The following is a 57,127-nucleotide window of genomic DNA, read 5'->3' on the forward strand; positions in this document are numbered from 1 at the left end:
CGCAGTAAAACCGATACTGTGACCACCATGAACTTAGTGTACGACTTCTGGTAATCACCAATTGGGTGACAACGCAATGAGTTACTACGAACGGCATTTGTTTTTTTGCACCAACTGTCGCGAGGACGGCAATTGCTGCGAAGCTTTTGGTGCCAGCGAGATGCGCACCTATGCCAAGAAGCGCGCCAAAGAGCTGGGCATTCATGGCAAGGGTCAGATCAGGGTGAACAATGCCGGCTGCTTAGATCGTTGTAACGAGGGCCCGGTTGCCGTCGTCTACCCCGAGGGCACTTGGTACACCTATGTGGATGCAGCCGATGTCGATGAAATCATCCAAGAACACCTACTCAATGGGCGGGTGGTGGAGCGCTTACAAATCTGACTTGCGCGAACGCAAGGGCCGTGAGATTTTTCTGACATGACCCTTGACATGTGCAGTGCAGCATATAGAATTGGAATCATATCAAGCGCAGGATCTCCTCCGGTGCTTGGTATACTCCTCCATCCTCCTTTGGTGGTTTTTGGCGCGGCTTCTTAGCCGCGCTTTTTTTTGGCCAAAACCCTATAATCTGAAGCTTTTTCGCCCGAAAGCGCAGACAAACTCATGAGCAAAATCGCCCTCGCCCCTATTCGCCGCGCGCTGATCAGCGTCTCCGACAAAACTGGTTTAGAGGATTTCGCCAAAGCCTTAGCTGCTCAGGGAGTCGCCATACTCTCCACCGGCGGCACCGCTAAACTTTTGGCGGATCTGGGATTACCCGTCACTGAAGTCTCCAGCCACACCGGCTTTCCCGAAATGATGGCGGGCCGTGTCAAAACCCTCCATCCTAAAATCCACGGCGGTATTCTGGGGCGACGCGGCATGGATGATGCGGTGATGCAGGAACACGACATCCCGCCCATCGATCTGGTTGTGGTGAATCTCTATCCCTTTGATGCCACCGTGGCGCGCCCAGACTGCACGCTGGATCTGGCTATCGAGAACATTGATATTGGCGGCCCCGCCATGGTGCGCGCCGCAGCCAAGAATCATGCCTCGGTCGGTATCGTGGTCGATCCGACAGACTACCCACGCGTGCTCCAGGCGATGCAAGAAAATAATGGCGCCTTGGCCGACGCCCTGCGTTTTGAGCTGGCTGCCAAAGCCTTTGCCCACACCGGCCGCTATGATGGAGCCATCGCCAACTATCTCACGCGCATCAGTACTGATGGCCAAACTGAGGCGTTCCCAAACACGCTCAGCCTGCAATACCAAAAACAGCAAGAAATGCGTTACGGCGAAAACCCACATCAGTCCGCAGCTTTCTATGTCGAGGCTCAGGGAACGGAACCCGGTATCAGCACCGCCCAACAACACCAAGGCAAGGAATTATCTTTCAACAACATCGCCGATACCGACGCCGCCCTAGAGTGTGTCAAACAGTTCTCCCAGCCCGCCTGCGTCATCGTCAAGCACGCCAACCCCTGCGGGGTAGCGGTGGCTGAAAGTCTGCTGAAAGCCTATGACAAGGCCTTTCAGACAGATCCCACCTCAGCATTTGGCGGCATCATCGCCTTCAACGGGCCATTAGATCAGGCCGCAGCGCAAGCCATCATCGAGCGCCAGTTCGTTGAAGTCATCATCGCCCCAGAAATCACCGCCGCTGCCCTACAAGTACTCGCTAGCAAACCCAATGTGCGCGCCCTCTCCTGTGGCACATGGCCGACCCAGCCCAAGGCCGCCTGGGATTTCAAGCGCGTTAATGGCGGGCTACTGGTGCAAGATCGAGATCTGGGACAAATCAACGACAGCGATTTACGCGTGGTCAGCCAACGTCAGCCCAGCGCCAAGGAGCGCGAAGATTTGCTATTTGCCTGGCGCGTCGCCAAATTCGTCAAATCCAACGCTATTGTTTATGCCCGCGACGGCCAAACCATTGGCGTGGGCGCCGGGCAGATGAGCCGGGTGTATTCGGCACGCATCGCCAGCATCAAAGCCGCGGATGAAAACCTCACTGTCGCCAGTTCAGTGATGGCCTCTGATGCTTTCTTCCCGTTTCGTGATGGCATCGATGCCGCCCACGCAGCAGGTATTGAGGCGGTAATCCAGCCGGGCGGCTCGATGCGCGATGAAGAGGTTATTGCCGCAGCCGATGAACATGGCATGGCCATGGTATTCACCGGCATGCGCCATTTCAGACATTAAGGAGCAGTCCATGAAAGTCCTGATCATTGGCTCCGGAGGCCGCGAACATGCTCTGGCTTGGAAAGTCGCGCAATCCGAGCGCGTGACTGAAGTCTTAGTCGCCCCGGGCAACGCCGGCACAGCCCGTGAACCCAAATGCCGCAATCTGGCGATTGATGTCATGGACATCCAAGGCCTGCTGCAGGCAGCGCAAGATGAATCTGTGGCCCTCACGATTGTGGGCCCGGAAGCCCCGCTGGTCGCCGGTGTGGTCGATGTTTTTCGCGAGGCCGGTCAGGCCATTTTTGGCCCCAGCGCTAAAGCCGCGCAATTAGAGGGCTCGAAAGCCTTCTCCAAAGATTTTCTGGCGCGTCATAACATCCCCACAGCAGCTTATGGCAGCTTCACCGATTTGCCTGAGGCCCTCGATTTTATCCGTGCTCAGGGCGCACCGATCGTCGTCAAAGCCGATGGCTTAGCAGCCGGCAAGGGCGTAATTTTGGCCCAGACTCAAGAAGAAGCCGAGGCCGCGGCGCGCGATATGCTGGCGGGCAATGCCTTTGGCGACGCGGGTCATCGTGTGGTCATCGAGGCCTTTTTAAGCGGCGAAGAAGCAAGCTTCATTTGTATGGTGGATGGCGAGAATGTCCTGCCCATGGCCAGTTCCCAGGATCACAAAGCGCGCGATGATGGCGACCAAGGCCCCAATACCGGTGGCATGGGTGCCTACTCACCCGCTCCGGTGGTCGATGCGGATATGCACGAACGCATTATGCAGGAAGTCATTCTCCCCACGGTGCACGGCATGGCGGCGGAGGGTAACCCTTACACCGGATTCCTCTATGCCGGGGTGATGATTGATCAGAATGGGACACCCAATGTACTGGAATTCAACTGCCGTTTTGGTGATCCAGAAACTCAGCCCATTATGATGCGCTTGCGTTCTGACTTGGTAGATCTGGTACAAGCCGCTCTGGCAGGAGACCTCGATAAAACCTCTGCAGACTGGGATCCACGGCCGGCCTTGGGCGTGGTTTTGGCCGCGGGCGGTTATCCCGAAGCCTATCGTCAGGGCGACATCATTCAGGGTCTGGATAAGCCTGAGATACCCGACACCAAGGTGTTTCATGCCGGCACAGCATTGCAAGGCGATCAGGTAAGCACGCAGGGTGGACGCGTACTCTGCGTCGTGGGCCTTGGCGATACTGTTAGCGCGGCACATCGCACAGCCTACGAACGCTTGGCGCACATTCACTGGGATGACGTGTATTATCGTAAGGACATCGGCTATCGGGCGATCGCACGCGAACCATCCAGCGGGCGCCCTTAACCTTGGGGGAAACCATCGATGCTGGAAACCGTCGACACCGCGATTGCTTCTGAAGAAGACATGCTCTCCTGTGATCGGGAGACTCTTCGGGCCGCTATTGAAGACGCCCTGATACACACCATCGGTAAAGATCCACAGATCGCCACACGTCGAGATTGGATGCATGCAGTAGCCCACGTGGTCCGAGCGCGCATGGTCGAGCGGCGTATGTACACCCGCCGCGCCTTCATGAAAAAACAAGCCAAGCGCGTCTACTACCTCTCCATGGAATATCTCATTGGGCGCATGCTGCTCAATAGTCTGCTTAACCTTGAGTTTTATGAGAACTGCCGCGATGCCCTAGCGGACCTAGGCCAGGACCTTCATGAGCTGATTGATGTCGAGATGGACGCCGCTCTTGGCAACGGCGGATTGGGCCGCCTGGCCGCGTGTATTCTCGATGCCATGGCGACCCTGGCGCTGCCCGGCGGCGGCTATGGTATCCGCTATGAATTCGGCATGTTCAATCAGCAAATCGAACACGGCGAACAAGTCGAACACCCAGACAACTGGCTGCGTTACGGTAACCCATGGGAATTACCCCGACCGGAAAAGGTCTACATGGTGCACTTTTACGGCCATGTCGTGGAGCACCAAGAGCGGGGCCAAACCCACTACCACTGGGAAGATGGCGAAGAAGTCGTGGCCATGGCCTATGACCTATTAACCCCCGGCTTTGGCAAAAAGAACGTCAACAGCCTACGCCTGTGGGCTGCCAAAGCCTCGCGGGACTTCAACCTCAAATATTTTAATGAAGGCGATTACATTGGCGCGGTGCAAGACAAGATTGGCTCTGAGACCATCTCCATGGTGCTCTACCCCAATGACGCCACAGCCATAGGCCGCGAACTGCGCCTCAAACAAGAATACTTCTTTGTCTCCGCCTCGGTGCAAGACATCATCGCCCGGCATCTGGATCTGGGTTACGCGGTAGATCAATTGGGTGACAAAGTCGCAATTCAGCTCAATGACACCCATCCGGCGCTGACGGTGGCGGAATTAATGCGTCTTCTGATGGATGAACATCATATGGATTGGCACAAGGCTTGGACGATCACCCAGGCCGTTTGCGCTTACACCAACCACACTCTCATGCCAGAGGCTTTAGAAACCTGGCCCATAGCGCTCATGGATCGGGTTCTGCCCCGCCACATGCAAATTATTTTCGATATCAATTTCCATTTCTTGAATGAAGTGCGTCGCCATTTCCCCGGCGATAATGCCATCGCCCGACGCTTATCAATTATCGATGAAGAGGGCGAACGCCGCGTACGCATGGCCCATTTGGCGGTTGTTGGCTCTCATCGCGTCAACGGCGTGGCTGCTTTGCATACCGAGCTGCTTAAGCGCTACCTATTCCATGACTTCCATCGACTCTGGCCCGAGCGGTTCGTGAATATCACCAACGGCATTACGCCACGGCTTTGGCTGCATCAAGCCAATCCCGGTCTGTGTCAGCTGATTTCAGAACATTGCGGCCGCGACTGGATCGCGGACCTAGGACAGTTAAAACAACTCGAACCCCTAGCCGAGGACCCGGCATTTCGTGCCCGCTTCCGCGAAATCAAAAATGCCAATAAGCAGCGCTTAGCTAAGCTGATCCATCAACAACTGGGGCTCACCGTAAACCCTGAGGCCCTATTCGATGTGCAAATCAAGCGTATCCATGAATACAAACGACAGATGCTGAATATTTTGCACATCGTTGCCTACTATAACCGCATCCGCGATGGCCGCAGCGACGAACAAGCACAGCGCGTCAGTATTTTTGCAGGCAAAGCAGCACCCTCCTATATGCGCGCCAAGCAGATTATTCGTTTGATCAATGATGTGGCTGAAGTCGTCAATCATGATCCAGTCGTGCGTAAGAAACAGCAGGTCGCTTTCCTGCCCAATTACGAGGTCAGCAGCGCTTCCGTTATTATCCCGGCCGCCGATTTATCCGAGCAGATCTCGACCGCCGGCACCGAAGCCTCGGGCACTGGCAATATGAAGCTGGCTCTGAATGGCGCTATGACGTTAGGCACCCTCGATGGCGCCAATATCGAGATTCGTGAAGCCGTGGGCGAGGATAACTTCTTTATCTTTGGCATGAACACTCAAGAAGTGGAAGACCTGCGCGCCAAGGGCTATCGACCGCGCGATTTCTATGAAGCCAATCATGAGTTACGCGAAGCGCTGGATATGATCCGCGACGGCTTTTTCTGCCCTGCCGACCCGGGGCGTTATCGAGATCTGGTGGAGGATCTTCTCGAGCATGACACCTTCATGGTGCTAGCGGATTTTGAATCCTACTTGGCTGTGCAGCAAGAAGTGGATGCGCTCTATCAACAGCCCGAAGAGTGGACCCGCAAGACCCTTTTGAATACCGCGCGCATGGGCTATTTCTCCATCGACCGAACGGTCGAGGAGTATGCCGAAAAGGTTTGGGGAATCGACCCCGAAGACTGGGGCTAATCAGCCCCGCTTCATCAGATCGAAAAACTCGTTGTTGGTCTTGGTTGACTGCAGGCGACCGAGCAAGAAGTCCATGGCTTCCAGTTCGTCCATGGGGTGTAGGAACTTGCGCAGGATCCATAGCTTTTGCAACTCTTCCGGATCGGTGAGCAGCTCCTCGCGCCGGGTACCCGAGCGATTGACATTGATGGCCGGGTAAATCCGCTTCTCAGCGATACGCCGATCAAGATGGATTTCCATGTTACCCGTGCCTTTGAATTCCTCGTAAATCACCTCGTCCATCTTCGAGCCAGTATCCACCAAGGCGGTGGCCAAAATGGTCAGACTGCCACCCTCTTCTATGTTGCGCGCCGCGCCAAAGAAACGTTTGGGTCGATGCAAAGCGTTGGCGTCCACGCCACCGGTGAGCACTTTGCCCGATGACGGCACCACCGTGTTGTAGGCGCGCGCTAAACGGGTAATGGAGTCCAGCAAAATAACCACATCTTTTTTGTGCTCCACCAACCGCTTGGCCTTTTCTATGACCATTTCCGCAACCTGCACATGGCGAGTCGCTGGCTCATCAAAGGTGGATGAGACCACCTCACCCTGCACCATACGCGACATCTCTGTGACTTCCTCAGGACGCTCATCGATCAGCAGCACGATCAAATAAATTTCCGGGAAATTGGCGGTGATACTCTGCGCAATATTTTGCAACATCAGAGTTTTACCAGCCTTTGGCGGGGAGACGATCAGACCACGCTGACCCTTACCAAATGGCGCGACGATATCAATAATACGCGCCGTGATGTCCTCGGTCGATCCGTTGCCGCGCTCCACGCGCATCCGCTGATTCGGATGCAGCGGCGTGAGATTTTCAAAAAGAACTTTATGTTTGGCCGACTCTGGAGCTTCGAAATTGATGCTGTCGACCTTGAGTAGCGCGAAGTAACGCTCACCCTCTTTGGGCGGGCGAATCTTGCCAGAAACGGTATCGCCAGTGCGCAGACTAAAGCGCCGTATCTGGCTGGGTGAGACATAGATATCGTCAGGCCCTGCCTGATAAGAGCTATCGGCACCGCGCAGAAAACCAAAGCCGTCCTGCATGATCTCCAAAACGCCATCGCCGAAAATATCTTCACCACCCTCGGCTCGCGCTTTGAGAATCGCAAAGATAATATCTTGCTTGCGCGCCCGGGCCATGCCCTCGAGATTCAGGTTCTGTGAGAGATCCACCAGCTCGGAGGCGGATTTACGTTTCAGTTCAGTCAGATTCATGGGTTTTCTGGGTAATGGATCGGGGGAAGATCGCGAGTGGTTGCCGGACTACCGGTGTCAGGGATGATCTGAGGGGGTATCAGGCGAAATTCAGTAGATGACAGCCAGTAGCGTTAAGACCCACAGCCACTGTGCTATAGTAATTCGCGGAAAATACCAGTTTCGATCCGAACTGTCTAGTCTTTGTGTCAAGCCCCACGGCAAACCCGAGGGGCTTTTAAAGCATCAATCAGATGTTTTGATCGATAAAAGCAGCGAGCTGTGACTTTGACAGAGCGCCTACCTTGGTGGCTTCCACGTTACCGCCCTTGAACAACATCAGGGTGGGAATCCCGCGGATCCCATATTTGGGTGGTGTGGCTGGATTTTCATCGATATTGAGCTTGGCGACCTTTAATTTACCGGCATATTCTGCGGCAATCTCATCCAAAATCGGAGCAATCATTTTGCAAGGTCCACACCATTCGGCCCAGTAATCAACCAATACAGGCTGATCGGATTGAAGAACATCACTGTCGAAATTGGCATCCGTGACATGGTTAATTTGACTCACTGCGCAAGACCTCCGGTTAGAATACAGCCAAGTAAACCGCATTCTCAGCCCATTCCACTCAGTATTTCAAGTGCGCGTGGGCAACCGTCAACCAAAGAATCCTAATCCATGTCTGAACAGCATCTCAGCAATACCGAATTCAACGCCCTAGAACTTCCCGATAGTTTACGACAAGGCCTAGCGGACGCCGGCTTCACCCAATGCACGCCGATTCAAGCTCTAGCCCTACCCCATGCTTTGCAGGGGCAGGATGTCGCCGGTCAGGCACAAACCGGGACGGGAAAGACCGCGGCGTTCCTGATCACTGTGTTCACGCATTTGCTCACCAAACCAGAACCTGAGCAACGCAACATCAACGATGTGAGAGCGTTGATCTTAGCCCCGACCCGTGAGTTAGCCATTCAAATACACAAGGATGCTGTGTCGCTGGGCGCCCATACCGGACTCAAGCTCGGTCTGGCTTATGGCGGCACCGATTACGACAAACAGCGCCAACAACTCGCCGAAGGCGTGGATATTTTGATTGGTACGCCGGGGCGCATCATTGATTACTTCAAACAGAAAGTCTTTTCGCTGAAAAAGACCCAAGTCTTGGTGCTGGATGAGGCTGACCGCATGTTCGATCTCGGCTTCATCAAAGACATTCGATTTCTGCTGCGGCGCATGAGCCCACCGGCAGAACGCCAATCCATGCTGTTCTCCGCGACGCTGTCTTTTCGCGTGATGGAGCTGGCCTATGAACATATGAATAACCCCATCAAACTGCAGACGCAGGATGAACAAATCACCGCTAAGCGCGTCCGTCAGTCGGTGTATTACCCCGCCAACGATCAGAAGATCCCTTTGCTGATCGGCTTGATGCGGCAGTGGCAACCCGAGCGTTCAATAGTGTTCGTTAACACCAAGCATGTTGCCGAAAGGCTGACCGACTGGCTGCAGGCCAATGGCATCACGACAGCCCTGCTCTCAGGTGATGTGCCACAGCGCAAGCGCGAAAAATTGCTTGCTCAGTTCGAGCAGGGCGACTACCGCGTGCTGGTGGCCACTGATGTGGCTGCGCGAGGTCTGCATATCCCAGATGTCTCGCATGTATTCAATTTTGATCTACCGCAGTCCGGCGAGGACTACACCCACCGCATCGGTCGCACCGGTCGCGCCGGTCGCGAGGGCGACGCCATCAGCTTCGCCTGCGAAGACTACGCCTTCTATTTGCCTGAGATCGAAGAGTACATCGGCGTGAAAATTCCCGCCGCAATGACAGAAGATAGCCTACTGGCCAGTGAACTGAGCAAACCGCCGCGCCGCGAACGTGCTCCGCGCGCCGGCACTCCGAGACCCCAAAGGGGTACGACCCCACGCCGCCACCGTTAAAAAATGGGGACGGATTTATTTTTCGAAGAAAAATAAATCCGTCCCCATTTTTTACGTGTGTTGGCGGCCGTGGTAGAGCATGACGGCGTGGCGCGCTTCCGCAAAGAACAGCCAGCGCTCCAAGCCCACACCCGCTAGCGCCGATGGCACCGCCAGCACCAACCAAAACACGGAAGCCCCCAGCAAGATCCAAGATAGCAGAAGAATGGGCAGCACAAAGCCCAGGCCATACACGCCTAAGCGCACTTGGCCAATGACCTGAGCACCGGGGTCATAACCAAACTCACGGGTCAGAAAAGTGCCCGCAGTATGGCCAGGATCCATCATGCGCACCGTGCCCCGGGTAAAGCCCGTCGCGGTATTAATCGTCGGACCGCTGGGTTCGCGAATCCACACGTAGTAGATCCATTTGAGCAGGGCCGCCAGCACCAACAGACTGAGCGCCATAGCCACCAGTGGCTCACTACGTCCCTGAAATACAGCATGTACGGCTACCAACAAAACAGCCCCCAGAGCCAGCCCCAACATCAAATAATTCGCCGGAGTTAAGGCAGTATTCCACTGACGAATGGTTTTCAAACTGGCATAAATCATCCCCGTACAAAATACCGTCAGGCCGGCCAAAGCCACACTAATCAGACCCATAGCCATGGTAAAACCGCCAGGCTCCAACGCTCCACCGCGCAAAATCGATAAGCCATACAAAAGCGCAAATGGATAAAATCCAATCGCCAACACCGCCTCACGTGATAACCACGAGGTACGCACACGCATCACCGCACGCCAAGCGTTTTTGGGATTGGCCAAGTGCTGGGTAGAAGACACGAGGCCGGTAGTGATCAACGCCAGCGCCAAGCCCAGCTGAACCACCAATTCAGAGGTGCCCGGGTCGGGATAACCACCAAAAACATGCAGTAAGGCCACCAGCATAAACAACCCGTAGCCAGCACCGGACATCACGGTAAATAAAATGACAGATAAAGCAGGATGCATGAGCGGTTTTCCTTGTGCCGATATCGCTTAACGGGCAATGGCCTGATTCACCCAGTCTTTGACGTTGTCGATCAAACTCTTACTGCGCACGTCATCGGTGGGTATGGGGCGCGAAACGCGCGGTGGCAAATATGCATTGGTCGGCTTATAACCCAACTCAGGCATCAGCTTTTGACCCGCACGCTCACGCGTCAGACGACTAACCTCAGAATCCGGATCATCAAAATCACCAAAAAAGCGCGCATGCGCAGGGCAAGTAATCACACAAGCGGGCTGACGATCTTCCGGCGCCAAGTTTTCATCATAAATGCGGTCGACGCACAGCGTGCATTTTTTCATTACGCCATCGGTCGGATCCAACTCGCGCGCTCCATAGGGACACGCCCAAGCGCACAGATTACACCCCATGCACTTATCTTGATCGACCAGCACAATGCCGTCTTCTTTGCGCTTATACGATGCGCCAGTCGGACACACCGTGACACAGTCGGCATCCTCACAATGCATACAAGACATCGGCATATTGACGGTCTTATTGTGTGGATAGTCCCCGACTTCAAAATTTCGGATGCGGTTAAACCAGACGCCGCTGGGTTCTGCGCCATAGGGAGCTAGGTCCGTTAGCGGACCGGTGGTTCCCGAGGTGTTCCACTGTTTACAAGCCACCGCACAGGCATGACAGCCCACGCAGGTATCCAAATCAATCACAAGTCCAAGTCGCATGCGGGCGCTCCTTTGCGATTAGCGCTGATGCTTGCCGCGAGCCAGAATATCGTCCAAAGGACGCTCTAGGTTCACAGCTTGATGGGTTTGATAACGCAATACGTCGGGCGATTCCGGCATACCCGGCAACGCTTTCAAAGTGTCAAATTGTGGCCAAGATCCCTCTTCATGGGCCGGGGCCGGAGTGATCTTCACCCGCAGGTCATACCAAGCCGCCTGACCAGTCACAGGATCCGAGTTGGTAATCGCATCCACAGCATCGCCTTTTTTCGGGAGTAGCTCAGAGATCAGATGATTGAGTAAAAAGCCCTTGCGCGCCTCATCGGCATCGGCCTTCAAGCCCCAGGCACCGGACTGTTTACCAATCGCGTTCCAAGTCCAAACGGTATCGGTCTGCGTGCCCTCAATCAGCTTGACTTGCACCCGAATCTTACCGTTATGCGACTCAACATAGACCCAGCTGTCATCCTTAATCCCCATGGATTCGGCCTTGGCACGGTTCATATAAAGCCGGTTGCCCGCACAAATCTGCCGCAACCACGCATTCTGCGAGTCCCAGGAGTGGTACATAAACATCGGTCGCTGCGTCACCGCAAAGAACGGATATTCGGCCTCACTTACCCGCGTCTGTTCAATCGGCTCATACCAAATCGGCAAGGGGTCAAAAAACTCGGCTAAGCGGGCCTTATGCTCCTCCCGCATAGGCATAGGACCGTCATAAAGACCCTGACCCGCCAGCTTAAAGCGCTGCTGTGACTCGGCATAAAGCTCAATGACAATCGGGTCAGTCGAACCGTTCCAACCGGCATGCTTAGCGAGCTCAAGATAGCTTTGGTTACAAAAACGATAATACTTTTGATCATCTTCGAGATGATGCACAAAAAAGCACTGGTTCTCGGCATAAGCTTCCCACTGCTTCGGGTTGGGCTCACCGCGCAGACTCTTCTCGCCGTCCTTGCCACGCCATCCCGAGAGAAAGCCAATACCCGGCTCTTTCTCAAAATAGGTGATGAAATCTTTGTAAGAGTCATATTTGGGCTGACCATCTTCACCCGTGAATGCCGGAAATTTCAGGCGTCCGGCCAAATCCACCAACACCTCTTGCCAGGCGCGCACATCACGATCCAAATCCAAAATGGGCTGGCGAATCGAATCCGCCGCAGCATGAGGCTCGGAGATAGGCCGATCCAGCATGGAGATTGTGTCGTATCGCTCCAAATACGTGGTATCGGGTAATACCAAATCCGCAAACTGCACCGTCTCGGAGTGGAACGCATCGGAGACCACCAAAAACGGGATCTTATACTCGCCGCTGGCATCTTTTTCGCGCAGCATATCCATCACCTGACTGGTGTTCATGGTCGAGTTCCAAGCCATATTAGCCATGAACAAAATCAAGGTATCAATGGGATAGGGATCACCCTTGACGGCATTGGTAATCACCATATGCATCAGGCCATGGTTGGCCACCGGCGCATCCCAAGAATAGGCCTTATCGATACGCAGCGGATTGCCCTCAGCATCGATCACCAGATCCTCGGGCGCGGTTGGAAAGCCCAGCGGCGGACTTTTCAGCGGCGTATTCGGCGCCATCTCCTTGGCCGGCTTGATACCTGGCGGGACATGTTTGGGATAAGGCGGCTTGGCCAAGTGACCGCCGGGCACATCAATACTGCCCAAAAGAATCTGCAAGAAATGAATCGCACGACAGGTCTGAAAGCCATTGGAATGCGCAGAAATCCCGCGCATTGCGTGCATCGACACGGGGCGACCAATGAACTTATCGTGTTTACGGCCATAGGCATCAGTCCATTCACAGGCTATCTCGATGCTCTCTTTAAATGCCACATGCGCCATCTCCAAAGCCATGCGTTCGATCTGCTCGGCTGAGACGCCGCAGCGCTCGGCTACATTCTCCGGCGCATACTCAGCATCCAGATAACGCTCGGCCAGAAGCGTCATCACGGTTTTCACGGGTCGGCCATCAGGCGCCGTAAAATCACCGAACATGGCGGGCTTAATGCCGGTCTGTGAGGCATCTACCGCGGCATTTTTATCCTGATCCCAGCAAAGCGGCTTGCCATCGGCATCGCGCAGTACCAAGCCATGCCCTTTCTGCCCCGGCGTATGCACAATCAGCCAAGGCGCATTGGTATAGCGAATCAGGTATTCCCAGTCGAACTGCGAATGTCTGAGCAGCACATGCACCATCGACAAAGCCAACAGGCCATCAGTACCCGGACGAATCGGCACCCACTCATCAGCAATCGCCTGATAACCGGTACGCACAGGGTTAATCGAGACGAATTTGCCGCCCCGACGCTTGAGTTGTTCCAGACCGATCTTGATCGGATTAGAGGCATGATCTTCGGCCACGCCCCACAGCATGAAATACTTGGTGCGCTCCCAATCTGGATCACCAAACTCCCAGAAGGCATGACCCATGGTGTACAGCCCACCGGCGGCCATATTCACCGAACAAAAACCGCCATGCGCCGCCCAGTTGATGGTGCCAAACTGCGTTGCCCACAATCCGGTCAGAGCCTGCATCTGATCGCGACCCGTGAAAAACGCCAGCTTTTTGGGATCGGTGGCACGAATATGCGCCAGACGCTCGGTCAGCATCTCCAAGGCCTGGTCCCAGGAAATTGGCTCGAACTCACCAGCCCCACGCTCAGTACCGGGTTTGCGCAGCAGCGGCTGACGCAGCCGCGCTGGCGACTGCTGCTTCATAATGCCCGCATTGCCCTTGGCGCACAGCACGCCTTTATTCACCGGATGGTTGCGGTTCCCTTGGATATATCGGACCTTGTTGTCCTCCACGGTAACTTTGATACCGCAGCGACAAGCGCACATATAGCAGGTCGTGTACTTCGTCTGCTGCGCCCCGTGGTCCTCGAATACCGGCAATGCCTTCATGCCTCACCATCCATTTTTTTATGGAAACAAGTGTTTCTTTTAGCAGAAACCAGCACAAAGTGTGCCGTCAGACGCGACTGAACTCAAAGTGAAGCTTTTTATTTCGGTATAAATACCCTAAGAACGCTTACGGATATTCAGTTCCTTTAACTGTGCCTCGCTGACCTGCGCCGGTGCCTGGGTCAAAGGGCACGCCGCGGTCTGCGTCTTGGGGAAGGCCATCACATCACGAATTGACTGGGCACCGGTCATCAACATCACCAACCGATCCAAACCAAAGGCAATGCCGCCATGCGGCGGGCAACCCAACTTCAAAGCATCCAAGAGAAAACCAAATTTCTCACGGGCTTCTTCCTGACCAATCCCCAAAAGCTCAAAGACGCGCTCCTGCAAGGCAGTTTGATGAATACGAATTGAGCCGCCACCCACTTCCGTACCATTGAGCACCAGGTCATAGGCCCGCGAGACCAAAGCGCCGGGATCTCCATCCAGCGTCTGCCCGTCCTGCAAACGCGGCGCGGTAAAGGGATGATGCAAAGCCACCCAGCGCTGATCCTTGTCATCAAACTCAAACATCGGGAAGTCGATCACCCATAAAGGCCGCCAACCGCGATCCACCAGACCCCGATCATGGCCCAACTTGACGCGTAACGCGCCCAGCGACTCATTGACGATCTTGGCCTTGTCGGCGCCAAAGAAAATTAAATCCCCATCTTCAGCCCCCGTGCGGTCCAAAATATCGACCACCACGGTATCGGGTAAAAATTTGAGAATGGGCGACTGCAAGCCCTCGCGCCCAGCATTCAAATCATTGACCTTGATATACGCCAAACCCCGGGCACCATAGCGACTCACGTAAGCCGTATAGTCATCGATATCTTTGCGCGACAACTCACCTCCCTTAGGCAGGCGTAAAGCAGCCACGCGACCCTGAGGATCCTGGGCCGGACCAGAGAACACTTTAAATTCCACCGGGGCCATCACATCGGTGAGATCCACCAATTCCAGAGGAATACGCAAATCCGGCTTATCCGAGCCAAAGCGATGCATGGCCTCGGCATAAGTCATACGCTCAAAAGGCGAATGCAGCGGCTCTTCTAAAACCTGAGCAAACAGCTCACGCACCATGGCCTCCATCAACCCCATGATGCCCTCCTCATCCATGAATGAGGTCTCGATATCCAGCTGGGTAAATTCCGGCTGACGATCAGCGCGCAGGTCTTCATCGCGGAAACAACGCACGATTTGATAATAGCGATCCAGCCCGGACATCATCAGCAGCTGTTTGAATAGCTGCGGCGACTGTGGCAACGCAAAAAAACTGCCGGGATGGGTGCGACTGGGCACCAAATAGTCACGCGCGCCTTCCGGGGTCGCCTTGGTCAGCATCGGCGTTTCGATATCCAAAAAACCTTGGTCTTCCAGGAAGCGGCGCATCACCCCTGTGATCTGCGCGCGCATTTTAAGGCGTGTTTGCATCATGGGCCGGCGTAAATCGACATAGCGATAACGCAGGCGAGTTTCCTCACCCACATCATCCTCATCTAGCTGAAACGGTGGGGTCTCGGAGGCATTTAACACCGTCAGCTCCAGACCCAATACTTCAATAGCACCAGTGCGTAAATCAGGATTCACGGTGCCTTCGGGTCGGGCTCGAACGCGACCGCGCACCTGTAATACGTATTCGCTGCGAATACGCTCAGCGATGGCGAAGATCTCCGGCGCATCCGGATCAAACACCACTTGCACCAATCCCTCGCGGTCACGCAGATCCACGAAAATCACGCCCCCGTGATCGCGTCGGCGATTAACCCAGCCACACAAAGTGACTTCCTGACCGAGCAGCTGGCTATCGACCGTGCCGCAATAATGTGTACGCATGGGGGACCTTAATATTCAAAAAACAGAGTGAAAGCCGCGTATGGTAAGGGCTTAACGGGTTGAGTCTCAAGTCTACACAGTCGGCGGCTTAAGCGGCGCGGCTGGGTCCGTATAGCGGGGCACGACTACACCTAAGGACATAACAAACTTCAGCCCCTCCTCCACCGTCATGTCCATTTCAATCACATCCTCCCGAGGCACCAGAATAATAAAGCCACTGGTGGGGTTGGGCGTTGTGGGAACAAAAACACTCACTACTTCATGATGCGTCTTGGACTGCACCTCGCCCAAGCGTGAACCGGTTTGAAAGCCAATAGTCCAGATCCCCTTGCGCGGATACTCGACCAGCAGCACTTTGCGAAACGCATCACCCGTGTCCCCAAAAATGGTTTCGACCACCTGTTTAATGGCCGAATAAATGGTATTGACCAGAGGAATCCGCGACAAAATCGCCTCCCACAAATCCACCAGCTTGCGGCCCAACAAATTGGCCACCACCAGACCCGTGATAAACACGATGATCACCGCAAGCACCACCCCAGTGCCGGGGATACTAAAACCCAGCAGGCTTTCAGGGCGCCAGCCGGCAGGCAGCAATAACACCGTTTTATCCAGTAAATCCACAATGAACTTGATGATCGCCACGGTGGCGACCAAAGGCACCCACACCAACAGGCCGGCGATGAGATAGCGCCGCAGGCTTTGCAAGCGGGTTGGCGACATCAGTGTCACACCCTATGAGCTGCTGGCCGCACTGGACGAACTAGCGGTGCTGCTGGCTGCCGGCTTAGAGGCTGATTCGCTGGAGGCTTTCTTAGCCGGGTCTGCGGTTTTTCCACCCTCAGCTTTCTTGGCGCCTTCGGCCGACCCTTTGTCCGCCTCTTTGAGGTTACGCTTATTATCCTTTTTAAAATCAGTTTCATACCAACCACCACCGCTCAAACGAAACGCCGCGGCCGAGACTAGCTTACGCAGCGCTGATGCGCCGCAGGCCGGGCATTCGGTCAGCGCCGCATCCGACATTTTTTGTATCGCCTCGTGGCGGTGACCGCACTCAGTACACTCATATTCGTAAATCGGCACGGCAAAGCCCTCTTGGGATCGTTAATTAGACGAACTATGGGGACTTGCTGGGATTTTTTCCAGTGCTTGAGACTCAAGCCGAAGCGGACTAGTCTTCAGGAACGCCGTATTTATTTTTAACCAAAGGAAATCGCCATGGCTGAAAAAGTCGTTTTTATGTTGGTGAATACCCAACTCGACCCCCCCACTTCCTTGGGCACACCATTTTTTCAAGCCACGGTCGCAGCCGCCATGGATCTAGAAGTGGAAATGTATTTCGCCGCCGAGACGGTCAAATTGCTGAAAAAGGGTGTGGCTGAAAAGCTTTACCCCGGCGCGGCTCAGGAAAAATCCATTTATGCATTCATGCAAGATGCGCACGAGCTCGGCGTTAAATTTTACGCCTGCTTTGGCGCTACTGATGAGCATAACGTCACGCCGGAGACCGCCATTCCGGAACTCGATGGAATGCGCGGTGGTGGTGCATTTATTGGCGATATCGTCGAAGAGGGCGTGATCGCTCTGACCTACTAGATGCGTGGTTACGCGAGTGCGTCGTCCCAACAAAACTCTATCGCTTTAAGCCATTGACCATCGAGATCAAAGACCTCCCAGAGGCAACGCATGGTCGTCCCTAACTGCGGATGCACCAAATCCGGCGCGAGATCTGCCAGCGGTCGCAAAACAAAGGCATTGTGCACAATCTCATCTCGAGGCAAAGCATAACCGGGCCCCTCAACCACCTGATCACCCAGCAACAGCAAATCCAAATCCAAAGTCCGATCCGAAAACCGCGCCACACCGCGAACGCGGCCATGCTCGTCCTCGATGCGCTTAAGCGCTTCAACGATGATCTCTGCTGGCTCAGCGGTATCAAAAGCCGCTACCGCATTAAAAAAAGGATCCCCATCAAAACCCACAGCGCCAGTCTCATACACTGGTGAGAACATCACCGCACCAAAGGCCTCCTGCAGCGCTCGGGCAGCGCCGCGGAAGTGGTGTTCGCGATCAACATTCGAGCCCATACTGATAAAGGCTCTAAGCACGCTCACCCCGCTCAATGCAAATCCCCACTTCACTCGAGCCACGCACCGCCCCCGGCTTACCTAGGGTCAACCGCAGCCAGGGCACGGGGAATTCCTCCAGCACCATCTGCGCAATATCCTCGGCCATCGCCTCCACCAACTCGCGCTGATTGTTTTCCACCAGTTTGATGACGCGCTTGGCTACTGACTTATAGTCAAGGACATCTTCGATGCGATCACTCTTTGCTCCTGGGCGAATATCTGTCCCCATCTCCAGATCGATGCGCACTTCTTGGCGAATCGCCTGTTCCCAATCAAAAATGCCAACGGTGGTCATGACCCGCAGGTCTCGTATGTAGACGATATCCATGCGCGCACTATAACCATGCGACGGTCTGAGTGGGAAGTGACTTGCTCGCCACCACACCTTCCGCTATGATGGCGCGCTTTCCTTGAATCAGCCTGGTTTTTAGCCGGAGAACACCTCATGGCCCGAGTCTGCCAAATCACGGGTAAACGCCCGATGACCGGGAACAACGTATCCCACGCGCACAACAAGACGCGTCGTCGTTTCCTGCCCAACCTGCACGAACACCGCTTCTGGGTCGAAAGCGAGAACCGCTTTGTGCGCCTGCGCGTTAGTCAAAAAGGCATGCGCATTATCGACAAGAAAGGCATTGACACCGTGCTCGGTGAAATCCGTGCCCGCGGCGAAAAGGTTTAAGGAGCTTCATCATGGCAAAAGGTCCTCGTGAAAAAATCCGCCTCGTTTCCAGCGCTGGAACCGGGCACTTCTATACCACCAGCAAGAACAAGCGCAACATGCCGGAGAAAATGGAGATCAAAAAGTTTGATCCCGTGATCCGTCAGCATGTGATGTACAAAGAAGCCAAAATCAAATAACAAAGGATGGGGTCTGACCCCCACAGAGGGGCGAGCCCCTCTGTGGGGGTCAGACCCCTTTTTTTATGGCCTCTTCTGCCCAAACCTGCATCAACTTGCCCCAACGATGCGCAGTGGCTGGGTCCAAATCCAAATGACTAAAATGCTCATCCTCGCGAATCAAAACACGCAGTAGAGGGATCCCCGAGTCGTGGATGATTTGCCGCATTTCGATGGTCTCGCCCAGCGGTGCCTTGATCTGTTCCATGAATTGATACTCTTTCACGCAAAAGTCTGTAAAAAGCTGCGCCCACATGATACGCCTAAAGCATCGCTTCCAGTAACATAGGCGCATGCTTAACCCATCCGTGGACAGTCCCATTCAGATCCATCTGCAGCCTGCCGATCAAGCGCCCGCTGTGGATGAATTCACCCTGGCACAGTTCACCTTCGGTGAGGAAATGTACACCCAGCCCGAAGCCCCTTCGCTGCTGCGCTTAGGCCTAAAACCCTTGGCACCCGTTCACACCCAAATCGAAACTTGGCGCTGTGCTCAGCCCGTACAACGTGGCTTTGAACAAGACGTCGGTTATGCCCACAGCTCAGAAATTCTGTTTGGCTGGACCCACCTCGACGAGGCATGCTTTGACGATGACATGGAAAAGGCCGCCGAGTACGCTTATGAACGCATCATGCAGCTGCATCGTGACAAAGGTTTCGCTCACCTGCTAAGAATCTGGAACTACTTCCCGCGCCTGCATGAGGAACGCGATGGACTGGATCGCTACCAACTCTTTTGTCTTGGACGTCATCGGGCTTTAGAGCGGGTCGCGCTCACCGAGGGCGCATTACCCGCTGCCACTGCCATCGGCACGCATACCCCTGGATTGATGATTTATTTTCTCGCCGGACGCGAACCCGGCAGACAAATCGAAAACCCCAGACAAGTCAGCGCTTTTCATTATCCGCGCCGCTATGGCCCCAAAAGCCCCTCTTTTTCACGCGCCACGCTGAAGCACTGGGGTGAAAAAGCTCAGCTCTACATTTCCGGCACCGCCAGCATTGTTGGTCATAAGAGCCTACATATGGACGTTCGCGCGCAACTCGATGAAATTCTGGCCAACCTCAGCAGCTTGATCAAGGCGAGTGAACCAGACCTAGCCCATTTACAGCAAGACCCCGCGCGCCTGTCTTTGCTTAAGGTCTATGTGCGTCATGCAAAAGACCTCGAGCTCGTGCAACAACATCTGCAAAGCAGGCTGTCGCAATCACTGCCGGTGTTGTACTTAGAAGGCGATGTCTGCCGTGAGGATTTGCTGGTAGAGATCGAAGGCCTCTATGCCGGAACTACCTGAGGTCGAGACCACCCGCCGCGGCATTGAGCCGCATCTGTTGGGGCGGCGCATGACCCATATTCGCGTCTACGACTCGAGGCTGCGCTGGCCCGTGCCAGCGGATTTACCCGATCAATTCCGTGACGCCTGCATCCACGCGGTCAAACGCCGTGGCAAATACCTGTTGATCGATTGCGCCAAGCACGGCCATTTGCTGATGCATCTGGGTATGTCCGGCAGCCTGCGTATTCAGCCCACCACCGCGCCCAAACGCAAGCATGACCACGCCGAACTGCAGCTAGATTCAGGGCAATGTCTGCGGCTGCATGACCCACGCCGTTTCGGTGCCCTGCTTTGGTTTAACCCTGAACAAGGTGATCATCCGCTGCTGCTCAACCTCGGCCCCGAGCCTTTAGAGGAGCATTTCAATGCCGACTACTTGTTCAAAACCGCGCGCCGCCGCCAGGTCAGTATCAAAGCCCTGATCATGAACAGTCAGGTTGTGGTCGGTGTGGGCAATATCTACGCCTCTGAGGCCTTATTTATGGCCGGCATCCGCCCTCGGCGTGCTGCTGGGCGCATCACCCGCGCTGAAGCCCAAAAGCTCGTGGATTCGATTCGCAGCGTCCTACAAGAGGCCATCACCCAAGGGGGTACGACCCTAAGGGATTTCCTTAGGGAAGATGGCTCACATGGCTACTTCTCGCAAAGGCTCAAAGCCTATGGGCGCGCCAATTTGCCTTGCACTAAGTGTGGCGCCGAGATTCGTCAGATCACTCAGGGCAGACGCTCAAGCTACTACTGCCCGCAATGCCAGCGCTAAACCTCAAACAGCGGTCAGGCGCTCATATTTAGCCATCAAAACATCTTGCGACTCTTTATTGTCGGGGTCAGAGATAATGCAATCCACCGGACAGACTTCCACACACTGGGCCGTCTCAAAGTGACCCACACATTCGGTGCAAAGCCCCGAATCAATCACATAAATCTCTTCGCCAGGCGAGATCGCACCATTAGGGCATTCTGGTTCGCAGACATCGCAGTTGATGCACTCATCGGTAATCATCAAGGCCATGTGACACTTTCCTCTTTCAGAATAGGGTTTTAAAAAAGCCGCGATTCTAACGAAAACGCTGTTTCAATGCAGCCTGTACCCCGTCAGGTACAAAGCATGAGACATCACCACCCAACATAGCAATTTCCCGCACCAGACTTGAGGACACATAGGCATACTCCTCAGCCGGGGTGAGAAACATCGTCTCCAACTGCGGCGACAACTTGCGATTCATACTCGCCAGCTGAAATTCATGTTCAAAGTCAGAAACCGCGCGTAAGCCACGCAGCAGAACCTGCGCGTTTTGCTCTTTGGCAAACTCCGCCAGCAAGCCACTAAATCCCGTGACCTCCACTCCATTCATCCCTTTTAAGGCATCACGAGCCATCTCGCAGCGCTGTTCAAGGCTGAAGACCGGCTGCTTACCAGGATTGGCAGCGACGGCCACAATCACCCGATCAAACAAACGCAAGGCCCGCCGCACAATATCAATATGCCCCTTAGTAATGGGATCAAACGTGCCGGGATAAACCACACTGACCTGCATAAAGAGCGTCTTCCTGATTCAGTCCGTAAGCACTAAGTATAGCCAGCAAAAGCCCGGCGTCATCGGTCTGCTGCCTCCGCAATGCCACGACCACGATCCTCGTCAAGAAAAAGCACGCTGATAAAGGCCAGAGCGAACAACACCGCGCAGAACAAGATCGCGGCATGCAAACCCATCGCCCATTGCAGTAAACCCAAACCCAAAATCCCGAAAATCGCCGCCAACTTGCCCGCCAAACCCCAAAAGCCAAACAACTCACCCACACGCTTAGTCGGCGCCAAAACGCCCACTAAAGCGCGCCCTGCCGATTGCGCTGATCCCAAACACAAGCCCGCCACACAACCCACCACCAGAAACACATGTTGGGCTTCATAAGGCAGCCAGCGGCCCAGCCATGGCGTGGCAAAAATCAGGGTCACAGCGACCACCCAGAGCGCCAAGGTCGCTAGATAGACGCGCCGCGCGCCCAGCCTGTCCTGCAAAAAACCAAAACCCAAAGCACCCAAGGCCGCGGTAATTTGCACCAAAACAAACATGGTCACGCGCACCGACTCATCCCAGCCAATCACCTGTGCCCCATAAATAAAAGTGAAGGAGATGACGATGTAGATGCCAGCCATGGCAAAGAAGACCGAGATCATGAGAATACTTAAATCGCGAAAAGCCGCTAGGTCTCTCAGAGTCTGGCGCACCCGCCGATATCCCATCACCCAGTAGCGCCGCGGATCTCCAGCCAAACGTCGCTGGCGACCACGATCCCTCAGCCATATAAACGTGGGCAACGCCGAAACCAAGAAGAAGAGGCCCGCGAATGGCCCCACCCAACGAATCCGCTCGAAGTTCTCCAAGCTCACTTCGCCCAGCAATAACAAGGCAAACACCGTAGCCACCAAGCCCCCAACATAGCCCAAAGCCCAACCAAAGCCCGAGATCCAGCCTAAGGCGTCTCTAGGCCCCAAATCCGTCAGGAAACTGGCAATAAATGACTCACCAATGGCGTAGGCAAAATTAGAGACCACAATCAGGGCCATGCCCAGCCAGATATAGCCGGGGGCGACAAAATACAGCAGTGTGGTGGACACCACAGTCAACACATAACTGGCGAGCAAAAACCGTTTACGCGCTTGCGTAAAATCCATCACCGCCCCAGCCACCGGCGCGGTAATCACCACCGCCAGATAACTCAGCGCCAGAGCGACACTCCACAGGAGATTGCCCAAGCGATAATTATCAGAGGCATCACCGACTATCACGCGAGTGAATAAGTCGCCAAAAATCACGGTGATAATCAACAGCGTATAAGCCTGATTGGCGAAATCAAACATCGCCCAACCGAAGATTTCTCTAAAACGCGCTCGCTGCATGCCGCTAGCCTAAGCCCACTCCGTGCGCAGCACAATTGACCGATGCGAAACAACACAACACAATAGAGACACCCCATACTTGAGGATGTCACTGCTATGCCACGTTTTCTTTTGACCACCCGTTCTTTCCTAGTCGCTTTAGTATTTTTTGCTGTGGCCGCGGCGCCGGCCAGTGCCAGTATGCTGGGCACTGAACAGCTGCTCATGGCAGAACAAGTCGCTCAGGACCGCGCTGCGCTGATTGCCGAATTTAGTCGCGACGAAGTCGCTGAGCGTCTGACCGCACAGGGTATTGATCCCTCTTGGGCTGCCGAGCGTGTGGCGCGCATGACCGATGCTGAAATCCAGGAATTGCAGGCGCGCATGGATGAGCTTCCTGCTGGCGCCAGCGCTCTGGGTGCTGTTGCCGCGGTGTTCCTGATCATGGTGCTGCTCGATGCTTTTGGTGTTACCGACATCTTCTCCTTCGTCCAGCCGGTCCGCTAAGCATCTAGTGCGTGTTTTGACTCATGCCAGCCCACGCTGTGGGCTGGCTTTTTTATCTCTGCTGGGCCTACTACTGCTCAGCGGCTGCGCTGGCACGCCACAAACCCGGGCGCTCACTCAGTCACCGCCGCCACAGCTAGCCGATCGAATCGAGCTGACACAAACGCCTTTCTTTCCCCAAGAACAATATCAATGTGGACCCGCAGCGCTGGCCACCGTGCTCAATCACCAAGGATATAGAGTCAGCGATACGGCTCTAGTCGATGAAATTTATGTGCCAGCGCGCCAAGGTTCGCTACAAACAGAAATCCTCGCTGCGGTACGCAGTCGCGACTTAATGGCTTATGTGCTGGAGCCTCAACTGGAATCCCTATTAAAAGAAGTCGCCAGCGGCCGACCGGTGCTGGTGATGCAAAACCTCGGCGTGAGCCTTTTCCCCGTTTGGCACTACGCTGTGGTGATCGGTTACGACCTGCCCGAGCAACGCATCATCCTGCGCTCGGGTCTCAATGAACGCCACATCAATAGTTTTAAGACCTTCGAGCGCACATGGCGACGCGCCAACCGTTGGGCCATCATCATCACTGACCCCAATGAAATTAATGCCAGTGCCCAAGTTTTGCCTTGGCTGCGCACCGCCTCGGGTCTAGAGCAAACGGGGCGCCTTAAAGCCGCGACATCAGCTTACCAAAGCGCCATGCATCGCTGGCCCGAACAACCGATTGCTTGGATTGGTCTAGCCAACACACAAGTAGCGGCGGGAGACACTCAGGCTGCTGAAGCGGCGTTGCGCGATCTGGTGGCACAACATCCCCACAATGCGCCTGGGTGGAACAATCTGGCCAATGTGTTGTTACTGCATGGCTGCGCGATGCCAGCCCTCAACGCCGCTCAATGTGCCATCAGGCTGCAGCCCGAACACCCGAGCTTTCAGGAAACACTGCGTGCGGTCAGTCGACAACCGGAAATGTCCGAACCTGAGCACTGCTCAGCCACGCCACCCTGCCCCCTGAGATAAGCCTAGACCTGCAGCTGCAAAATAGCCGTTGCCACGCCGAAATAAACGAGAATACCGCCGACATCGGCGATGGAGGTAACTAACGGCGCACTGGCCGTAGCGGGGTCCATTTTCAGACGGGTCAAAATCAGCGGCAGCAACAAACCCACCATACTGCCAACAATCACCACCAGCACCATAGCAATAGCCACAGCCAAGCCCACATCGGGGCCGCCCAACCAAGCCGCCGCCCCCCAAATCGCCAGTCCTAATGTGAACCCCAAAGCCACGGATACCAGCAGCTCCTTGGCCCACAACGACCACCAATCGCGCAATTGCACATCGCCGGTGGCTAGCGAACGCACCATCAGAGTCGATGCCTGAGTACCAGCATTACCGCCACTAGCAATCACCAACGGCAGGAAAAATACCAAGGCCACAACCATCTCAATCGCCGTCTCAAAAAGAGCGATGGCGGCGCCACTCACGAGGTTCACCAAAATCAAAATCAGCAGCCAGCCCACTCGCTTGCGATACAGCAACTGCATGCCCGCATCTTTGAGGTTGAGCATCAGCGGACCCACACCCACACTGCCCATGCGCAGAAAGTCCTCAGTGGTCTCTTCCTCGGTGACGTCCATGACATCATCCACCGTGATGATGCCAACGAGAATCTCGCGCTCATCCACCACCGGCAAGACTTCAAGGTCATAACGACGGATCAATTGCACCGCTTCTTCTTGATCAGCCCGGGTTTGCACGTGAATCACATCCGTGCGCATCAAACTGCCCACCTGCCGTTTGGCCGCTCCCAACAACAAATCCTTGAGTTTCACCACACCCAGCAGCCGACCGTCCTCATCCGTCACAAAAGCCACGTTAACGGTCTCACTTTCCTCGTATTTTTCGCGCACATGATCCAAAGCCTGAGCCAATGTCCATTCGCTGCGCAAAGCGATAAACTCCGGCGTCATGCGCCGACCCGCGCTGTCCACGGGATAGGCCAGTAGGCTCTTGATGACCCAGCGATCCTTATCGGGCAACAAGCTCATCAAATCGCGCGCCAGCTCCTCTGGCAAGCGATGAATCACCGCCGCCGCATCGTCAAATGAGAGCTCAGCCAATAGCGCTGCCCGCTCGTCATCATTGAGATCCAGCATGATGCCTTGCTGCTGATCCTCACTGAAATAAGAGAACACATCGGCTGCCCGCTCCTGCGGCAAAGTGCGAAATAGAACCACCCAATGACGACGATCCAGCTCAGCAACCAGTTCCGCTAGATCCTGATCCTGCAATACATCCAGATGCGCATGCAGGATCTGCCAATCACCGGCTTCGAGGTGCTTACTCAGTTGTTCTACACTCAGGGACTCGCTCATCTCACACGATCCCCAAAATCATGGCAGCTAGGCTGAAATAAATACTGATACCGGCGACGTCGGCAATCGAGGTCACTAAAGGCGCACTGGCTGTAGCCGGATCCATCTTGAAACGCGATAAAACAAAGGGCAGCAGCATACCGAGCATACTGCCCACAACCACCACCAGCAGCATGGCCAGAGCAATCAGCACCGCAACGTCCATGCCCCCGCGCCAAAATCCCAATGCAGAAACAGCCACCGCCATGGTCACCCCCAAGGCCGTGGCCACCAACAGCTCTTTACCCCACAGCTTCAACCAGTCGCTGGGCTCGACATCACCGGTGGCCAAAGAACGCACCATCAAGGTGGATGACTGCGTCCCGGCATTACCTCCGCCCGCAATAATCAAGGGCAGGAAAAACACCAACACCACCAGCGCCTCAATGGCGTCGCCATGACCCGCAATCACGACACCACCGATCATATTGATGGCAATTAAAATGAGCAGCCAGCCCACCCGCTTACGGTATAAAAGCGCCGGCGAGGCATCGCGTAAACTGAGGTTCAAAACGCCCAAACTGCCCATGCGCTGGAAATCCTCGGTGGTTTCTTCCTCCTCCACGTCCAACACATCGTCAACGGTCACAATCCCCAGAAGTTCTTGGTCCTCATCCACGACCGGCAATGCCGTCAGGTCATAGTGGCGGATCATATGCAGCGCCTCTTCCTGAGGCTCATGCGCATCGATAGCGATCACTGAGGTCGTCATCAAATCGGAGACCAGCTGCTCCGACTCACGGCGCAGAAAATATTTCAGTGGCAAGACACCCTGCAACACGCCGTCCTCATTGGTGACATACACCAGATTCACGGTCTCGCCGCGCTCGGCTTGAAGACGCAAGTGATCCAAGGCTTGGGCCATGGTCCACTCGGGGCGCACACTCACCACAGCCGTGGTCATCAGGCGGCCACAACTATCCTCCGGATAGCCTAATAAAGTCAGTGCGCGACGAATCGAGCGGAACGGCAGCATGCGCAACAAACGGCGCACTTCCGGCTGCGGCAATTCCTCAAGTAGAGCGGTCAGGTCGTCGGGCAACATCTCCGAGAGCAGATAACGCCCCTCACCAACCGAGATTTGCTCCAGCAACTGCATCTGCTGACCATGCTCGAGGTAGGAAAACACATCCACACGTCGGCCCAACGGCAGCAGCCGAAATACATCGCGACGTTCGGCGACATCCAATTCCGCTAAAACCGCGGCAATATCCTGAATGCGCATCTCATCCAAGCGCGCCCGCACACCGCTGAGGTCAGCGGCGGCCAAACACTCAAGTACGTGTTCTAGATCGTGGAGATGCGAGGAGTCCATGGGCCGATATTTTTACATATCCAGATGACGAATAGCGGACAGCCGGGGGGCTTTGTCTCACTCTTTTGCATCTAAGCAGGGCAGCAGTTGCGCGAAATCATCCGGCAGTGGCGCCTCACATACTAAGGCTTCGCCCGTCTCAGGGTGCACCAGACCTAAGCGAGCGGCATGCAAGGCCTGTCGTCGCAACTGCTGCAACTGCGTAATCGCCGCCTCCGACAAGCCGGCAGGCAAGCGTAGCCGCCCACCATAGGTCGGATCACCCACAATGGGATAACGAATATGCGCCATATGCACGCGGATTTGGTGGGTACGCCCTGTCTCCAGTTTGACCCGCAACAAAGTGAAACCCGAATAGCGCTGCTCGACACGATAATGGGTAATGGCTTCCCGACCATTGGCGACAACTGCCATCCGCTTGCGATCTACAGGGTGACGACCAATCGGCTCATCCACCGTACCACCGGAGATCATCTCGCCCTGCACCAGGGCCAGATATTCACGGCTGACGCTACGCGCCTGCAGCTGGCGCACCAAATCGGTGTGGGCGCGCAGAGTTCGCGCCACCACCAAAAGACCCGAAGTCTCCTTATCCAAGCGATGCACTATCCCGGCCCGCGGCAAACTCGCTAACTCCGGCGCGTAGTGCAACAAGGCGTTCACTAACGTGCCTTGCGGATGTCCTACGGCAGGATGCACCACCAACCCCGCTGGCTTGTGAATCACCAAGAGATGTTCATCTTCGTAGATCAAGTCAAGCGGCAAAGGCTGAGCCACATCCTCGCTGACGGCCACATCCTGAGCGGCATCAATCAACACCTGCTCACCCCCCAGCACCTTATCGCGAACCCTTGGGGTACGCCCATCCAGCAACACTTCACCCGCTTGTATCCACTGTTGCAGGCGACTGCGCGAATAGTCTGAAAATAGCTGGGCTAACACGCTATCCAGTCGCTGTCCCGAGAAGTCTTCGGGGATCAAGGTCTGCAGCTGGATACGTGTCTTGCTCATGGGGCTCGGTTATACTGAGGGGATGTCATTATCCACTGCCTGGAATACCATGTCAGCTATGCGACTCGTCATTATCGCCTTACTTAGCCTCACGCTCATCTCGGGCTGCAGCTCTTGGCGCTCAGACCCCACCCGAGATTGGTCCGCCAGCCAGCTTTATGAAGAGGCCAAATCCGCTTTGAATCGGGGCAGTTATGATCGCGCCGTGGAGCTTTATGAAACGCTGGAAGCGCGGTTTCCCTTCGGCCGCCACGCCCAACAAGCTCAGCTGGAAATCGCCTATGCCTATTACAAGGCGCAAGAACCTGAAATGGCGATTGCCGCCATTGACCGTTTCCTGCAGATTAACCCACGCCACCCGCATGTGGACTATGCCTATTATCTGCGCGGCCTCACCAACTTTGAGCGCGATCTGAGTTTTATTAATCGTTGGATCCCACAGGATCAGTCCCGCCGCGATGCTGCGCCGCTGCGCGATGCTTTCGAGGATTTTGGCAATCTTGTGCGCAACTTCCCCGACAGCCGCTATAGCCAGGACGCGCGTGATCGCATGATGCATCTGCGCAACATGCTGGCCGATCATGAACTCTACATCGCTGACTTTTATATGCGGCGCGGCGCTTGGTTGGCTGCCGCCAAGCGAGCCAGCTATGTCATCGAGCATTATGATCAAAGTGATGCCGTCCCTCAGGCACTGGTGATTATGGTTCGCGCCTACCGGGAACTGGATATGAATGATCTGGCGGATGATGCTTTACGGGTTTTACAGCTAAACTTCCCTGAAGAGGCGCAGCGTCAACGACTCAGTCATCTTCCGCAGCCGCACCGCTCTAGCTAGGGGGCCAAGGCTCATGTGGGACTTCTTTCAAACCGTCAGACATCGCCACTCCATCCGGCGCTACCAAAAAGACATGCCGGTTGAAGCGGAGAAACTGCATGCCATTTTAGAGACTGCCGTGACCGGACCTTCAGCGGGGGATCTGCAGTCCTACCGCATCATCTGCGTCCAAGACGAGGGCCTTCGCCAGAAACTGGCGGAAGCGGCTAACGGCCAAAGTTTCGTCGCCGATGCGCCGGTCTGTTTAGTGTTTTGTACCGATACGCAGCGAGCCGCCCAAGAATATGGAGAACGCGGCCGCACGCTGTTTGCAGTGCAAGATGCCACCATCGCCGCAGCCTATGCACAGTTAGCCACCGTTGCCGCCGGCATGGCCTCGACCTGGGTGGGGTTCTTTGATGAGCAAGCCGTCGCCAAACTGCTGAATTTGGAAGCGGGAATCACGCCCGTGGCCCTGATGTGCGTCGGTTATCCGGCAGAAATACCCACGGCCTCGCCGCGGCGCCGGCTCGATGAAGTGATCAGCCACCGCTAAAGCGCGTCGACGTTCTCCTCACCTGTGCGAATCCGCACAGCACGCTCCAAATCGGTCACAAAAATCTTGCCATCGCCGATCTTGCCGGTGCGCGCCGCCTTGATTATGGCCTCAACACAGGCATCGACCATGGCGTCATCCACACCGATCTCCAGCTTCACTTTAGGGATGAAATCCACCACATACTCAGCGCCGCGATAAAGCTCGGTGTGGCCTTTTTGTCGACCAAAGCCTTTGACTTCGGTGGCGGTCAGACCCGTGACGCCAATTTCCATCAGAGCTTCACGCACATCTTCTAACTTGAACGGCTTGATAATCGCTTCGATTTTTTTCATGCCCTAGAGTCTCTGTCCTCAATAGTGAATATCAGCAAACCTAGTGTAACAGCCTGCCATAACCCGATGTAATGGGATAGCGCCGATCCTTACCGAAGTTACGGCGGGTAACACGCACACCTGGAGGCGCTTGGCGGCGCTTGTACTCATTGCGCAGCACCAAACTGATCACCCGCTCCACCGTTGCGGCATCAAATCCCTCAGCAACGATCTGCGCATAAGAGGCATCCTGCTCGACAAAGCGCTCCAAGATAACATCCAAAATCTCATAAGGCGGCAGACTGTCTTGATCCATCTGATCAGGGGCCAACTCCGCTGATGGCGGGCGCTGCAGTACCCGTTCTGGGATCGCTGGGCTACGCATATTGCGATAACGTGCCAAGCGATACACCCAAAGTTTCGAGACGTCCTTAAGCGGCGCAAACCCCCCCGCCATATCGCCATACAGCGTGGCATAACCCACAGCCATCTCGCTCTTATTACCCGTAGTCAAAAGCATGCGGCCGGTCTTATTGGAAAAAGCCATTAAAATCATGCCGCGGCAACGCGCCTGGATATTCTCCTCTGTGGCGTCTTTAGCCAGACCCGCAAAGGGACGCTCTAGGGCCTGCATGAATGACTCTACCATCGGCGCGATAGAAATCTCATCGAACTTAACCCCCAGCAGCTCAGCTTGGGCCTTGGCATCTTCACGGCTGATATCCGCCGTGTAGTGGTAAGGCATCATCAAAGCCTCGACCGCATCAGCCCCCAAGGCATCCACCGCGATACACAGCGTCAACGCCGAATCAATACCGCCAGAAAGTCCCAGCACCACGCCGTGAAAGCCATTTTTTTGAACATAATCGCGCACGCCGGTGACCAGCGCCTCATACAAACTGGCCTCGTCCGTCTGTTCGGGGGCCATCACCCCCTGATGCAGACGCAGCCCCTGGGCATCCACGGTCAATTCCAATGCATACAGGCCCGTTTGCCAAGGAGGTGCGCTCAAATGCAGCTCGCCTGAGGCATCCACTGCCAGCGAATGGCCATCAAACACCAACTCATCCTGACCACCGACCATATTGAGATAGACAATCGGCAAGCCGGTTTCTGTCACCCTTTGTCGCAGCACACTCAGGCGCTCAGCCCCCTTTCCCAGATGATAGGGTGAGGCATTGATATTCAAAATCAGCTGCGCACCGGCATCACAGGCTTTTTGCGCCGGCTCGGGACCCCAAATATCCTCACAAATTGTGATGCCCATGGGCACGCCCGCCACCTCAACCACCAAAGCTTGCTGACCTGCGCTGAAATAGCGTTTCTCGTCAAACACGCTGTAGTTAGGCAAGCGCTGCTTGAAATAAGGCCCCAAGCGTTCCCCATCGCGTAACAATACGGCCGCATTAAACAACTGACCGTTCTCACGCCAAGGCAGCCCGAGAACAACATCGATGCCACGCACCTGCTGAGATAGCTGCTGTAACGCCCGCTCACAGCGATCATGCAAGCTAGCGCGCAGCAGCAAGTCCTCCGGCGGATAGCCGGTGAGCATCAGCTCAGGAAACAAGATTAGATCGGCACCCACCTCATCGCGGGCGCGCAGACAGGCCTGAGCCATAAGCTCAGCATTGCCCTCAACATCGCCAACGAAAGGATTGAGCTGGGCCAGCACCAGCTTGATCGATCGAGTCATTAGGCCATCAGTGCGCGCAGAGTTTCACCCATATCTGCCGGCGAGCGCACCACCGTGGCCCCAGCAGCCTCCAGCGCTGCAAACTTTTGATCTGCCGTGCCTTTGCCACCAGAAATAATCGCCCCGGCGTGGCCCATACGCCGCCCGGGCGGTGCCGTCACGCCAGCGATATAAGCCACCACCGGCTTGGTCACATGCGCCTGAATAAACTCAGCCGCCTCTTCTTCGGCAGTGCCGCCAATCTCACCGACAAGAATAATCCCCTCGGTTTGCGGATCGTCCTGAAATAAACGCAAACAATCGACGAAGTTCATGCCCTGGATGGGATCACCGCCGATCCCGACACAGGTGCTTTGCCCCAGGCCGGCATCGGTTGTCTGTTTGACGGCTTCATAAGTTAAAGTCCCAGAGCGCGAGACAACCCCCACCCGCCCGGGCTGATGAATATGGCCAGGCATAATGCCGATCTTGCAGGTGCCTGGGGTGATGATGCCCGGACAATTGGGGCCAATGAGATACACCGAACGCCCTGCCAAAGCGGCTTTGACCTTAAGCATATCCATGACGGGAATGCCCTCGGTGATACAAGCAATCACCCCAATGCCCGCATCAGCTGCTTCCAAAATCGCATCGGCCGCAAAAGCGGCCGGCACATAAATCATCGTCGCATTAGCACCCGTGCCCTGTACCGCATCATGCACGGTATCAAATACCGGCAAATCCAAATGCTTCTGCCCACCTTTGCCGGGTGTCACGCCGCCCACCATCTGTGTGCCATAGGCAATGGCCTGTTCTGAATGGAAAGTCCCTTGCTTGCCGGTGAAGCCCTGACAAATCACCCGCGTATCTTCGTTAATCAAAATACTCATGCGCCTACTCCTGCAGCTGCTACCACTTGGCGCGCGCCCTCAGTCAGTGACTCAGCCGTGATGATATTAAAGTCGCTCTCCGCCAGTAGCTGCCGGCCACGCTCCACGTTAGTGCCCTCCAAGCGCACCACCACCGGCACCCCGACATCCACCTCGCGCACGGCGCTGATAATGCCCTCAGCAATCAAATCACAGCGCACAATGCCGCCAAAGATATTCACAAACACGGCTTTGACACTGCCATCAGACAAGATGATCTTGAAGGCTTCGCTGACCCGAGCTGCGGTAGTGCCACCACCCACGTCCAAAAAGTTGGCCGGCTCGCCACCATGCAGCTTAATCAAGTCCATGGTTGCCATCGCCAATCCAGCGCCATTGACCATGCAGCCAATCGTGCCATCCAAGCGAATATAATTAAGCTCATGCTCACTGGCGCGGGCCTCGGCCGCATCTTCCTGACTAAGATCGCGCAGCGCTGCAAGTTCCGGCTGGCGATAAAGGGCGTTGCCATCCAAGTTCACCTTGGCATCCAAGGCAATCAAATCCCCGGCCTTGGTCACCACCAAGGGATTGATTTCCACCAAACTGGCATCGCTTTCGACAAACAGGCGATACAGCTGCCCCAAAAGCTTCACGAAGGCGCCGATCTGCGCTCCTTGCAAACCCAAAGCAAAAGCCGCACGGCGTCCCTGATAGGGCATATAACCCACCACTGGCTCAACAAAAAGGGTTAGCAGCTTTTCTGGCGTCTTAGCCGCCACCTCTTCAATATCCATGCCACCAGCAGCCGACACCATAATCGCCACGCGCCGAGTACCGCGATCCACCACCAAACTGATGTACAACTCGCGATCGATATCGGTGAGCGACTCGATCAGTAGCGTTTGGATTGGCAGCCCCTGAGGACCGGTTTGATGGGTCACCAACTGCTGCCCCAGCAAGCCATCAGCGGCCTCCTTCACAGCGGGGACACCCTTGACCAGCTTCACCCCTCCAGCTTTACCCCGCCCTCCGGCGTGTACCTGCGCCTTGACTACCCAAGCCTCACCGCCCAAGCTCAAAGCGGCTTGCTCGGCTTCGGCGACACTGGCGGCTGGTTTACCTTCGGGAACCGGTATGCCAAAACGGCGAAATAAGTCTTTTGATTGATACTCGTGCAGGTTCATGGTTTTGTAGTACCTTTTTTATCATCACACACGATTGGGATTACGCCATGCAAATTCTATTTGTTATTGCTGCACTGGTACTTTTGTTCATGATCGTGCGGCTCCTATTGCGTACGCCCAAAACACCGCGCCCACAGCAGGCGCCGAAAGTCACATCGCGACGCATGCTGCGCTGTGATCACTGTGGCCTACACGTCCCCGAGAATGAAGCGGTCCGTGAGGGAAACAAACACTTCTGCTGCCCTGACCATCGCGATATGGCGCTCAGCAAGCAGTCTACACGAGATTGATTCTCCGCAATAACGCCCACTCATCCATCCCGTATAACCGCTCACGCAGTTGACCCTTGCTGAGGCGCCTGAGTCGCTGCAGGCTCTGGGGTATGCACAGTCAGGATACTTTGCAGTGGTTACAAGATTCGCTGGATTCCGAAGCGCATGATCTAAGGCGCGAGGATGTCCCCATCGTCAAGCTGCTCAATGAGCTCTTGCTCGAAGCCATTCAAGCCGGCGCCTCCGACGTGCATTTTGAACTTCATGATCAGCAACTGCGGGTGCGCTTTCGCATTGATGGTTTGTTATACACCCGGCGCCAAATGCCACAGCGCCTCGCTGCGCGCATCCATTCGCGACTCAAGGTCATGGGCCGCATGGATATTGCCGAGCGGCGTCTGCCTCAAGATGGTCGCGCTCGGCTGCGCTTTGGCCATTCAGATCCCATCGATTTGCGCATCAGTAGCTGCCCGACTGTGCATGGCGAGAAACTCGTGGTGCGTATTCTCGATAATCGCCAGACCGGTCTGGGTGTCGATGAGCTAGGTATGTCAGCCGCACAAGCCGAGGATTATCGCAAAGCCCTAACCCAGCACCAAGGCATGATTCTGGTGACCGGCCCCACCGGCGCGGGAAAAACTGTCACCTTGTATGCCGGCTTAAAACAGCTCAACTCGGGGGAGCGCAATATTGCCACGGCCGAAGATCCGGTTGAGATCACGCTACCGGGGATAAATCAGCTCAATGTGCATCCCGTCATCGGTTTGAACTTTGCCCGTGCCCTACGTGCTTTTTTACGCCAAGACCCCGATGTCATCATGGTCGGCGAAATTCGCGACACCGAGACCGCTGAAATGGCCATTAAGGCCGCGCAAACCGGTCATTTGGTGCTTTCCACTTTACATACCAATAATGCACCACAAACCTTAGAGCGTTTGGCGCACATGGGTATCCCTGCCTACGGCATTGCCGCCTCAGTCAGTCTCATCATCGCCCAGCGGCTGCTGCGGCGTTTATGCCCCCACTGTCGCCAAGTGCAAACCCTGCCCATAGGGGCATTACGAGATCTGGGCTTTAGTGATTCTCAGTTGGCCGAGAACATCCAGCTATTTGCAGCTCAGGGCTGTGAGCACTGCGTGCACGGATATCGCGGTCGCATCGGTATTTATCAGCATCTGCCGGTGAGTGCAGCGATCCGCGATGTCATCTTAAGCGGCGGTAATAGCCATCAGATTGCGACCTGCGCTGCCCGTGAGGGCATGCGCTCGCTCTATGAAGAGGGCCTGCTGCGCGCCGCCCAAGGCCTCACCAGCCTGGCCGAAGTGCAGCGCCTACTGAATACCAGCCGCTAAGACTCATGCATGTCTTTCATTGGCAGGGTATCAATCGGCGTGGCCAGGCCTGCCGCGGCAAAGACTTCGCACCAGATATCGCTCAACTGCGGGCACACTTAGCTCAGCAGGGAGTCACCTTGCTCAAAGCCAAACCGCGGCGCTGGACGCTGAGCTATAAAAAGCCCGGCTGCAAGCATCAGCCTCTGCAACAAGTGCTGGATGACTGTGCCGACCTCTTGACGGCCGGCATCCCCCTTACCGAAACATTGGCACTGATGGTACAAAATCCCGAACACAAAACCCTGCGCAACATGCTCATCACGCTCCGCGATCGCGTGATGGCGGGGCAAAGCCTGGCCCAAGCCATGGCTGCCGAGCCGCAGTGTTTCAAGCCACTGGCCGTGCATTGGGTACAAGCCGGTGAGCAATCAGGAACCCTATCCAAGGTCCTAAAACGCCTGGCGCGTCATCTTCAGCGCCGTGTTGAAGCCCGCGCGCGACTGCAAAAAGCCCTGCAATATCCGGTGCTGGTGGTTGCCTTAGGCATCATCGTCAGCATCGTCATGCTGATCTTTGTCGTTCCTCAGTTTGAGCTCTTATTTCAAGACTTTGGGGCAGACCTGCCAACACTAACAGTCAAGCTTTTGGCGCTCTCAGAGGCGCTTCAGACACATGGGCCTCGCTTGGCGCTAGCCATCATCAGCCTAGTGATGCTCAGTGTTGGGATTTACCGCCGCTACGCCCGTCTGCGCTATCACCTGCATCGAGCCATGCTGCGCACGCCCTTAATCGGTCGCTTTCTGGCATACCAAGCCACTACCCAGTTTGCGCATACACTGACCAGCCTGCTCCAGGCTGGCATGCCCCTGACCGCGGCCTTAATGCTCATGACACCGGGCATGAACAACCTCGTGTTTCAAGAAACGCTGCGCCAAACCGCCGCTGATATCACCCAAGGCCACTCTTTTGCCGCTTGCCTGCGCAACAGTCGCCATTTTCCGCAACATGCCATCAGCCTGATTAGCTTGGGAGAGCAGACCGGCACGCTAGGTATCATGCTAGAACGGCTAGCCACCCTGATTGATCAGCGCCAAGCCAGTCAAACCGAACGCCTGAGTCAACTCATTGAGCCGGTCTCCATGCTGCTGTTAGGTGCGCTGGTCGGGACCATGGTGGTCGCATTGTATTTACCCATTATCCAGTTGGGCACCGTACTGTAATCAGGCATCATAAGGGTATGACGACATCTTCTTTGCCGTTCTGTGTGGGCCTAACCGGTGGCATTGGCTGTGGCAAATCCACCGTGGCGGATGCATTTGCGCATCACGGCATCGACATCATCGATGCCGACCTCATGGCCCGAGAAGTGGTTAAACCTGGGACACCAGGCTTGGATGCCCTGATTGACCGCTTTGGAAAAGGTATCTTAAATCCCGAAGGCGCCCTAGATCGTCAAGCCTTGCGGACCCAGATCTTTGCCGACCCCAAAGCCCGAGAGCAGCTCGAATCCATACTTCATCCGTTGATCTGGACCGCGATGCGTGCCGCCCATGCCGAAGTCAAAAGTCCCTATTGCATTATGGCCATTCCCTTGCTGATTGAGTCTGGCAACCTCAATCGCGTGAATCGCATCTTGGTCGTGGACTGTCCGCCCGAGCTACAAATCCAAAGGGCCATGCAACGTGACCATGCCTCACGCGAACACATTGAGGCGGTTCTAGCCGCACAAGCGAGCCGCAAGCAACGCTTGGCAGCGGCTGATGATGTGCTGGATAACAGCGGGTCTCACCAAGACTTGCAGACAAAAATCAGTCAACTGCATCAACAGTATCTGCAAAGCGCGGCCTTGCACGCATAAATTCTTCTTGCACCAGCGCATCTATCCTGTCTAAGCTTTTGTTTCGGGTGGACAATAAAATACCCAAAAAATAGGGAAGACACCGCGCCCACAAGCCGGTAGCCTGCACAGTTCTGAGAAGCGCGGCATGAGTTCCAGTGTGATTTACGAACAACCTCTAAACGAGCGAATCCGTATGTTTATGCGGCTGGACGCGCTGTTGGCTCGCCTCGGGCAAACCCTAGCCCAAGACAACATCAACGACACTCACCATGCCATTATCACCTTAGTGGAATTGGTAGCGCTTACCGCGCGCATGGACATCAAGCAGGAATTGGCCAAGGAATTGGAGCGCCTAAATACCAATCTCGTCAGCTTACGTGAACGGCCCAATGCCGACGTCAACCGCATCAATACGTTAATCGCGCAACAACGTGCTTGGGTGGATTCCATCTTGGGCTTTGCCGGCTCCATGGACCAACATACCAAGGAAAATGACCTATTCAATAGCATCCGCCAGCGCTTAGCAGTACCCGGCGGAACCTGTGCTTTTGATCTGCCGGTCTACCATCACTGGCTCACCCGCCCCAGCTCCGAGCGACGCCAGCTCATCAAGCATTGGGCCAGCCCCTTTGACGTGCTTAAAGAACCCATCAGTTCGGTTCTACAGCTGATTCGTCGCAGCGGCCAAAGCGAAACACAAACCGCCCACCAAGGATTTTATGACCAGTCTTTGGATGGTCAGCGCCCATGGCAGTTAGTGCGCATTGCCTTACCCCATGGTAGCCCCCTGTATCCAGAGGTCAGCGCTGGACGTCAGCGCTTTAATGTACGCTTTTTAATCGCTCGTGAGGATGGTCAGCGCGCCTGTCAGACTCAAGAGGATGTCTCGTTCACGCTAAGTTGTTGCGCCATTTAAACAGCGCCACAATGGGTTTTGACCGCGTTTAGGGTCGGGTCATCAACAGCGGCACAGACACTTCATAGGCCTGACCGCCATAACTAAAGCGCACTTGCGCCACCCAGTCCAGCCGCCCCGACATACACATGGCCAGAGCCGACGGCGCCACCCAGTGATTCCCCTGGTGCTGCAGAGCAAAGCGATTCATGCCCATATCCATACCCGGCATCACATAGGACACCTCGTCCCCTTGCAACGGCAAATTCGACTCTAAGATAAGATCAAAATCCCGCATCGGCAGAATCTGTTCGGGGCCACGAATACTAACCCAGCCACCGGGTAGATCAACTCGACAAGCCTCCACACCCAGCAAACACCCCTCAGCAGCCGTCAAGCTTTGCTGATCTTGAGGCGTTGGATCCAGTAGCGGCCGCAACCAGAAATGCGCAGCAGCAATGCCAATCAAGACCAGCAACGGCAGGATATACAATAGGGCTCTGGTTTTAGATACGGGTTGATTCATCAATGAGGATCATGCCAAAGCCCGGAGATACCGGCAATACCTTGAGCACCCGCCGCCTTGGCTTTCGCCAAGTCCTCAAGCCTCATGCCGCCCAGGGCATAAACCGGCTGACCGGCTTGGCGCACCCAATCAGCAAACACTGTCCAACCCAAGGGCTTTGCCTGGGGGTGACTGGCGGTCGCCGCCACCGGCGAGAGCACCACAAAATCACAGTCCAATCGCTGCGCTAACGCCAAACCCTCAACATCGTGCACCGAGGCGGCCAAGAGACGCCCCTTGGGCACGGGGCGCGCCTGCCTCGCCTGCACCAAGCGGCGCAGCATCAACTCGGACAGGTGCACCCCATCAGCACCCACGGACATAGCTGCCGCCGGATCGGTATTCACCAAGAGTCGGGCACCCGCTGCATGACACACGGGCAGCAGTCGCTTGGCCAAGGACAGCAATTGCGCTTTCGGGAGGCGCGGCGCCCGCAGCTGCACCAGCGAACCATGGCCTGCGGCCAGTGTTGCCTGCAACCCCGCCATCACGACCTGTGGCGAAGCATCAGCCGGAGTAATCACATAACGAGACGGCAATTGCAACGCCGCCACAATACTGCGGTTGGCGGCAGGAAAGTCCACATCACCCAAAGCCTCAGCACCTACCCAGGTCAGCGGCTGACCTTCCAAACCTTGTGGCTCACCGCGATAATCAGTCACCAAAGCCACATGCAAGACCACGCTCAACTCAGGATAATGATGGGTCAGGGTGATCAAAGGCTCCCACGCTAGGACTTCGACACCCAATTCCTCACCGCACTCGCGCTTTAACGCCGCATCCACATCCTCGCCGGGCTCCAGTTTTCCGCCGGGAAACTCCCACAGCCCGCCTTGAAATTTATGGGCTGCCCGCTGCGCCAACAAAACCTCGCCATCGGCATTACGAATGACCGCTACGGCCACCTGCATCATGAACGGTATTCCGCGTTGATGCGCACATAGTCATAGGAAAAATCGCAGGTATAAATACTGGCCTTGGCCGTGCCGCGACCACCCAGTAAGACCCGTATCAGAATCTCATCCTGCGCCATCACCGCAGCCCCCTGAGCTTCGGTATACGCCGGCGCTCGCCCACCATCCGCAACGATTTGCACCTCGTCTAGCCAGATGGCTACTTGATCGACATCCAAATCCACCAATCCGGCCCGCCCCACGGCAGCCAGAATACGTCCCCAGTTAGGATCCGAGGCAAATAAAGCGGTTTTCACCAGCGGCGAATGGGCAATCGTATAGGCCACCTGCCGAGCCTCCGCCTCATCGCGCCCCCCCTCAACCTGAACCGTGACGAACTTATTGGCACCCTCGCCATCGCGCACAATGGCCTGAGCCAAAGCCAAACACACGCGCTGCATCGCGGCTTCAAAGCGCACGGCATCCTCGGGTGTCTGTAATGTCACGCCTGAGCGACCGGTGGCCATCAACACACAGGCATCATTGGTTGAGGTATCGCCATCCACACTAATAGCGTTAAAGCTTTGCGCATTACACCGCTCGAGCATCGCTTTGAGACTCTGCGGTGCAATCTGCGCATCGGTGGCGATATAAGCCAGCATCGTCGCCATGTTCGGACAAATCATGCCCGAGCCTTTGGCAATGCCGGTGATACACACCTCGCCACCCGACAACACCACACGCTCACTAAAGCCCTTGCCCACGGTGTCGGTGGTCATGATGGCGCGCATCGCCGCCAGCCACTGATCCTCTGCTAAAGCCGCATGGGCTGCTGGCAATGCTGCAGCAATGCGGTCCACCGGCAGCAACTCACCAATCACACCCGTGGAGAAAGGCAATACCGATTGCGGCTCCACCCCGGCAACCGAGGCCAGGGCATGACAACTGGCGATGGCTGCGGCCAAGCCGGGCTCACCGGTACCCGCATTGGCATTGCCCGCATTGATCAACAAATAGCGTGGCGACGCCACCCGCAGATGCTGCTTAGCAACCTGCACCGGTGCCGCACAAAAAGCGTTTTGGGTAAACACCGCCGCACAACTACTGCCCTCAGCCAGCTCAATCAGCAACAGGTCGGCGCGATCACGATAGCGAATTCCCGCCGCCACCGCCGCCAGCCGCACCCCGGCCACAGACCACAATTGCGTCGGTTCAGTCAGCCCTACCGCCATGACCGTGCTATATCACTCGCCCAATTTGCCGTGGCATTGCTTGTATTTTTTGCCGGAGCCACACCAGCAGGGGTCATTTCTGCCCAATTTTGGACCTTCGCGGCGCACGGGCTGCTGCGCCTCTTGACCACCGGGACCCTGAGCGGCGCTGGGGGCGGGCGCTCCCAGCACGCTACCCGGTTCAGCATGCTTGAACTCCATTTTCGCGGGCGCAGGACTGGCCTGAGCTTCCATCGCCGCCAGATCTTCGGGCGAACGGACTTGCACCCGCATGAGCATGGTCACAACATCATGCTTAACCCGATCCAGCAAGGATTCAAACAGCGCAAAAGCCTCGCGCTTGTATTCCTGTTTAGGATTTTTTTGCGCATAGCCTCTAAGGCCGATGCTTTGACGCATGTAATCCATGGCCGCCAAATGCTCCTTCCATTGGGTATCGAGGATCTGCAACATGACGTCTTTTTCGATACGCCGCATCATTTCCTCACCAAACTGAGCTTCTTTGGCTTTGATGGCATCACGAAATACGCCCTGAAGTCTCTGCAGCAGGGTCTCTTCGTGCAAATCCGGATCGGTCTCCAACCACTCAGCGATGTCCAGGGACACACCAAAATCCGCCTCTAAGGTCTGCACCAAACCGGGCACATCCCACTGATCTTCAATAGAGCCAGGCGGAATAAAACGCGCCATGGTCTCAGTCACCACATCTTCGAATACCCGCTCGATGGTCTCGGCGATATCCTCGGACTCGAGCAACTCGCGCCGCTGTTCATACACCACCCGACGCTGATCATTAGCGACGTCGTCGTACTCCAAAAGGTTCTTACGAATATCGAAGTTATGGCCTTCAACCTTGCGCTGAGCATTCTCAATGGCCTTGGTCACCCACGCATTTTCAATCGCCTCGCCCTGCTGCATGCCGAGTTTTTGCATGATGGCTTTCACCCGATCAGAGGCAAAAATGCGCATCAAATTATCTTCTAAGGAGAGGAAGAAGCGACTAGAACCCGGATCGCCCTGACGTCCCGCACGACCCCGCAGCTGGTTATCAATACGGCGCGATTCGTGACGTTCAGAGCCAACAATATGCAGCCCACCCGCATCTAAAACCGCCTCATGGCGCTTTTCCCACTCTTCGCGAATGGCTTGACGCTTTGCTTCATCGATCTCAGGGCCCCATTCGGCCAGTTCGGCTTCTAAGCTGCCGCCCAAGACGATGTCAGTGCCGCGACCCGCCATATTGGTGGCGATGGTGACCGCTCCGGGACGACCGGCTTGCGCGACGATCGGAGCCTCGCGATCATGCTGTTTGGCGTTGAGCACTTCGTGTGGAATTTTGGCCTTTTTAAACATGCCGGAAAGAATTTCCGAGGCTTCCACGGAGGCGGTACCCACCAGCACAGGTTGTTGGCGCTCCACACAATCTTTGACTTCCTCCAAGATCGCGGCAAACTTCTCGCCCTGAGTCATATAGACCAGATCTTGCATATCATCGCGTATCATCGCCCGATTGGTGGGAATGACCACCACTTCAAGCGCATAAATATGCTGGAACTCATAAGCCTCGGTATCGGCCGTCCCCGTCATCCCTGATAATTTTTCGTACAAGCGGAAGTAGTTCTGGAAAGTGATTGAGGCCAGGGTCTGATTTTCATTTTGAATCGGTACGCCTTCTTTGGCTTCGATGGCTTGATGCAGACCATCTGACCACCGCCGACCGGCCATAATGCGGCCGGTAAACTCATCGATGATCATCACCTGTTTGTCGCGCACCAGGTAATGCACATCGCGCTGAAACAACGCATGAGCGCGCAAAGCAGCATTTAAATGATGCAACAGCGGAATACTGGCGGCATCAAACAGACCCTGCTCTTCACTCAACAAACCGGCCTCATGCAAAAGCTGCTCAGCTCTTTCTTGACCTTCTTCCGAGAGAAACACCTGCTTCATTTTCTCTTCGATCATATAGTCGCCTTCCGACTCCTCATCTTCCTGAGGCCGGAACATCGGCACGATATCCTTCATACGCATATAGAGCTCTGAATTCTCACCCGTGGGCCCCGAGATAATCAGCGGGGTACGCGCCTCGTCGATCAGAATCGAGTCGACCTCGTCGATGATGGCGTAAGCCAAGCCGCGTTGGACGCGGTCTTCGGCACGAAACGCCATGTTGTCGCGCAGATAGTCAAAGCCATACTCGTTATTCGTGCCATAGGTAATATCGGCCCCATAAGCCTCGCGACGGGTGCAAGGGCGCAGTTGGGCATAACCTTCACCGTCACCCTCGGGCTGATAATCGGGGTCGTAGAGAAATGAACTCTTGTCTTGGCCGCGACCGCCGGAAGCATTAATGACTCCGACGCTCAATCCCAACGCATGATAAATCCGCCCCATCCAAGTGGCATCGCGTCGCGCCAAGTAATCATTCACGGTAATGACATGCACGCCACGCCCGGGCAGCGCGTTCAAATAAGCGGACAGGGTGGCCACCAGGGTTTTACCCTCACCGGTGCGCATCTCAGCAATCCGCCCATCATTGAGCACCATGCCGCCAATCATCTGCACATCAAAGTGACGCATGCCCATGATGCGATGCCCGGCCTCGCGCACCACGGCAAAGGCCTCGGGCAAGATCGATTCTAGAGCCCCACCGGCGGCAAGACGCTTTTGAAAATCATGCGTCTTTTCCCTCAGCGCCTCATCGCTGAGACTGCGCAGCGTGTCCTCATGCGCATTGATTTGCGTGACCAGCTTAGAGTAACCCTTGACCAGGCGATCATTGCGGCTGCCGAATATTTTTTTTACAAGATTCCTGACCATGAATCCATCGCGTCTTGGAGAAACGTTAAGCGCCGCATGATAACCTATCCGCTGCTATTACGCAGGGGCGCAGGACATCAAAACCGATGAGCATGCAATCAGCACGCAGCCTACTCAACTCAGAACTGATGCAAAAAGCCGCGCTTTATGAGCGGATTAGTCGAGATATTTGGTCTTTACTGCCCTCGGATATGCGGGCGCATTGCTGGGTGAGTGGCTTGGATAAGGGCCTGTTAACCCTGGTGACCGACTCTGCCAGTCGGGTTCACCCGCTGCGTTTCATGCAACGCGAGATCATCAAGCTGCTGCGCGACCACTATGGACTGAGCGTGAAGAAAATTCAGCTCAAGGTCCGGCCTGGTGTTACAGAGAGCCTCTCGCAGCTCTCTCAACGGGGCTAATTAGACAGCGCCAACAGCCTGAGAATAGGAGATAGGGAGATCGCCTTTGGCCTCATCAAAGCTGATGAGCTCAAAGCTTTTTTCGTTTTGCACCAAATGGCGGATGAGCTGATTGTTGAGAGCATGTCCTGACTTATAACCCTTAAATGCCCCAATCAAGCTGTAGCCGAGCTGATAGAGATCGCCGATGGCATCGAGGATTTTGTGTTTCACGAACTCATCCTCGTAACGCAGCCCATCCTCATTCAAGACCCGGTAATCATCCAGCACCACAGCGTTTTGCAGACTGCCGCCCAAGGCTAGGTCGCAGGACCGCAGACTCTCAATATCGCGCATGAAGCCAAAGGTACGCGCCCGACTGACTTCCTTAACAAACGAAGTCGTCGAGAAATCCAATTCAGCGCTTTGCACGCCTCCCGAAAATACGGGGTGTTCAAAATCAATCTCAAATGCGACTTTAAAGCCGTCGTAAGGATCAAAACTGGCGAATTTATCGCCGTCGCGCACTTCCACATGTTCTTTGATGCGAATGAAATGCTTGGGCGCTTTGAGATCCACAATCCCGGCCGACTGGATCAAAAATACGAAGGGACCTGCGCTGCCATCCATGATAGGCACTTCGGGAGAATCCAAATCCACATAGAGATTATCAATCCCCAAACCCGCTAGCGCAGACAGCAAATGCTCCACCGTGGAGACGCGAACACCCTCATTCACCAAGGTGGTGGACAAGCGGGTATCGCCGACATTTTCCGGAGCCGCCTTGATTTCCACTACCGGATCTAGGTCTACGCGACGAAACACAATCCCTGTGTTAGCGGGTGCCGGACGTAACATCAAATAAATCTTTTTGCCCGTATGCAAACCAACACCGGTAGCCCGGATGCTGTTCTTCAGCGTTCTTTGTCTCATTACCGTTCCGTTCCCTAACCGCGCGCCCTGTGCGTGCGGTGTGGCTAAAGAGCAAACCTCGCCACTTGGAGATGTACTTTATCACACATCCCAGTGGCAACCGATACCCCAAAAATCAGTAAATTTCATTAGTCCGCCTGTTTGCGCAAGAAAGCAGGAATATCCAAGTAATCCATGTTGCTATCCGCGGACAAATCATAGGCCGCATTGCCATGAGTCTGAGGACGAGCAGGCATCCGCTCGGCACTATCCATACCCAAGGCATGATCCTCTGCCGGCACCGAATCCTGCGTCGGGGCAGGCTCGACCAACTTCATCGCCGAACGATCAAGGTTAGGACGCGTGGTAGCCGCTTGATTGAGTCCCGTAGCCACCAAAGTGACGCGTAATTCGTCCGATAAATCCGGATCAATCACGGTACCCACCACCACGGTGGCATCCTCAGAAGCAAACTGCTTGACGGCATCACCCACAGCCTCGAACTCACCGATCGACATATCCAAACCAGCTGTCACATTCACCAAAATGCCCCGGGCACCAGCGATATTCACGTCTTCCAACAAAGGACTGGCAATGGCGGCTTCCGCGGCCTCACGCGCCCGATCTTCACCGCTGGCCGTGCCCGTGCCCATCATCGCCATACCCATCTCCGACATCACCGTGCGCACATCCGCAAAGTCAACGTTGATCAAGCCCGGGCGGGTAATGAGCTCGGCAATGCCCTGTACCGCACCCAACAACACGTCATTGGCGGCTTTAAAAGCCTCGAGCAGAGAAACGTTCTTGCCCAGCACGGTCAGCAGCTTGTCGTTGGGAATAGTGATCAGCGAATCTACGTACTTGCCGAGATTTTCGATACCAGCCTGCGCAATCTGCATCCGCTTCTTGCCTTCAAAGGGGAAGGGCTTGGTCACCACTGCGACCGTCAAAACACCCATTTCTTTGGCAATTTGCGCGACAACGGGAGCCGCACCGGTGCCAGTACCACCGCCCATGCCGGCGGTGATAAACACCATATCTGCCCCATCGATGATTTCGCGGATTTTCTCGCGGTCTTCCAATGCCGCTTCACGTCCCACAGCGGGATCAGCACCCGCCCCCAGGCCTTTAGTGATGTGCGAGCCCAGTTGCAGCTGAATCTTGGCGCCGACACGTTTTAAAGCCTGCGCATCGGTGTTGGCGCAAACAAATTCCACGCCATCGATATTGGCATTGACCATGTGGTGTACGGCATTACCGCCACCGCCACCGACACCGATGACCTTGATTTCCGCGTTCTGGGTGTAGCTATCTAAAAGTTCAAACATGATGTAACCCTCCTTACTCTAGGGGATGAATGCATTAAAAACTGCGTTGAAACCACTGACGCATACGCGTCCAAACCGACTTCATTCCACTGCCCTGCAGGGGGTCACCGACCCGATTCCTGCGACTCTCCTGACCAAACAGCAACAAACCAATACCCGTTGAATGAATGGGATTACTGACGGTATCGGCCATGCCGGTAACGAACTGGGGCAGGCCCAAGCGCACCGGCATGTGAAACACTTCCTCAGCCAAATCCACCACGCCTTCCATCCGTGCCGAGCCTCCCGTGAGGACGATGCCCGCAGCGATTAAATCCTCACAGCCAGAGCGGCGCAGCTCAGATTGAATGAGGGTCATGAGCTCTTCATAGCGCGGCTCAACTACTCCCGCCAAACTCTGGCGCGCCAGGCGCCTGGGAGCACGATCACCCACGCCTCGCACCTCGATACTTTCCTCGGGATTGGCCAGTTGACGCAGAGCGCACCCGTAGCGGATCTTCAGTTCTTCGGCGTTCTGAGTGGGAGTGCGCAGCGCCACAGCGATGTCATTGGTGACTTGATCACCAGCAATGGGGATCACCGCGGTATGACGAATCGCGCCTTCGGTGAACACCGCGATATCAGTCGTGCCGCCACCGATATCCACCAAACACACACCCAGCTCTTTTTCGTCATCGGTGAGCACGGCATAACTCGAGGCCAACTGCTCGAGAATGATGTCATCCACCTCAAGACCGCAGCGACGCACACACTTAATAATATTTTGCGCGGCAGACACAGCCCCTGTAACCAGATGCACTTTGGCCTCCAGACGCACTCCCGACATACCAATAGGCTCGCGAATACCCTCCTGGCCATCGATGGTGAACTCCTGAGGCAGTACGTGCAGAATGCGCTGATCAGCCGGGATGGCCACGGCACGCGCAGCATCCAACACCCGATCCACGTCGACGCGCTGGACTTCCTGTTCCTGAATCGCCACCACGCCCGTGGAGTTCAGGCTTTTGACATGACTACCGGCGATGCCGGTGAACACCGAATGAATCTGACACCCTGCCATCAACTCGGCTTCCTCGATGGCGCGCTGAATCGACTGCACGGTGGACTCAATATTGACCACCACGCCCTTTTTCAAGCCGCGCGAGGCATGAGAGCCAATGCCAATAATCTCGATGCGGCCGTCATCGCCAATCTCACCCACAATGGCTTCGACTTTGGATGTGCCAATGTCCAGGCCAACAATCATGCCTTTGTCTGAACGTTTAGCCATGGTATTCCCCTTGTGTCATGGCGCGACTTCCCGCCGGGCATCACCCCATGCCACGGCCATGCCATTGGTGTAACGAAGATCGATGAGGGCAATCGGCTCTGACCGCTGCGCCACCAAGGCGGGATAAACCCGCAACAACCGCTCGAGGCGGGCAGCATCGCTGTCACGCCCCATCAGAATCTGTGTGCCATTGGTCAATTCAATCACCCAGGCACCGCGCGCATCCTCACGCAGTCCCACGGCGCTGGCATCCACCTGACCGAGCTTTTCCTGCACCAAGACAAAACGCTGCATCAGCTCTTGGGCCTGAACGCTGCGACCGGCCAAGCGCGGCAAGCCCAGATCGTCGGGGATTGCCGCTGGGGCAAACAACTCGCCATAGCGATTCAGCAAAGCCATATCGCCCCAATACGCCACGGGCACCTGCTCAGTAATGTGCACCACCAGCCGATCTGGCCATTCGCGACTCACCCGCGCCGCATACACCCAATCCAAGCGCCGCGCCGCTTGCTCGATACGCACCAAATCCACCGCCAAAAAGCCCCCGCTCACAAAAGGCACCAATGCCTGTTCGATCTGCGCGCGCTGCAGGTACAACAAATCCCCATCAATAGAGACTTGGCGGATAGGCAGGGTTTGTGGATCACGCAAGTGATTCAGGCCGCTATTGATCAAGGTCGCCGCCAACATCACAACCCCTCCCAGCAAAACCAGGAACAGACCCCGATACCAGCGAGCATCACGCCACCAAGGAGTGACATGCCGCTTATCGCGCGCCATAACTCGCCGCTGTTTACGCACTGCATTTGCGCTCCTCATCGGTGAGTGTGCTGGCTAAAATGCACAGCACCAGTTGCGACAAATCCATGCCGGCAGCAGCCGCAGCCTTGGGCACCAAACTGTGATCGGTCATGCCCGGCACGGTATTCACTTCAATGAGTGAGGCTTGGCCCTGCGCATCCATGCGCACGTCCACCCGCCCCCAGCCCGAGCATCCGATGGCATCAAAAGCCGTGATACACAGTTGTTGCAGACCCTGCTCAGCCGCTGCATCCAAACCACAGGGACAGTGATATTGGGTATCGGTGGCATGGTATTTGGCGTCGTAGTCATAAAAACTGTGGCTGGTCTCTAGTCGAATGGCCGGCAAGGCCTCACCATCGATCACCGCCACGGTGTATTCCGCACCAGGCAACCAAGTCTCGGCCAATACCGGGCCACCGCAGTCAGCCGCCAGCCGATAAGCGGCGGCTAACTCAGCTTCAGAACGAACTACAGTCATGCCAATACTCGAGCCCTCAAGCGCAGGTTTAACAATCAGCGGCAGGCCTAGCTCGCGGCACACGGCTGGCGCATCGGAATCGGCCTGCAGCACCAAAAACTGCGCCGTGGGCAGACCCATATCGCGCCAAATCCGCTTGCACCACAATTTATTCATGCCCAGCGCCGATGCTGCGACGCCGGAGCCGGTGTAAGGCAACCGCAATAACTCCAGCGCTCCTTGAATCACGCCGTCCTCGCCACCGCGCCCATGCAGCACGATAAATGCCCGATCAAAACCGCCCGCTCGCATGACATCAAGCACATCGGGGCCCACGTCAATGCCATGAGCATCGACCCCCGCCGCCTTTAACGCGCGCAGCACAGCCTCGCCGCTTTTTAAAGAAATCGGCCGCTCGGCAGACCAACCCCCCATCAACACAGCGACCTTGCCAAAACCGGTAACAGGCAGCATCACACCACCCCCTCGGCCACTGCTTCGCCGACGATTTTGACTTCAGTTCGCAGCCGCACACCCTGCTGCTGTTCAACCGTCGACTGCACCGCACACATCAAGCTTTCAATGTCCGCTGCCGTCGCCGTGCCGGTATTGATAATAAAATTCGCGTGCTTCTCGGATACCTGCGCACCGCCTTGCATGCGACCCTTCAAACCGCAAGCCTCAATCAAGCGCGCCGCATGATCTTCATCGGGATTGCGAAACACCGAGCCACACGAAGGCAGGCCGATGGGTTGGGATGCACTGCGCTGCCCCAACAAGTGACGAATTTTCATGCGCGCCGCAGCGCCTTCACCTGGGGAAAACTGCAGTTCAGCCTCAACAAACCAGCGATCAGCGGGTCCGGTGACCGTGCGATACGACACCTGATAGTCGCTGGCCGCCCATACCTGTTGTTGCCCCTGACGATCCAGCGTCACGACCTGTAATACATGCCGCCAAGTCTCGCCCCCCCAGGCGCCAGCATTCATCGCCAAAGCTCCACCCAGAGTGCCGGGAATGCCGGCGAAAAACTCACCGCCCATCAGATCATGAGCCGCACAAAACCGCGCCAGCTTGGCACAGCTCACGCCAGCGCCGGCACGCACACTCTGTGGCGGGACAAATGTCAGCTCATCCATGACACCAGACAAAGCAATCACCGTGCCGCGAAAACCGCCATCGCGCACCAAAAGATTGCTGCCCAGCCCTACCCAAAGCAGCGGTTCCTGCGGCTTAAGGCTGCGCAAGAAAACCGCCAAATCCTCACTGTCGGCAGGACGATACCAACGATCGGCCGGACCACCGACGCGCCATGAGGTATGCCGCGCCATGGGCTCATTAAGCCGCAATTCACCGCGCAAGGCCGTCATGCGCCACCTCCCGCAGCACTCAAGCCCTCGGGCAGTTGTGCGGACAAGGCCCCGACATTACCGGCCCCTTGGGTGAGCAGCACATCGCCGTCTTCCAACACACCCTGCAAGGCATCCACCAAGCGTTCAGGGGATTCCACGAACACCGGGTCCACTTTGCCGCGAGCGCGAATGGCGCGCGCCAAGGTGCGCCCATCAGCACCGCTAATCAAGCGCTCACCCGCGGCATAAACATCCAACAAAACCAAGGCATCAGCCTGTGATAAGACTTCAGTGAAATCCTCAAATAAGTCGCGGGTACGCGTGTAACGATGTGGTTGAAAGACCAACACCAAACGCCGCTCGGGCCATGCCGCTCTTGCCGCCGCCAGTGTCGCGGCGACCTCAGTGGGATGGTGACCATAATCATCCACCAACAGCACAGAACCCGCCGCGATCGCCAGCTCGCCATGCACCTGAAAACGCCGACCAATTCCTTGGAAAGCCGCCAAGGCGCGAATAATCGCCGCATCATCCACGCCCAGCTCATGAGCCACCGCCACCGCAGCCAAAGCGTTCAAAACATTATGCTGACCGGGAAGATTCAAGGTGACCGCCAAAGGTTCGGAACGCTCAGGCAAACTCAGATTAAAATGCGTGCGCGTGCCTTCGGCGCGCAGCTCACTGGCGCGAATATCCGCCGGCTCGGTGATGCCATAGGTCAACATCGGCCGTCCGACTTGATCCAACAGGCCGCGAATCTGTGCATCATCAGCACACAACACCGCCAAGCCATAAAACGGCAAGTGATGTAAAAACTCCAAGAAGGCCTCGCGCAGCCGCGCAAAATCTCCCTCATAAGCCGACAGGTGATCAGCATCGATATTGGTGACAATCGAAATCATCGGCTGCAAACACAAAAACGAAGCATCTGACTCGTCGGCCTCGGCCACCAGATAATGCCCTTGACCCAGGCGTGAATGGCTGGCGGTGCTGTTCAAACGCCCGCCAATCACGAAGGTGGGATCCAATCCCCCCTCGGCCAGCAAACTCGCCACCAAGCTGGTGGTGGTGGTTTTACCGTGGGTACCCGCCACGGCAATGCCGTAACGAAAGCGCATGAGTTCAGCCAGCATTTCCGCCCGTGGCACCACAGGAATGCGTTTTTCGCGCGCCGCCAGCCACTCGGGGTTATCGGCCATGATGGCACTGGAGACGACCAAAGCATCAGCACTGGCCACATGCGCGGCGTCATGGCCAATCGCCACCTCCACACCCAAATCTTCTAAGCGCCGAGTCATGGCGTTTGCAGCCACATCCGAACCACTGACGCGATAGCCTAAATTGGCTAGCACCTCAGCGATGCCGCCCATACCCGAACCACCGATGCCGACAAAATGAATGCGGCGAATGCGGCGCATACCAATCACGGGTGTTGGCGCACTCATGCCCCACCCCCTTCAGCCAGCATTTGGCAGGCGCGAGCCACTTGTTCAGTCGCATCCACCTTGGCCTGCTGCCGTGCCTGCACCGCCATAGCTTGTAAGCGATCGCGATCCAAAGACTTTAAGGTCTCAGCCAAGCGCTCCGCGCTGAGCTCGGACTGCGGCAGCAACAGCGCCGCGTCGACATCAGTAAGATAAGCCGCATTCGCAGTTTGGTGATCATCCACCGCATGCGGGAAAGGCACCAAAATCGAAGCCACACCAGCAGCCGCCAACTCCGAAACCGTGAGCGCACCGGCACGACAAATCACCACGTCCGCCCCGGCATAGGCTGCCGCCATGTCCTCAATAAACGCCGTAACTTCAGCCACCACACCGGCCTCGGTGTAAGCCTGCTGCGCCTGAGCTAAGGTTCTCTCGCCTGCCTGATGACGCACCACAAAAGTGTCGGCGGGCAACTGCGCCAGAGCCTGCGGCACGATGGTATTTAAAGCCAGCGCTCCCAAGCTGCCGCCCACCACGAGGATCTGCAGCGGCCCCGAGCGCTGCGCATAACGCTGTTCAGGGGCTGGCAAATCAGCAATCTCAGTGCGCACAGGATTGCCCACAGTGACCGGCTCAAGGGCTGGCGCAAACGTCCCCGGGAAGGCCTGCAACACCAAATCTGCGCGCTTAGCCAACCAGCGATTGGTCATACCGGCAATGGCATTTTGTTCGTGGATCACCAGCGGATAGCCCAAAGCCGCCGCCACCAATCCGCCCGGGCCCGAAGCAAAGCCGCCTAGCCCCAGGACTGCACGAGGCTTAAGCCGCCACAGCAAACCCAGCGCCGCCCACATCGCCACACCCAGCTTCCATGGCGCCAGCAACCAAGTCATCAGCCCCTTACCCCGCAGGCCGCTGACAGGAAGGGTATGCAATGTGATGTTCGCGGCTGGCACCAAACGCGCCTCAAGACCCGTCGCCGTTCCCAGCCAACGTACCTCATGCCCCTGCTGACGCAGCAGCTTAGCCACAGCCAAACCCGGGAACACATGGCCGCCGGTGCCACCGGCCATAACAAGAATGCGCGCGCCGCTCATAATCCAGCCCCCGCGCGCGCTCTGGGTAAATCCCCCAAAGCAAAGTAAGTCTCGCGGTGGACCCGCATTAACAAGCCCAACGCCGCACATGTCACCAACATCGAGCTGCCGCCATAGCTCAGCAGGGGCAGGGTCAGACCCTTGGTGGGCAGAATGCCCATAGTCACGCCCATATTGATGCCCGCCTGAATGCCCAACCACAGGCCAACGCCATAGGCCAGATGCGCGCCAAACACATGACCCACCTTTTCTGCGGCTGCGCCAATGACAAAACAGCGCCACACCAAAACAGCAAATAACAAGACCACGGCAACCACGCCGATCAAGCCCAGCTCTTCGGCCAAAATCGCAAAAATGAAATCGTTATGCGCCTCAGGCAGATAAAACAGCTTTTGCACACTGCCGCCCAAGCCCGTGCCAAACCACGAACCACTGCCAATGGCGATCAACGATTGGGTCAGCTGAAACCCGCTATTAAACGGGTCCGCCCAGGGGTCCGAAAATCCGGTCAGGCGCGCCAAACGATAGGGCGTTTGCACTGCGAGCAAAGCCAAACTGCCGGCGGCGGCGGCCATCAACAACAAAAATTGCCAAAGCCGCACGCCACCCAGCCAAAGCATCCCTAGGCAAATACTGGCCAACACCACCACCGCGCCAAAATCCGGCTGCCGCAACAAAGGAATGGTGGCCAGACCCAACAACAGCAGCGGTTTCACAAAGCCCTGCAAACCCTCGCGCAACTTATCGCCATGCTGGACGATATAGGCTGCGAGGTAGAGGGTGAAAAACAGTTTCACCACCTCCGAAACCTGCAGGTTAAAAATCCCCATCGGGATCCAGCGCGTCGAACCATTGACGGTTTTGCCCACGCCCGGGATTAACACCAAAATCAATAAAAGATAGGCTGCTAAGAGCAGCAGCATGCGGGCATTTTCCCAATGCAGCAGGCGAATGTGATAAAGCACAAAGGCAATACCCCCGCCCAAAGCCACAAAGAAAAGCTGGCGAGAGAAAAAGAAGAAAGGATCGCCATTATTGCGGTCTGCAACCCCAATAGACGCGGAAGCCACCATCACCAGACCCACACACAAAAGCAGCAACACGCTGAGCAACAAAGGCACATCCACATGCTGCTGCCAACTCAGGCTGAGCTGGCGATGGGCATCACGGGTGGCGTGTAGGCTAGCGGCGCTCATGCCCCCAACCTCCGCACGGCCGAGGTAAAGACCTCACCGCGATGCTCATAATTGCGGTACATATCCAAACTGGCACAAGCCGGCGACAGTAAAACACTGTCATTGCGCCGCGCCATGCGGGCTGCTTCGGTCACCGCCTGTTCCATATCGCTGACGCGCACCACCGGCGCGGCATCCGCAAGGGCTTGTTCAATGCGACCCGCATCCTGACCCAACAACACCACGCCGCGTGCCTTGTCAGCGACCAGGGGACGAAGTGCTGAAAAATCCTGGCCTTTGCCCTGACCACCGGCAATCAGCACCACAGAACCCGGCAACCCCGCCAAAGCCGCCATTGTTGCGCCTAAATTCGTGCCCTTGGAATCGTTGTACCAATCCACGCCGCGATAGCGGCCGACAAACTGACAGCGATGCGGCAGGCCAGTGTAGCTCGCCAAAGCCTCAATACAGGGCTCCATGGGAAGACCCGCCGCTCTCGCCAGCGCCAGAGCCGCCAAAGCATTGGCCTGATTGTGGCGTCCGGCCATCAGCAAGCGCGACACCGCCATCACCGCCTGATCGCCCACACTCAGCCAGTCCTCTCCGGCGATATGGCGCAGCCCCAAATCCCCCGCAGCCGGCTCATCCAAGCCAAAGCTGATGCGCTGCTTGCCGCCAGGCATAGACACCACCCAGGGATCATCACGATTGATGATGGCCAGCTCAGCGCCTTGAAAAATGCGCTGCTTAGCCGCGGCATAAGCGGTCATATCCGCGTAACGATCCAGATGATCCTCGGCCAGATTCAGCACGGCCGCGGCAGCACATTTCAAAGAGCCGGTAGTTTCCAGCTGAAAACTCGACAACTCCAGCACATACAAATCCGGTTCTGGGTCAGTCAACAAGTCCAGCGCCGGCGGCCCCAAATTGCCACCCACACCAACGCGCCGACCACTGGCGGCAGCCATATGACCCAGCAAACTGGTCACCGTGCTTTTACCATTCGACCCGGTGATCGCCACCACGGGCGCACGGGCGGCACGCGCAAAAAGTTCGATATCTCCCAAGATTTCCGCCCCAGCCTCAGCCGCCTGCGCAATCGCCGGTTCCTGAGTACTGATACCGGGACTGACCATCAAGCGTCGATACTGCGCAAAAACTGCCGCATCAAACGGCCCAAGCAATATCGATACTTCACCGCCCAAAGCCTTCAAGTCCTTAAGGCCTGGCGGATCTTGGCGGGTATCAGCCACAGCAAACGATTCGCCACGCGCCCGCAAATAACGCGCCACCGACAGCCCCGTGCTGCCCAGCCCCACAATCAGATTGTCTTTGGCATCATGCATGTGCGCCTCAACGAATCTTCAACGTGGCCAAACCGATCAACACCAAAATCACGGTGATGATCCAAAACCGCACAATGACCCGAGGCTCGGGCCATCCCTTGAGTTCAAAATGGTGATGCAGCGGCGCCATGCGAAAAATGCGCCGGCCAGTAAGCTTGTAGGAAGCTACCTGCAAGATGACCGACAAAGTTTCCACCACGAACACACCGCCCATAATGATCAAGACGATTTCCTGACGCGTAGCGACCGCCAAAAGCCCCAAAGCTGCGCCTAGTGCCAGCGCGCCCATATCGCCCATAAACACCTGCGCCGGATAGGCGTTAAACCACAAAAAGCCCATACCAGCACCGACAATCGCTGCGGAAAACACCACCAATTCGCCAACACCGGGCACCAAGGGAATCCCCAAATAAGTGGCGAACACTGCATGACCGGAGACGTAAGCAAAAACCCCCAAAGCCCCGGCCACCAAAACACAGGGCATGATCGCCAGCCCATCCAAACCATCGGTGAGATTCACCGCATTACTGCTGCCAACAATCACCAACCACGTCAGCGGGATAAACCACAGCCCCAAATCGATGGCGACGTCCTTAAACACCGGCACGATCAAGGTGGTTTCTATCGGCGTTTGCGCGGTGTGAAATAAAACACTGGCGGCGATAAACGCCACCACGGACTGCCAAATCAGTTTATGGCGCGCCGATAAGCCCTTGCTGTTGCCATAGCGCAGCTTGAGATAGTCATCCCAACCGCCGATCAAGCCAAACAACAATGTGACAATCAGCACCACCCAAACAAAGCGATTACTCAAATCACTCCAAAACAAGGTAGCCACCGCGACCGCCACCAAAATCAATGCACCCCCCATGGTGGGCGTACCGGCTTTTTCTAAATGTGTCTGTGGCCCATCAGTGCGCACGGTCTGACCCACTTTGTAGTGAGTCAAGCGGCGAATCATGAATGGCCCAACGATAAAGGCAATCATCAAAGCCGTGAGCACACCCAAGATCGCGCGCAGTGTCAGGTACTGCACGACCACCAACGGCGCATAAAATTGGCTGAGATAATCAAATAAAATCAGCAGCATCAGGCAGCCTCCCTGCACAAAGCTTCGACCACGCGCTCCATACGTGCAGACCGTGAGCCCTTGACCAAAACACTCACCGTGCCCGACAAAGCGCGTTGCAAGGCATCAATCAATTCCTCGATGTCCATGAAATGCCGACCGGCGGCCCCAAAACCGCGCACGGCATGAGCGGACAAAGGCCCCAGCCCGTACATGACATCAATGCCGCAAGCGGCGGCATAAGCCCCAATGCCCGCATGCATGCTCTCGGCGTCCGCGCCCAGCTCACCCATATCACCCAGCACCAAGACGCGATAACCGGGTTCAGCAGCCAAAACATCGATGGCGGCGCGGGTCGAGGCGGGATTGGCGTTATAACTGTCATCAATCAAGGTCCAGCCAGCAGGAGTGGTCTGGCGTTTGAGCCGCCCCGGCACCGGCTGTAAGTTGACCAGCGCTTCGGCAATACGCTCGAGTTGAACCCCCACGGCCCAAGCAGCCGCTGCAGCCGCCAAAGCATTCATACGGTTATGCTGGCCCGCCAAGGGCAAGTTCACGGCCACAGTTTCGCCCGCCAAGCTGATGGCAAACCCGCCATCGGCCAGCGGCACACCGCGCACATCGGCCTGTTCAGAAAAGCCAAAGCGAATCATGCGTCGCTCGGCATTCAAGCCACACCACAAATCGGCGTAGTCATCATCGGCGTTGACCAAAGCGATCCCGGTAGTTCCCAGGCCCTGATAAATCTCCGCCTTGGCATGCGCCACGCCTTCGATGCTGCCAAAGCCTTCGAGATGCGCAGGACCGGCGTTGGTAATCAAGGCCACATGCGGCTGGGCGATCTGTGTCAGGCGGGCGATTTCGCCGGCATGATTGGCGCCCATCTCGATCACCGCGAATTGATGCTCAGGATCTAAGCGAAGCAGCGTCAACGGCACACCGATCTCGTTATTCAAGTTGCCCTGGGTATAAAGCGTATGGCCCTCACGGCGCAGAATCGTCGCCAGCATTTCCTTGGTACTGGTCTTGCCATTGCTGCCGGTCAAAGCGATGCGC

General features: G+C 56.0%; 57 protein-coding genes and 1 pseudogene (2 of these 58 running past the window's edge). 21 read left to right on the forward strand and 37 right to left on the reverse strand.

Annotation, left to right across the window (positions count from 1 at the left end; translation table 11 throughout):
* The 5 genes from CKX93_RS02280 to CKX93_RS02300 form a co-directional block, all read left to right on the forward strand.
* On the forward strand, positions 1–54 hold the end of the coding sequence (locus CKX93_RS02280) for a DUF481 domain-containing protein (RefSeq protein WP_159435515.1). 618 nt of this gene lie to the left of the window's left edge; 54 of the gene's 672 nt are visible here — the last part of the coding sequence; its start codon lies beyond the left edge, outside the window; its stop codon occupies positions 52–54.
* 22 nt (positions 55–76) lie between these two features.
* Positions 77–382 (forward strand): (2Fe-2S) ferredoxin domain-containing protein, encoded by a 306-nt coding sequence (locus CKX93_RS02285; RefSeq protein ID WP_076754859.1) that lies wholly within the window; start codon positions 77–79, stop codon positions 380–382.
* A gap of 222 nt (positions 383–604) precedes the next feature.
* Positions 605–2,185, forward strand: coding sequence for a bifunctional phosphoribosylaminoimidazolecarboxamide formyltransferase/IMP cyclohydrolase (gene purH / locus CKX93_RS02290; RefSeq protein WP_076754861.1), 1,581 nt, complete (start codon positions 605–607; stop codon positions 2,183–2,185).
* Positions 2,186–2,195: 10 nt separating this feature from the next.
* Positions 2,196–3,494 (forward strand): phosphoribosylamine--glycine ligase, encoded by a 1,299-nt coding sequence (gene purD, locus CKX93_RS02295; RefSeq protein ID WP_076754863.1) that lies wholly within the window; start codon positions 2,196–2,198, stop codon positions 3,492–3,494.
* 18 nt (positions 3,495–3,512) lie between these two features.
* Positions 3,513–5,990, forward strand: coding sequence for a glycogen/starch/alpha-glucan phosphorylase (locus CKX93_RS02300; RefSeq protein ID WP_076754865.1), 2,478 nt, complete (start codon positions 3,513–3,515; stop codon positions 5,988–5,990).
* Here CKX93_RS02300 and rho read toward each other — a convergent pair whose 3' ends face one another.
* Positions 5,991–7,250 carry a transcription termination factor Rho gene (gene rho / locus CKX93_RS02305; RefSeq protein WP_076754867.1) on the reverse strand — a complete coding sequence of 420 codons (1,260 nt, stop codon included), beginning with the start codon at positions 7,248–7,250 and terminating at the stop codon, positions 5,991–5,993. It abuts the gene before it with no gap.
* A 229-nt stretch (positions 7,251–7,479) separates the two neighbouring features.
* Positions 7,480–7,803 carry a thioredoxin TrxA gene (gene trxA / locus CKX93_RS02310; RefSeq protein ID WP_234982778.1) on the reverse strand — a complete coding sequence of 108 codons (324 nt, stop codon included), beginning with the start codon at positions 7,801–7,803 and terminating at the stop codon, positions 7,480–7,482.
* 108 nt (positions 7,804–7,911) lie between these two features.
* Here trxA and rhlB point away from each other — a divergent pair, with 108 nt between their 5' ends.
* Positions 7,912–9,174: an ATP-dependent RNA helicase RhlB gene (gene rhlB / locus CKX93_RS02315; protein WP_076754871.1), complete on the forward strand. Its 1,263-nt coding sequence runs from the start codon at positions 7,912–7,914 to the stop codon at positions 9,172–9,174.
* 51 nt (positions 9,175–9,225) lie between these two features.
* On the opposite strand, the gene CKX93_RS02320 is transcribed toward rhlB, so the two are convergent.
* The 6 genes from CKX93_RS02320 to CKX93_RS02345 form a co-directional block, all read right to left on the reverse strand.
* Positions 9,226–10,167 carry a dimethyl sulfoxide reductase anchor subunit family protein gene (locus tag CKX93_RS02320; RefSeq protein WP_076754873.1) on the reverse strand — a complete coding sequence of 314 codons (942 nt, stop codon included), beginning with the start codon at positions 10,165–10,167 and terminating at the stop codon, positions 9,226–9,228.
* 27 nt (positions 10,168–10,194) lie between these two features.
* Complete coding sequence (locus tag CKX93_RS02325) at positions 10,195–10,890, reverse strand: 4Fe-4S dicluster domain-containing protein (RefSeq protein WP_076754875.1); 696 nt, start codon at positions 10,888–10,890, stop codon at positions 10,195–10,197.
* Positions 10,891–10,908: 18 nt separating this feature from the next.
* Positions 10,909–13,809 carry a molybdopterin oxidoreductase family protein gene (locus CKX93_RS02330; protein WP_076754877.1) on the reverse strand — a complete coding sequence of 967 codons (2,901 nt, stop codon included), beginning with the start codon at positions 13,807–13,809 and terminating at the stop codon, positions 10,909–10,911.
* 117 nt (positions 13,810–13,926) lie between these two features.
* Entirely contained in the window at positions 13,927–15,690 is a 1,764-nt protein-coding gene (gene aspS, locus CKX93_RS02335; protein ID WP_076754879.1) for an aspartate--tRNA ligase, read from the reverse strand.
* Between the two features lie 72 nt (positions 15,691–15,762).
* On the reverse strand, positions 15,763–16,413 hold the full coding sequence (locus CKX93_RS02340; protein WP_076754881.1) for a DUF502 domain-containing protein: 651 nt from the start codon (positions 16,411–16,413) through the stop codon (positions 15,763–15,765).
* A gap of 12 nt (positions 16,414–16,425) precedes the next feature.
* Positions 16,426–16,773: an FmdB family zinc ribbon protein gene (locus CKX93_RS02345; RefSeq protein WP_076754883.1), complete on the reverse strand. Its 348-nt coding sequence runs from the start codon at positions 16,771–16,773 to the stop codon at positions 16,426–16,428.
* A gap of 135 nt (positions 16,774–16,908) precedes the next feature.
* Between CKX93_RS02345 and CKX93_RS02350 the strand changes: the two genes are divergently transcribed.
* Positions 16,909–17,286: a DsrE family protein gene (locus tag CKX93_RS02350; protein ID WP_076754885.1), complete on the forward strand. Its 378-nt coding sequence runs from the start codon at positions 16,909–16,911 to the stop codon at positions 17,284–17,286.
* An 8-nt stretch (positions 17,287–17,294) separates the two neighbouring features.
* Here the strand turns inward: CKX93_RS02350 and folK are convergent, their stop codons facing one another.
* Together folK and folB are read right to left on the reverse strand one after the other, a co-directional pair.
* Positions 17,295–17,804 carry a 2-amino-4-hydroxy-6-hydroxymethyldihydropteridine diphosphokinase gene (folK, locus tag CKX93_RS02355; protein WP_234982779.1) on the reverse strand — a complete coding sequence of 170 codons (510 nt, stop codon included), beginning with the start codon at positions 17,802–17,804 and terminating at the stop codon, positions 17,295–17,297.
* Complete coding sequence (gene folB, locus CKX93_RS02360; protein ID WP_076754888.1) at positions 17,791–18,147, reverse strand: dihydroneopterin aldolase; 357 nt, start codon at positions 18,145–18,147, stop codon at positions 17,791–17,793. The genes folK and folB overlap by 14 nt, the downstream gene beginning before the upstream one ends.
* A 117-nt stretch (positions 18,148–18,264) precedes the next feature.
* Between folB and rpmB the strand changes: the two genes are divergently transcribed.
* The gene (gene rpmB, locus CKX93_RS02365; RefSeq protein WP_076754889.1) at positions 18,265–18,501 is read left to right on the forward strand and encodes a 50S ribosomal protein L28; all 237 of its coding nucleotides are present in this window, start codon (positions 18,265–18,267) and stop codon (positions 18,499–18,501) included.
* Positions 18,502–18,512: 11 nt separating this feature from the next.
* The gene (rpmG, locus tag CKX93_RS02370; RefSeq protein ID WP_076754891.1) at positions 18,513–18,680 is read left to right on the forward strand and encodes a 50S ribosomal protein L33; all 168 of its coding nucleotides are present in this window, start codon (positions 18,513–18,515) and stop codon (positions 18,678–18,680) included.
* A 49-nt stretch (positions 18,681–18,729) separates the two neighbouring features.
* On the opposite strand, the gene CKX93_RS02375 is transcribed toward rpmG, so the two are convergent.
* On the reverse strand, positions 18,730–18,975 hold the full coding sequence (locus CKX93_RS02375; RefSeq protein ID WP_420828607.1) for a DUF6967 family protein: 246 nt from the start codon (positions 18,973–18,975) through the stop codon (positions 18,730–18,732).
* 52 nt (positions 18,976–19,027) lie between these two features.
* Here CKX93_RS02375 and CKX93_RS02380 point away from each other — a divergent pair, with 52 nt between their 5' ends.
* Both CKX93_RS02380 and mutM read left to right on the forward strand, forming a co-directional pair.
* On the forward strand, positions 19,028–20,014 hold the full coding sequence (locus CKX93_RS02380; protein ID WP_143339907.1) for a chorismate transformation FkbO/Hyg5 family protein: 987 nt from the start codon (positions 19,028–19,030) through the stop codon (positions 20,012–20,014).
* Positions 19,998–20,816, forward strand: coding sequence for a bifunctional DNA-formamidopyrimidine glycosylase/DNA-(apurinic or apyrimidinic site) lyase (gene mutM / locus CKX93_RS02385; RefSeq protein WP_076754895.1), 819 nt, complete (start codon positions 19,998–20,000; stop codon positions 20,814–20,816). The genes CKX93_RS02380 and mutM overlap by 17 nt, the downstream gene beginning before the upstream one ends.
* A gap of 3 nt (positions 20,817–20,819) precedes the next feature.
* Here the strand turns inward: mutM and CKX93_RS02390 are convergent, their stop codons facing one another.
* Genes CKX93_RS02390 through CKX93_RS02400 form a run of 3 tightly spaced genes read right to left on the reverse strand, consistent with a single transcriptional unit; the run spans position 20,820 to position 22,958 of the window.
* Positions 20,820–21,068, reverse strand: coding sequence for a YfhL family 4Fe-4S dicluster ferredoxin (locus CKX93_RS02390; RefSeq protein WP_076754897.1), 249 nt, complete (start codon positions 21,066–21,068; stop codon positions 20,820–20,822).
* A gap of 46 nt (positions 21,069–21,114) precedes the next feature.
* Entirely contained in the window at positions 21,115–21,594 is a 480-nt protein-coding gene (gene coaD / locus CKX93_RS02395) for a pantetheine-phosphate adenylyltransferase (protein ID WP_076754899.1), read from the reverse strand.
* Positions 21,595–21,653: 59 nt separating this feature from the next.
* On the reverse strand, positions 21,654–22,958 hold the full coding sequence (locus tag CKX93_RS02400; protein WP_076754901.1) for an MFS transporter: 1,305 nt from the start codon (positions 22,956–22,958) through the stop codon (positions 21,654–21,656).
* Between the two features lie 96 nt (positions 22,959–23,054).
* Between CKX93_RS02400 and CKX93_RS02405 the strand changes: the two genes are divergently transcribed.
* Positions 23,055–23,444: a DUF6627 family protein gene (locus tag CKX93_RS02405; RefSeq protein WP_076754903.1), complete on the forward strand. Its 390-nt coding sequence runs from the start codon at positions 23,055–23,057 to the stop codon at positions 23,442–23,444.
* Positions 23,445–23,451: 7 nt separating this feature from the next.
* Positions 23,452–24,462: a PA2778 family cysteine peptidase gene (locus tag CKX93_RS02410; RefSeq protein ID WP_234982780.1), complete on the forward strand. Its 1,011-nt coding sequence runs from the start codon at positions 23,452–23,454 to the stop codon at positions 24,460–24,462.
* 2 nt (positions 24,463–24,464) lie between these two features.
* Here the strand turns inward: CKX93_RS02410 and mgtE (CKX93_RS02415) are convergent, their stop codons facing one another.
* From mgtE (CKX93_RS02415) to rluD, 3 genes are read right to left on the reverse strand one after another with little or no spacing between them, the layout of a single operon-like run.
* The gene (gene mgtE / locus CKX93_RS02415; protein WP_076754904.1) at positions 24,465–25,820 is read right to left on the reverse strand and encodes a magnesium transporter; all 1,356 of its coding nucleotides are present in this window, start codon (positions 25,818–25,820) and stop codon (positions 24,465–24,467) included.
* Position 25,821: 1 nt separating this feature from the next.
* Positions 25,822–27,174, reverse strand: coding sequence for a magnesium transporter (gene mgtE / locus CKX93_RS02420; protein ID WP_076754906.1), 1,353 nt, complete (start codon positions 27,172–27,174; stop codon positions 25,822–25,824).
* A 57-nt stretch (positions 27,175–27,231) separates the two neighbouring features.
* Entirely contained in the window at positions 27,232–28,185 is a 954-nt protein-coding gene (gene rluD, locus CKX93_RS02425; RefSeq protein WP_076754908.1) for a 23S rRNA pseudouridine(1911/1915/1917) synthase RluD, read from the reverse strand.
* Between the two features lie 49 nt (positions 28,186–28,234).
* On the opposite strand from rluD, the gene CKX93_RS02430 reads away from it, so the two are divergent.
* Complete coding sequence (locus CKX93_RS02430) at positions 28,235–29,023, forward strand: outer membrane protein assembly factor BamD (RefSeq protein ID WP_234982781.1); 789 nt, start codon at positions 28,235–28,237, stop codon at positions 29,021–29,023.
* A 13-nt stretch (positions 29,024–29,036) separates the two neighbouring features.
* Positions 29,037–29,558, forward strand: a complete 522-nt coding sequence (locus CKX93_RS02435; RefSeq protein ID WP_076754910.1) for a nitroreductase family protein — start codon at positions 29,037–29,039, stop codon at positions 29,556–29,558.
* Here the strand turns inward: CKX93_RS02435 and CKX93_RS02440 are convergent.
* Genes CKX93_RS02440 through sucC form a run of 4 tightly spaced genes read right to left on the reverse strand, consistent with a single transcriptional unit; the run spans position 29,555 to position 33,603 of the window.
* Positions 29,555–29,893 carry a P-II family nitrogen regulator gene (locus CKX93_RS02440; protein WP_076754911.1) on the reverse strand — a complete coding sequence of 113 codons (339 nt, stop codon included), beginning with the start codon at positions 29,891–29,893 and terminating at the stop codon, positions 29,555–29,557. The genes CKX93_RS02435 and CKX93_RS02440 overlap by 4 nt on opposite strands.
* 40 nt (positions 29,894–29,933) lie before the next feature.
* The gene (locus tag CKX93_RS02445; protein WP_076754912.1) at positions 29,934–31,568 is read right to left on the reverse strand and encodes an NAD+ synthase; all 1,635 of its coding nucleotides are present in this window, start codon (positions 31,566–31,568) and stop codon (positions 29,934–29,936) included.
* Complete coding sequence (sucD, locus tag CKX93_RS02450; RefSeq protein WP_076754915.1) at positions 31,568–32,437, reverse strand: succinate--CoA ligase subunit alpha; 870 nt, start codon at positions 32,435–32,437, stop codon at positions 31,568–31,570. Before sucD ends, CKX93_RS02445 begins: the two co-directional genes overlap by 1 nt.
* Positions 32,434–33,603 (reverse strand): ADP-forming succinate--CoA ligase subunit beta, encoded by a 1,170-nt coding sequence (sucC, locus tag CKX93_RS02455; protein ID WP_076754917.1) that lies wholly within the window; start codon positions 33,601–33,603, stop codon positions 32,434–32,436. Before sucC ends, sucD begins: the two co-directional genes overlap by 4 nt.
* A gap of 47 nt (positions 33,604–33,650) precedes the next feature.
* Between sucC and CKX93_RS02460 the strand changes: the two genes are divergently transcribed.
* The 5 genes from CKX93_RS02460 to zapD all read left to right on the forward strand — a co-directional run bounded on the left by CKX93_RS02460 (position 33,651) and on the right by zapD (position 37,965).
* Positions 33,651–33,893, forward strand: coding sequence for a PP0621 family protein (locus CKX93_RS02460; RefSeq protein ID WP_076754919.1), 243 nt, complete (start codon positions 33,651–33,653; stop codon positions 33,891–33,893).
* Between the two features lie 92 nt (positions 33,894–33,985).
* Positions 33,986–35,227 carry a GspE/PulE family protein gene (locus CKX93_RS02465; protein ID WP_076754921.1) on the forward strand — a complete coding sequence of 414 codons (1,242 nt, stop codon included), beginning with the start codon at positions 33,986–33,988 and terminating at the stop codon, positions 35,225–35,227.
* Positions 35,228–35,232: 5 nt separating this feature from the next.
* Entirely contained in the window at positions 35,233–36,429 is a 1,197-nt protein-coding gene (locus CKX93_RS02470; protein ID WP_076754923.1) for a type II secretion system F family protein, read from the forward strand.
* Positions 36,430–36,446: 17 nt separating this feature from the next.
* Positions 36,447–37,067, forward strand: coding sequence for a dephospho-CoA kinase (gene coaE / locus CKX93_RS02475; protein ID WP_200799803.1), 621 nt, complete (start codon positions 36,447–36,449; stop codon positions 37,065–37,067).
* Positions 37,068–37,194: 127 nt separating this feature from the next.
* A complete protein-coding gene (gene zapD, locus CKX93_RS02480) occupies positions 37,195–37,965 on the forward strand; it encodes a cell division protein ZapD (RefSeq protein ID WP_076754926.1) in 771 nt (256 codons plus the stop codon).
* Positions 37,966–37,993: 28 nt separating this feature from the next.
* Here the strand turns inward: zapD and CKX93_RS02485 are convergent, their stop codons facing one another.
* Genes CKX93_RS02485 through secA form a run of 4 tightly spaced genes read right to left on the reverse strand, consistent with a single transcriptional unit; the run spans position 37,994 to position 43,454 of the window.
* Positions 37,994–38,470 (reverse strand): hypothetical protein, encoded by a 477-nt coding sequence (locus tag CKX93_RS02485; protein WP_076754928.1) that lies wholly within the window; start codon positions 38,468–38,470, stop codon positions 37,994–37,996.
* Positions 38,470–39,423 carry a Nudix family hydrolase gene (locus tag CKX93_RS02490; RefSeq protein ID WP_076754930.1) on the reverse strand — a complete coding sequence of 318 codons (954 nt, stop codon included), beginning with the start codon at positions 39,421–39,423 and terminating at the stop codon, positions 38,470–38,472. Before CKX93_RS02490 ends, CKX93_RS02485 begins: the two co-directional genes overlap by 1 nt.
* The gene (gene argJ, locus CKX93_RS02495) at positions 39,420–40,634 is read right to left on the reverse strand and encodes a bifunctional glutamate N-acetyltransferase/amino-acid acetyltransferase ArgJ (protein WP_076754932.1); all 1,215 of its coding nucleotides are present in this window, start codon (positions 40,632–40,634) and stop codon (positions 39,420–39,422) included. The genes CKX93_RS02490 and argJ overlap by 4 nt, the downstream gene beginning before the upstream one ends.
* Positions 40,635–40,646: 12 nt before the next feature.
* A complete protein-coding gene (secA, locus tag CKX93_RS02500) occupies positions 40,647–43,454 on the reverse strand; it encodes a preprotein translocase subunit SecA (protein ID WP_076754933.1) in 2,808 nt (935 codons plus the stop codon).
* Positions 43,455–43,540: 86 nt separating this feature from the next.
* Between secA and CKX93_RS02505 the strand changes: the two genes are divergently transcribed.
* On the forward strand, positions 43,541–43,855 hold the full coding sequence (locus CKX93_RS02505) for a DciA family protein (RefSeq protein ID WP_076754934.1): 315 nt from the start codon (positions 43,541–43,543) through the stop codon (positions 43,853–43,855).
* Here the strand turns inward: CKX93_RS02505 and lpxC are convergent, their stop codons facing one another.
* The 12 genes and pseudogenes from lpxC to CKX93_RS02565 all read right to left on the reverse strand — a co-directional run.
* Positions 43,856–44,767, reverse strand: coding sequence for a UDP-3-O-acyl-N-acetylglucosamine deacetylase (lpxC, locus tag CKX93_RS02510; RefSeq protein ID WP_076754937.1), 912 nt, complete (start codon positions 44,765–44,767; stop codon positions 43,856–43,858).
* A 344-nt stretch (positions 44,768–45,111) separates the two neighbouring features.
* Positions 45,112–46,077, reverse strand: a pseudogene (ftsZ, locus tag CKX93_RS02515) (cell division protein FtsZ); the annotation flags it as partial.
* Between the two features lie 31 nt (positions 46,078–46,108).
* Positions 46,109–47,344 carry a cell division protein FtsA gene (ftsA, locus tag CKX93_RS02520; RefSeq protein WP_076754943.1) on the reverse strand — a complete coding sequence of 412 codons (1,236 nt, stop codon included), beginning with the start codon at positions 47,342–47,344 and terminating at the stop codon, positions 46,109–46,111.
* 15 nt (positions 47,345–47,359) lie between these two features.
* Positions 47,360–48,145 carry a cell division protein FtsQ/DivIB gene (locus tag CKX93_RS02525; RefSeq protein ID WP_234982782.1) on the reverse strand — a complete coding sequence of 262 codons (786 nt, stop codon included), beginning with the start codon at positions 48,143–48,145 and terminating at the stop codon, positions 47,360–47,362.
* Positions 48,138–49,079 carry a D-alanine--D-alanine ligase gene (locus tag CKX93_RS02530; RefSeq protein WP_076754948.1) on the reverse strand — a complete coding sequence of 314 codons (942 nt, stop codon included), beginning with the start codon at positions 49,077–49,079 and terminating at the stop codon, positions 48,138–48,140. The genes CKX93_RS02525 and CKX93_RS02530 overlap by 8 nt, the downstream gene beginning before the upstream one ends.
* On the reverse strand, positions 49,079–49,975 hold the full coding sequence (gene murB / locus CKX93_RS02535; RefSeq protein ID WP_076754949.1) for a UDP-N-acetylmuramate dehydrogenase: 897 nt from the start codon (positions 49,973–49,975) through the stop codon (positions 49,079–49,081). Before murB ends, CKX93_RS02530 begins: the two co-directional genes overlap by 1 nt.
* Positions 49,972–51,402: a UDP-N-acetylmuramate--L-alanine ligase gene (murC, locus tag CKX93_RS02540; RefSeq protein WP_076754951.1), complete on the reverse strand. Its 1,431-nt coding sequence runs from the start codon at positions 51,400–51,402 to the stop codon at positions 49,972–49,974. The genes murB and murC overlap by 4 nt, the downstream gene beginning before the upstream one ends.
* Positions 51,399–52,481, reverse strand: a complete 1,083-nt coding sequence (gene murG / locus CKX93_RS02545; RefSeq protein WP_076754953.1) for an undecaprenyldiphospho-muramoylpentapeptide beta-N-acetylglucosaminyltransferase — start codon at positions 52,479–52,481, stop codon at positions 51,399–51,401. The genes murC and murG overlap by 4 nt, the downstream gene beginning before the upstream one ends.
* On the reverse strand, positions 52,478–53,677 hold the full coding sequence (gene ftsW, locus CKX93_RS02550) for a putative lipid II flippase FtsW (RefSeq protein WP_076754955.1): 1,200 nt from the start codon (positions 53,675–53,677) through the stop codon (positions 52,478–52,480). The genes murG and ftsW overlap by 4 nt, the downstream gene beginning before the upstream one ends.
* Positions 53,674–55,002, reverse strand: coding sequence for a UDP-N-acetylmuramoyl-L-alanine--D-glutamate ligase (gene murD / locus CKX93_RS02555; RefSeq protein WP_076754956.1), 1,329 nt, complete (start codon positions 55,000–55,002; stop codon positions 53,674–53,676). Before murD ends, ftsW begins: the two co-directional genes overlap by 4 nt.
* A 7-nt stretch (positions 55,003–55,009) precedes the next feature.
* On the reverse strand, positions 55,010–56,092 hold the full coding sequence (mraY, locus tag CKX93_RS02560) for a phospho-N-acetylmuramoyl-pentapeptide-transferase (protein WP_076754957.1): 1,083 nt from the start codon (positions 56,090–56,092) through the stop codon (positions 55,010–55,012).
* On the reverse strand, positions 56,092–57,127 hold the 3' portion of the coding sequence (locus CKX93_RS02565) for a UDP-N-acetylmuramoyl-tripeptide--D-alanyl-D-alanine ligase (RefSeq protein WP_076754958.1). It continues 296 nt past the right edge of the window; the window shows 1,036 of its 1,332 coding nt (coding positions 297–1,332); its start codon lies off the right edge, out of view — the gene reads right to left on this strand; it ends in the stop codon at positions 56,092–56,094. The genes mraY and CKX93_RS02565 overlap by 1 nt, the downstream gene beginning before the upstream one ends.

The organism is Ectothiorhodosinus mongolicus, assembly GCF_022406875.1.
Lineage (GTDB): Bacteria > Pseudomonadota > Gammaproteobacteria > Ectothiorhodospirales > Ectothiorhodospiraceae > Ectothiorhodospira > Ectothiorhodospira mongolica.

Excerpts from the sequence above, each read along its gene's own strand:
- murD (WP_076754956.1), bottom strand. The coding sequence starts at position 55,002 with ATGCATGATGCCAAAGACAATCTGATTGTGGGGCTGGGCAGCACGGGG.
- argJ (WP_076754932.1), bottom strand. The coding sequence starts at position 40,634 with ATGGCGGTAGGGCTGACTGAACCGACGCAATTGTGGTCTGTGGCCGGG.
- mgtE (WP_076754904.1), bottom strand. The coding sequence starts at position 25,820 with ATGAGCGAGTCCCTGAGTGTAGAACAACTGAGTAAGCACCTCGAAGCC.
- CKX93_RS02530 (WP_076754948.1), bottom strand. The coding sequence starts at position 49,079 with ATGCTGCCTGTTACCGGTTTTGGCAAGGTCGCTGTGTTGATGGGGGGT.
- lpxC (WP_076754937.1), bottom strand. The coding sequence starts at position 44,767 with ATGAGACAAAGAACGCTGAAGAACAGCATCCGGGCTACCGGTGTTGGT.
- rpmB (WP_076754889.1), top strand. The coding sequence starts at position 18,265 with ATGGCCCGAGTCTGCCAAATCACGGGTAAACGCCCGATGACCGGGAAC.
- CKX93_RS02465 (WP_076754921.1), top strand. The coding sequence starts at position 33,986 with ATGCACAGTCAGGATACTTTGCAGTGGTTACAAGATTCGCTGGATTCC.
- rluD (WP_076754908.1), bottom strand. The coding sequence starts at position 28,185 with ATGAGCAAGACACGTATCCAGCTGCAGACCTTGATCCCCGAAGACTTC.
- CKX93_RS02375 (WP_420828607.1), bottom strand. The coding sequence starts at position 18,975 with ATGTGGGCGCAGCTTTTTACAGACTTTTGCGTGAAAGAGTATCAATTC.
- CKX93_RS02340 (WP_076754881.1), bottom strand. The coding sequence starts at position 16,413 with ATGTCGCCAACCCGCTTGCAAAGCCTGCGGCGCTATCTCATCGCCGGC.
- ftsA (WP_076754943.1), bottom strand. The coding sequence starts at position 47,344 with ATGGCTAAACGTTCAGACAAAGGCATGATTGTTGGCCTGGACATTGGC.
- CKX93_RS02285 (WP_076754859.1), top strand. The coding sequence starts at position 77 with ATGAGTTACTACGAACGGCATTTGTTTTTTTGCACCAACTGTCGCGAG.
- rhlB (WP_076754871.1), top strand. The coding sequence starts at position 7,912 with ATGTCTGAACAGCATCTCAGCAATACCGAATTCAACGCCCTAGAACTT.
- ftsW (WP_076754955.1), bottom strand. The coding sequence starts at position 53,677 with ATGAGCGCCGCTAGCCTACACGCCACCCGTGATGCCCATCGCCAGCTC.
- CKX93_RS02435 (WP_076754910.1), top strand. The coding sequence starts at position 29,037 with ATGTGGGACTTCTTTCAAACCGTCAGACATCGCCACTCCATCCGGCGC.
- CKX93_RS02400 (WP_076754901.1), bottom strand. The coding sequence starts at position 22,958 with ATGCAGCGAGCGCGTTTTAGAGAAATCTTCGGTTGGGCGATGTTTGAT.
- CKX93_RS02440 (WP_076754911.1), bottom strand. The coding sequence starts at position 29,893 with ATGAAAAAAATCGAAGCGATTATCAAGCCGTTCAAGTTAGAAGATGTG.
- sucD (WP_076754915.1), bottom strand. The coding sequence starts at position 32,437 with ATGAGTATTTTGATTAACGAAGATACGCGGGTGATTTGTCAGGGCTTC.
- purH (WP_076754861.1), top strand. The coding sequence starts at position 605 with ATGAGCAAAATCGCCCTCGCCCCTATTCGCCGCGCGCTGATCAGCGTC.
- coaD (WP_076754899.1), bottom strand. The coding sequence starts at position 21,594 with ATGCAGGTCAGTGTGGTTTATCCCGGCACGTTTGATCCCATTACTAAG.
- sucC (WP_076754917.1), bottom strand. The coding sequence starts at position 33,603 with ATGAACCTGCACGAGTATCAATCAAAAGACTTATTTCGCCGTTTTGGC.
- purD (WP_076754863.1), top strand. The coding sequence starts at position 2,196 with ATGAAAGTCCTGATCATTGGCTCCGGAGGCCGCGAACATGCTCTGGCT.
- CKX93_RS02485 (WP_076754928.1), bottom strand. The coding sequence starts at position 38,470 with ATGAATCAACCCGTATCTAAAACCAGAGCCCTATTGTATATCCTGCCG.
- secA (WP_076754933.1), bottom strand. The coding sequence starts at position 43,454 with ATGGTCAGGAATCTTGTAAAAAAAATATTCGGCAGCCGCAATGATCGC.
- rho (WP_076754867.1), bottom strand. The coding sequence starts at position 7,250 with ATGAATCTGACTGAACTGAAACGTAAATCCGCCTCCGAGCTGGTGGAT.
- CKX93_RS02460 (WP_076754919.1), top strand. The coding sequence starts at position 33,651 with ATGCAAATTCTATTTGTTATTGCTGCACTGGTACTTTTGTTCATGATC.
- folB (WP_076754888.1), bottom strand. The coding sequence starts at position 18,147 with ATGGATATCGTCTACATACGAGACCTGCGGGTCATGACCACCGTTGGC.
- mgtE (WP_076754906.1), bottom strand. The coding sequence starts at position 27,174 with ATGGACTCCTCGCATCTCCACGATCTAGAACACGTACTTGAGTGTTTG.
- CKX93_RS02390 (WP_076754897.1), bottom strand. The coding sequence starts at position 21,068 with ATGGCCTTGATGATTACCGATGAGTGCATCAACTGCGATGTCTGCGAA.
- mutM (WP_076754895.1), top strand. The coding sequence starts at position 19,998 with ATGCCGGAACTACCTGAGGTCGAGACCACCCGCCGCGGCATTGAGCCG.
- CKX93_RS02505 (WP_076754934.1), top strand. The coding sequence starts at position 43,541 with ATGAGCATGCAATCAGCACGCAGCCTACTCAACTCAGAACTGATGCAA.
- CKX93_RS02405 (WP_076754903.1), top strand. The coding sequence starts at position 23,055 with ATGCCACGTTTTCTTTTGACCACCCGTTCTTTCCTAGTCGCTTTAGTA.
- murC (WP_076754951.1), bottom strand. The coding sequence starts at position 51,402 with ATGAGTGCGCCAACACCCGTGATTGGTATGCGCCGCATTCGCCGCATT.
- CKX93_RS02350 (WP_076754885.1), top strand. The coding sequence starts at position 16,909 with ATGGCTGAAAAAGTCGTTTTTATGTTGGTGAATACCCAACTCGACCCC.
- CKX93_RS02445 (WP_076754912.1), bottom strand. The coding sequence starts at position 31,568 with ATGACTCGATCGATCAAGCTGGTGCTGGCCCAGCTCAATCCTTTCGTT.
- CKX93_RS02320 (WP_076754873.1), bottom strand. The coding sequence starts at position 10,167 with ATGCATCCTGCTTTATCTGTCATTTTATTTACCGTGATGTCCGGTGCT.
- murB (WP_076754949.1), bottom strand. The coding sequence starts at position 49,975 with ATGACGGCCTTGCGCGGTGAATTGCGGCTTAATGAGCCCATGGCGCGG.
- CKX93_RS02430 (WP_234982781.1), top strand. The coding sequence starts at position 28,235 with ATGTCAGCTATGCGACTCGTCATTATCGCCTTACTTAGCCTCACGCTC.
- CKX93_RS02300 (WP_076754865.1), top strand. The coding sequence starts at position 3,513 with ATGCTGGAAACCGTCGACACCGCGATTGCTTCTGAAGAAGACATGCTC.
- murG (WP_076754953.1), bottom strand. The coding sequence starts at position 52,481 with ATGAGCGGCGCGCGCATTCTTGTTATGGCCGGTGGCACCGGCGGCCAT.
- zapD (WP_076754926.1), top strand. The coding sequence starts at position 37,195 with ATGAGTTCCAGTGTGATTTACGAACAACCTCTAAACGAGCGAATCCGT.
- mraY (WP_076754957.1), bottom strand. The coding sequence starts at position 56,092 with ATGCTGCTGATTTTATTTGATTATCTCAGCCAATTTTATGCGCCGTTG.
- coaE (WP_200799803.1), top strand. The coding sequence starts at position 36,447 with ATGACGACATCTTCTTTGCCGTTCTGTGTGGGCCTAACCGGTGGCATT.
- rpmG (WP_076754891.1), top strand. The coding sequence starts at position 18,513 with ATGGCAAAAGGTCCTCGTGAAAAAATCCGCCTCGTTTCCAGCGCTGGA.
- aspS (WP_076754879.1), bottom strand. The coding sequence starts at position 15,690 with ATGCGTACACATTATTGCGGCACGGTCGATAGCCAGCTGCTCGGTCAG.
- CKX93_RS02330 (WP_076754877.1), bottom strand. The coding sequence starts at position 13,809 with ATGAAGGCATTGCCGGTATTCGAGGACCACGGGGCGCAGCAGACGAAG.
- CKX93_RS02470 (WP_076754923.1), top strand. The coding sequence starts at position 35,233 with ATGCATGTCTTTCATTGGCAGGGTATCAATCGGCGTGGCCAGGCCTGC.
- CKX93_RS02490 (WP_076754930.1), bottom strand. The coding sequence starts at position 39,423 with ATGATGCAGGTGGCCGTAGCGGTCATTCGTAATGCCGATGGCGAGGTT.
- CKX93_RS02325 (WP_076754875.1), bottom strand. The coding sequence starts at position 10,890 with ATGCGACTTGGACTTGTGATTGATTTGGATACCTGCGTGGGCTGTCAT.